Annotated in this window: 55 protein-coding genes (2 of these 55 only partly in view); 22 read left to right on the plus strand and 33 right to left on the minus strand. The window is 71.6% G+C overall.

The features are described from left to right. From manD to ACZ32T_RS21850, 6 genes are all read right to left on the minus strand, one after another. Positions 1-939: the 5' portion of a D-mannonate dehydratase ManD gene (gene manD, locus ACZ32T_RS21825; RefSeq protein ID WP_467269514.1), read on the minus strand. The gene continues 276 nt to the left of window position 1, outside the view; only the first 939 of its 1,215 coding nucleotides appear in the window; the start codon lies at positions 937-939; the stop codon falls past the left edge of the window. A 37-nt stretch (positions 940-976) separates the two neighbouring features. After that, on the minus strand, positions 977-1,831 hold the full coding sequence (locus ACZ32T_RS21830; protein ID WP_467269516.1) for a carbohydrate ABC transporter permease: 855 nt from the start codon (positions 1,829-1,831) through the stop codon (positions 977-979). Continuing rightward, positions 1,828-2,787: a carbohydrate ABC transporter permease gene (locus ACZ32T_RS21835; protein WP_467368450.1), complete on the minus strand. Its 960-nt coding sequence runs from the start codon at positions 2,785-2,787 to the stop codon at positions 1,828-1,830. Before ACZ32T_RS21835 ends, ACZ32T_RS21830 begins: the two co-directional genes overlap by 4 nt. After that, positions 2,787-4,106 (minus strand): ABC transporter substrate-binding protein, encoded by a 1,320-nt coding sequence (locus ACZ32T_RS21840; RefSeq protein WP_467269519.1) that lies wholly within the window; start codon positions 4,104-4,106, stop codon positions 2,787-2,789. Before ACZ32T_RS21840 ends, ACZ32T_RS21835 begins: the two co-directional genes overlap by 1 nt. Positions 4,107-4,310: 204 nt before the next feature. After that, the gene (locus tag ACZ32T_RS21845) at positions 4,311-5,126 is read right to left on the minus strand and encodes a FadR/GntR family transcriptional regulator (protein WP_467269521.1); all 816 of its coding nucleotides are present in this window, start codon (positions 5,124-5,126) and stop codon (positions 4,311-4,313) included. A gap of 69 nt (positions 5,127-5,195) precedes the next feature. After that, complete coding sequence (locus tag ACZ32T_RS21850) at positions 5,196-6,134, minus strand: helix-turn-helix transcriptional regulator (RefSeq protein ID WP_467269523.1); 939 nt, start codon at positions 6,132-6,134, stop codon at positions 5,196-5,198. A 171-nt stretch (positions 6,135-6,305) separates the two neighbouring features. On the opposite strand from ACZ32T_RS21850, the gene ACZ32T_RS21855 reads away from it, so the two are divergent. The 7 genes from ACZ32T_RS21855 (at position 6,306) to ACZ32T_RS21885 (ending at position 14,565) form a co-directional block, all read left to right on the plus strand. Next, complete coding sequence (locus ACZ32T_RS21855) at positions 6,306-7,346, plus strand: NAD(P)-dependent alcohol dehydrogenase (protein WP_467269525.1); 1,041 nt, start codon at positions 6,306-6,308, stop codon at positions 7,344-7,346. A gap of 334 nt (positions 7,347-7,680) precedes the next feature. After that, positions 7,681-8,973 (plus strand): YeeE/YedE family protein, encoded by a 1,293-nt coding sequence (locus tag ACZ32T_RS21860; RefSeq protein WP_467368452.1) that lies wholly within the window; start codon positions 7,681-7,683, stop codon positions 8,971-8,973. 85 nt (positions 8,974-9,058) lie between these two features. Further along, entirely contained in the window at positions 9,059-9,781 is a 723-nt protein-coding gene (locus ACZ32T_RS21865) for a response regulator transcription factor (protein WP_467269529.1), read from the plus strand. Then, on the plus strand, positions 9,765-11,798 hold the full coding sequence (locus ACZ32T_RS21870) for a sensor histidine kinase (RefSeq protein ID WP_467269531.1): 2,034 nt from the start codon (positions 9,765-9,767) through the stop codon (positions 11,796-11,798). Before ACZ32T_RS21865 ends, ACZ32T_RS21870 begins: the two co-directional genes overlap by 17 nt. Positions 11,799-11,899: 101 nt before the next feature. Further along, a complete protein-coding gene (locus tag ACZ32T_RS21875; protein WP_467269533.1) occupies positions 11,900-12,286 on the plus strand; it encodes a hypothetical protein in 387 nt (128 codons plus the stop codon). 89 nt (positions 12,287-12,375) lie between these two features. Then, complete coding sequence (locus tag ACZ32T_RS21880; RefSeq protein ID WP_467269535.1) at positions 12,376-12,975, plus strand: class F sortase; 600 nt, start codon at positions 12,376-12,378, stop codon at positions 12,973-12,975. 480 nt (positions 12,976-13,455) lie between these two features. Next, positions 13,456-14,565 (plus strand): M23 family metallopeptidase, encoded by a 1,110-nt coding sequence (locus ACZ32T_RS21885; RefSeq protein WP_467368558.1) that lies wholly within the window; start codon positions 13,456-13,458, stop codon positions 14,563-14,565. A gap of 519 nt (positions 14,566-15,084) precedes the next feature. Here the strand turns inward: ACZ32T_RS21885 and ACZ32T_RS21890 are convergent. The 4 genes from ACZ32T_RS21890 to ACZ32T_RS21905 form a co-directional block, all read right to left on the minus strand. Then, entirely contained in the window at positions 15,085-15,477 is a 393-nt protein-coding gene (locus ACZ32T_RS21890) for a hypothetical protein (protein ID WP_467269537.1), read from the minus strand. Between the two features lie 369 nt (positions 15,478-15,846). Further along, entirely contained in the window at positions 15,847-16,074 is a 228-nt protein-coding gene (locus ACZ32T_RS21895; RefSeq protein ID WP_467269567.1) for a hypothetical protein, read from the minus strand. A 58-nt stretch (positions 16,075-16,132) separates the two neighbouring features. After that, positions 16,133-16,297 carry a transposase gene (locus tag ACZ32T_RS21900; protein WP_467368454.1) on the minus strand — a complete coding sequence of 55 codons (165 nt, stop codon included), beginning with the start codon at positions 16,295-16,297 and terminating at the stop codon, positions 16,133-16,135. A 129-nt stretch (positions 16,298-16,426) separates the two neighbouring features. Next, positions 16,427-17,278: a LysR family transcriptional regulator gene (locus tag ACZ32T_RS21905; protein WP_467368457.1), complete on the minus strand. Its 852-nt coding sequence runs from the start codon at positions 17,276-17,278 to the stop codon at positions 16,427-16,429. Positions 17,279-17,358: 80 nt separating this feature from the next. On the opposite strand from ACZ32T_RS21905, the gene ACZ32T_RS21910 reads away from it, so the two are divergent. After that, positions 17,359-17,727, plus strand: coding sequence for a DoxX family protein (locus tag ACZ32T_RS21910; RefSeq protein WP_467269541.1), 369 nt, complete (start codon positions 17,359-17,361; stop codon positions 17,725-17,727). Between the two features lie 52 nt (positions 17,728-17,779). Here ACZ32T_RS21910 and ACZ32T_RS21915 read toward each other — a convergent pair whose 3' ends face one another. After that, on the minus strand, positions 17,780-19,057 hold the full coding sequence (locus ACZ32T_RS21915) for an MFS transporter (RefSeq protein ID WP_467368459.1): 1,278 nt from the start codon (positions 19,055-19,057) through the stop codon (positions 17,780-17,782). Positions 19,058-19,156: 99 nt separating this feature from the next. Continuing rightward, complete coding sequence (locus ACZ32T_RS21920) at positions 19,157-20,320, minus strand: PP2C family protein-serine/threonine phosphatase (RefSeq protein ID WP_467368461.1); 1,164 nt, start codon at positions 20,318-20,320, stop codon at positions 19,157-19,159. Positions 20,321-20,532: 212 nt separating this feature from the next. Between ACZ32T_RS21920 and ACZ32T_RS21925 the strand changes: the two genes are divergently transcribed. Both ACZ32T_RS21925 and ACZ32T_RS21930 read left to right on the plus strand, forming a co-directional pair. After that, positions 20,533-22,881 (plus strand): GH92 family glycosyl hydrolase, encoded by a 2,349-nt coding sequence (locus tag ACZ32T_RS21925; protein WP_467368463.1) that lies wholly within the window; start codon positions 20,533-20,535, stop codon positions 22,879-22,881. Between the two features lie 312 nt (positions 22,882-23,193). Then, positions 23,194-24,729, plus strand: coding sequence for a glycoside hydrolase family 43 protein (locus ACZ32T_RS21930; protein ID WP_467368465.1), 1,536 nt, complete (start codon positions 23,194-23,196; stop codon positions 24,727-24,729). A gap of 53 nt (positions 24,730-24,782) precedes the next feature. Here ACZ32T_RS21930 and ACZ32T_RS21935 read toward each other — a convergent pair whose 3' ends face one another. Further along, positions 24,783-25,121: a GNAT family N-acetyltransferase gene (locus tag ACZ32T_RS21935; RefSeq protein WP_467368467.1), complete on the minus strand. Its 339-nt coding sequence runs from the start codon at positions 25,119-25,121 to the stop codon at positions 24,783-24,785. Next, the gene (locus ACZ32T_RS21940; protein ID WP_467368469.1) at positions 25,118-26,083 is read right to left on the minus strand and encodes a pirin family protein; all 966 of its coding nucleotides are present in this window, start codon (positions 26,081-26,083) and stop codon (positions 25,118-25,120) included. The genes ACZ32T_RS21935 and ACZ32T_RS21940 overlap by 4 nt, the downstream gene beginning before the upstream one ends. 124 nt (positions 26,084-26,207) lie before the next feature. On the opposite strand from ACZ32T_RS21940, the gene ACZ32T_RS21945 reads away from it, so the two are divergent. The 5 genes from ACZ32T_RS21945 (at position 26,208) to ACZ32T_RS21965 (ending at position 31,589) form a co-directional block, all read left to right on the plus strand. After that, positions 26,208-26,696, plus strand: a complete 489-nt coding sequence (locus tag ACZ32T_RS21945; protein WP_467271108.1) for a carboxymuconolactone decarboxylase family protein — start codon at positions 26,208-26,210, stop codon at positions 26,694-26,696. A gap of 204 nt (positions 26,697-26,900) precedes the next feature. Further along, positions 26,901-28,070, plus strand: a complete 1,170-nt coding sequence (locus ACZ32T_RS21950) for a polyprenyl synthetase family protein (RefSeq protein ID WP_467368471.1) — start codon at positions 26,901-26,903, stop codon at positions 28,068-28,070. Further along, complete coding sequence (gene crtI, locus ACZ32T_RS21955; protein ID WP_467271104.1) at positions 28,067-29,602, plus strand: phytoene desaturase family protein; 1,536 nt, start codon at positions 28,067-28,069, stop codon at positions 29,600-29,602. The genes ACZ32T_RS21950 and crtI overlap by 4 nt, the downstream gene beginning before the upstream one ends. Then, complete coding sequence (locus tag ACZ32T_RS21960) at positions 29,599-30,585, plus strand: phytoene/squalene synthase family protein (protein ID WP_467368473.1); 987 nt, start codon at positions 29,599-29,601, stop codon at positions 30,583-30,585. Before crtI ends, ACZ32T_RS21960 begins: the two co-directional genes overlap by 4 nt. After that, entirely contained in the window at positions 30,582-31,589 is a 1,008-nt protein-coding gene (locus tag ACZ32T_RS21965; protein ID WP_467368475.1) for a DUF5914 domain-containing protein, read from the plus strand. The genes ACZ32T_RS21960 and ACZ32T_RS21965 overlap by 4 nt, the downstream gene beginning before the upstream one ends. A 3-nt stretch (positions 31,590-31,592) precedes the next feature. On the opposite strand, the gene ACZ32T_RS21970 is transcribed toward ACZ32T_RS21965, so the two are convergent. From ACZ32T_RS21970 to ACZ32T_RS21990, 5 genes are all read right to left on the minus strand, one after another. Next, on the minus strand, positions 31,593-33,152 hold the full coding sequence (locus tag ACZ32T_RS21970) for an FAD-dependent oxidoreductase (protein ID WP_467368477.1): 1,560 nt from the start codon (positions 33,150-33,152) through the stop codon (positions 31,593-31,595). Next, on the minus strand, positions 33,149-33,883 hold the full coding sequence (locus tag ACZ32T_RS21975) for a class I SAM-dependent methyltransferase (protein WP_467271098.1): 735 nt from the start codon (positions 33,881-33,883) through the stop codon (positions 33,149-33,151). Before ACZ32T_RS21975 ends, ACZ32T_RS21970 begins: the two co-directional genes overlap by 4 nt. Continuing rightward, complete coding sequence (locus ACZ32T_RS21980; protein WP_467368479.1) at positions 33,880-35,088, minus strand: lycopene cyclase family protein; 1,209 nt, start codon at positions 35,086-35,088, stop codon at positions 33,880-33,882. The genes ACZ32T_RS21975 and ACZ32T_RS21980 overlap by 4 nt, the downstream gene beginning before the upstream one ends. Then, on the minus strand, positions 35,085-36,350 hold the full coding sequence (locus ACZ32T_RS21985; RefSeq protein ID WP_467271095.1) for an NAD(P)/FAD-dependent oxidoreductase: 1,266 nt from the start codon (positions 36,348-36,350) through the stop codon (positions 35,085-35,087). The genes ACZ32T_RS21980 and ACZ32T_RS21985 overlap by 4 nt, the downstream gene beginning before the upstream one ends. A gap of 150 nt (positions 36,351-36,500) precedes the next feature. Then, entirely contained in the window at positions 36,501-38,024 is a 1,524-nt protein-coding gene (locus tag ACZ32T_RS21990) for an alpha/beta fold hydrolase (protein WP_467368481.1), read from the minus strand. Between the two features lie 93 nt (positions 38,025-38,117). Between ACZ32T_RS21990 and ACZ32T_RS21995 the strand changes: the two genes are divergently transcribed. After that, positions 38,118-39,068, plus strand: coding sequence for a MerR family transcriptional regulator (locus tag ACZ32T_RS21995; protein ID WP_467271091.1), 951 nt, complete (start codon positions 38,118-38,120; stop codon positions 39,066-39,068). Positions 39,069-39,097: 29 nt separating this feature from the next. On the opposite strand, the gene ACZ32T_RS22000 is transcribed toward ACZ32T_RS21995, so the two are convergent. Beyond that, a complete protein-coding gene (locus ACZ32T_RS22000) occupies positions 39,098-39,691 on the minus strand; it encodes a short chain dehydrogenase (protein ID WP_467368483.1) in 594 nt (197 codons plus the stop codon). A 119-nt stretch (positions 39,692-39,810) separates the two neighbouring features. Next, on the minus strand, positions 39,811-40,239 hold the full coding sequence (locus ACZ32T_RS22005) for a hypothetical protein (RefSeq protein ID WP_467271087.1): 429 nt from the start codon (positions 40,237-40,239) through the stop codon (positions 39,811-39,813). A 156-nt stretch (positions 40,240-40,395) separates the two neighbouring features. Between ACZ32T_RS22005 and ACZ32T_RS22010 the strand changes: the two genes are divergently transcribed. Beyond that, the gene (locus ACZ32T_RS22010) at positions 40,396-40,683 is read left to right on the plus strand and encodes a DUF4190 domain-containing protein (protein WP_467368485.1); all 288 of its coding nucleotides are present in this window, start codon (positions 40,396-40,398) and stop codon (positions 40,681-40,683) included. A 26-nt stretch (positions 40,684-40,709) separates the two neighbouring features. On the opposite strand, the gene ACZ32T_RS22015 is transcribed toward ACZ32T_RS22010, so the two are convergent. Beyond that, a complete protein-coding gene (locus ACZ32T_RS22015) occupies positions 40,710-41,921 on the minus strand; it encodes a phospholipase D-like domain-containing protein (RefSeq protein WP_467271083.1) in 1,212 nt (403 codons plus the stop codon). Between the two features lie 183 nt (positions 41,922-42,104). On the opposite strand from ACZ32T_RS22015, the gene ACZ32T_RS22020 reads away from it, so the two are divergent. Then, on the plus strand, positions 42,105-43,280 hold the full coding sequence (locus tag ACZ32T_RS22020; protein ID WP_467368487.1) for an epoxide hydrolase family protein: 1,176 nt from the start codon (positions 42,105-42,107) through the stop codon (positions 43,278-43,280). A gap of 98 nt (positions 43,281-43,378) precedes the next feature. On the opposite strand, the gene ACZ32T_RS22025 is transcribed toward ACZ32T_RS22020, so the two are convergent. The 5 genes from ACZ32T_RS22025 to ACZ32T_RS22045 all read right to left on the minus strand — a co-directional run bounded on the left by ACZ32T_RS22025 (position 43,379) and on the right by ACZ32T_RS22045 (position 47,614). After that, the gene (locus tag ACZ32T_RS22025; RefSeq protein WP_467368489.1) at positions 43,379-43,978 is read right to left on the minus strand and encodes a flavodoxin family protein; all 600 of its coding nucleotides are present in this window, start codon (positions 43,976-43,978) and stop codon (positions 43,379-43,381) included. Between the two features lie 133 nt (positions 43,979-44,111). Then, positions 44,112-44,648: a cysteine hydrolase family protein gene (locus tag ACZ32T_RS22030; RefSeq protein ID WP_467271077.1), complete on the minus strand. Its 537-nt coding sequence runs from the start codon at positions 44,646-44,648 to the stop codon at positions 44,112-44,114. 128 nt (positions 44,649-44,776) lie between these two features. Beyond that, the gene (locus ACZ32T_RS22035) at positions 44,777-45,148 is read right to left on the minus strand and encodes a VOC family protein (protein ID WP_467368491.1); all 372 of its coding nucleotides are present in this window, start codon (positions 45,146-45,148) and stop codon (positions 44,777-44,779) included. A gap of 51 nt (positions 45,149-45,199) precedes the next feature. Next, positions 45,200-46,687 carry an aminotransferase class I/II-fold pyridoxal phosphate-dependent enzyme gene (locus ACZ32T_RS22040; protein WP_467368493.1) on the minus strand — a complete coding sequence of 496 codons (1,488 nt, stop codon included), beginning with the start codon at positions 46,685-46,687 and terminating at the stop codon, positions 45,200-45,202. A gap of 39 nt (positions 46,688-46,726) precedes the next feature. Further along, entirely contained in the window at positions 46,727-47,614 is an 888-nt protein-coding gene (locus tag ACZ32T_RS22045) for an SDR family oxidoreductase (protein ID WP_467368495.1), read from the minus strand. Between the two features lie 153 nt (positions 47,615-47,767). On the opposite strand from ACZ32T_RS22045, the gene ACZ32T_RS22050 reads away from it, so the two are divergent. Continuing rightward, entirely contained in the window at positions 47,768-48,673 is a 906-nt protein-coding gene (locus ACZ32T_RS22050) for a metallophosphoesterase family protein (protein ID WP_467368498.1), read from the plus strand. Beyond that, positions 48,670-49,344, plus strand: a complete 675-nt coding sequence (locus tag ACZ32T_RS22055; RefSeq protein ID WP_467368500.1) for a 4'-phosphopantetheinyl transferase family protein — start codon at positions 48,670-48,672, stop codon at positions 49,342-49,344. Before ACZ32T_RS22050 ends, ACZ32T_RS22055 begins: the two co-directional genes overlap by 4 nt. A gap of 18 nt (positions 49,345-49,362) precedes the next feature. Here the strand turns inward: ACZ32T_RS22055 and ACZ32T_RS22060 are convergent, their stop codons facing one another. Together ACZ32T_RS22060 and ACZ32T_RS22065 are read right to left on the minus strand one after the other, a co-directional pair. Beyond that, positions 49,363-49,917: a GNAT family N-acetyltransferase gene (locus ACZ32T_RS22060; RefSeq protein ID WP_467368502.1), complete on the minus strand. Its 555-nt coding sequence runs from the start codon at positions 49,915-49,917 to the stop codon at positions 49,363-49,365. Positions 49,918-50,038: 121 nt separating this feature from the next. Next, on the minus strand, positions 50,039-50,416 hold the full coding sequence (locus tag ACZ32T_RS22065) for a tetratricopeptide repeat protein (RefSeq protein ID WP_467271063.1): 378 nt from the start codon (positions 50,414-50,416) through the stop codon (positions 50,039-50,041). A 120-nt stretch (positions 50,417-50,536) separates the two neighbouring features. On the opposite strand from ACZ32T_RS22065, the gene ACZ32T_RS22070 reads away from it, so the two are divergent. Both ACZ32T_RS22070 and ACZ32T_RS22075 read left to right on the plus strand, forming a co-directional pair. Then, a complete protein-coding gene (locus ACZ32T_RS22070; protein WP_467271061.1) occupies positions 50,537-51,502 on the plus strand; it encodes a pirin family protein in 966 nt (321 codons plus the stop codon). Between the two features lie 58 nt (positions 51,503-51,560). Continuing rightward, positions 51,561-51,866 carry a hypothetical protein gene (locus ACZ32T_RS22075; protein ID WP_467368504.1) on the plus strand — a complete coding sequence of 102 codons (306 nt, stop codon included), beginning with the start codon at positions 51,561-51,563 and terminating at the stop codon, positions 51,864-51,866. Between the two features lie 235 nt (positions 51,867-52,101). Here ACZ32T_RS22075 and ACZ32T_RS22080 read toward each other — a convergent pair whose 3' ends face one another. From ACZ32T_RS22080 to ACZ32T_RS22095, 4 genes are all read right to left on the minus strand, one after another. Continuing rightward, on the minus strand, positions 52,102-53,379 hold the full coding sequence (locus tag ACZ32T_RS22080) for an alpha-L-fucosidase (RefSeq protein ID WP_467368506.1): 1,278 nt from the start codon (positions 53,377-53,379) through the stop codon (positions 52,102-52,104). A 237-nt stretch (positions 53,380-53,616) separates the two neighbouring features. Further along, a complete protein-coding gene (locus tag ACZ32T_RS22085; protein ID WP_467271055.1) occupies positions 53,617-54,810 on the minus strand; it encodes an FUSC family protein in 1,194 nt (397 codons plus the stop codon). Positions 54,811-55,065: 255 nt separating this feature from the next. Further along, a complete protein-coding gene (locus ACZ32T_RS22090) occupies positions 55,066-55,440 on the minus strand; it encodes a VOC family protein (RefSeq protein ID WP_467271053.1) in 375 nt (124 codons plus the stop codon). A gap of 165 nt (positions 55,441-55,605) precedes the next feature. After that, positions 55,606-55,872, minus strand: the final stretch of a protein-coding gene (locus tag ACZ32T_RS22095) for an FAD-dependent oxidoreductase (protein ID WP_467368508.1). It continues 1,266 nt past the right edge of the window; only the last 267 of its 1,533 coding nucleotides appear in the window; its start codon lies off the right edge, out of view; it ends in the stop codon at positions 55,606-55,608.

The raw sequence follows: 55,872 nt of genomic DNA on the forward strand, positions 1-55,872 counted from the left end.
GATCGCGCTCTTGATCTGGTACTGCGCGGCGAAGTCGAAGAGCTTGCGCAGCGGGGTGACGCCGCCGAAATGGGTGACGGCGGAACGTACGTAGTCGATCAGCTGCTCGGTGATCAGGGACTGGTAGTCGTACACCGTGTTGAAGACCTCGCCGATGGCCAGTGGCGTCGTGGTGTGGCGGCGGACCACGCGCAGCGCCTCCTGGTTCTCGGCCGGTGTGCAGTCCTCCAGCCAGAAGAGGCGGTACGGTTCCAGGTCCTTGCCGAGGCGGGCGGCCTGGACCGGGGTGAGCCGGTGGTGTGCGTCGTGCAGGAGGGGCAGGTCCGGGCCGAACTCGCCGCGCACGGCCTCCAGCACGTCCGGCATGTGACGCAGGTAGGCGTCGGTGTCCCAGTCCTCCACCAGTGGCCGGGCCTGCTGGTGGAGCACGGGGGAGCCGCTGTCGTCGGTGCTCGACACGCCGTAGACCGCCTTCAGCCCCGGGATGCCGGACTGCACGCGTACGGCCGGGTAGCCCTCGGCGAGGCGAGCCCTGACCGAGTCGAGGAGTTCGGGGATGTCACGGCCGTTGGCATGGCCGTAGGTCGCCACCCGCTCCCGGCTCGCCCCGCCCAGGAGCTGGTAGAGCGGGAGGCCGGCGGCCTTCGCCTTGATGTCCCAGAGGGCGACGTCGACGGCCGCGATCGCGGCCATCGTCACCGGTCCGCGCCGCCAGTACGCCCCCCTGTACAGGGACTGCCAGGTGTCCTCGATGCGGTGCGGGTCCAGCCCCATGAGGAGGGGCACCACGTGGTCCTCGAGATAGCTGACCACGGCCAGTTCCCGGCCGTTGAGGGTGGCGTCGCCGAGGCCGGTGAGTCCCTCGTCGGTCGTCAGTCCGAGCGTGACGAAGTTACGGCCGGGGCTGGTGACGAGGACCTTCGCGTCGACAATTTTCATGGGGGTACTTTCTTCCGGATGCGGTGGTGAGGGCCGTTCAGCCCTTGGTGGCGCCGGAGGTCAGGCCGGCCACCAGGTACTTCTGTCCGAGGACGGCGGCCAGGACGACGGGGACGGTGATGAGCGTCGCGGCGGCCATCAGACCGCCCCAGTCGGTGCTCGCGTACGAGATGAAGTTGAAGAGGGTCACGGGCACGGTCTGCGTACGGTCGTCCGCGAAGATCAGCGCGAACATGAAGTTGTTCCAGCTGAAGACGAAGGCGAGCAGGGAGGCGGTCGCCGTCCCGGGGGCCGCGAGAGGCAGGGCGATGCGGCGGAAGGCGCCGAAGGCGCTCAGCCCGTCGGTGCGCGCTGCTTCCTCCAGTTCGACCGGCAGGCCGGCGAAGAAGCTGATCATGATCCACATGATGAGCGGGACGGATACGAACATCTGGCTGAGGATCAGCACGGTGTAGGAGCCGACGAGGCCCATCTGCGCGAAGAGGTAATACCAGGGGACGAGCAGCGAGATCGCCGGGACGATGCGCGCTACCAGGATCAGCGAACCGGTGCGGTGCATGGAGAACCGTCCGACCGCCCAGGCGGCGGGCACCGCGATGACGGCGGAGAGCACGGTGGAGACCACGCCGACCAGCAGGGAGTTGCCCATCGACCGCAGGATCTGCCCGGCCTCGACGATGCTGCGGAAGTTCTCCAGGGTGGGGCTGAACCACAGACCGACGGACGGGTCGGTCACCTGGACGTTGGTCTTGAAGGCGGCGGCGAACATCCACACCAGGGGAAGCGCGAAGACCAGCGTCACGAGGGCGATGGCGATGGAGCGCAGCCATGAGCGGACCGCGCGCCGGCGCAGGTGCGCCGGGACCGGCGTGGGGGTGACGGCGGTACTCATGCGGTCTTCCTTCCGCTCCGGCGGCGCAGCAGCACCACGACGCCGATGATGAAGAGCGTGAACAGGACCAGGACGGCGGCGGCCAGGCCGTACTCCTGGTAGTCGAAGGTCAGCCCGTAGGCGTAGACGTTGAGGGTCTCCACCTCGAAGTCCGAGCCACCGCCCGCACCCTTGGTGGCGTAGAGGATGTCGAAGGTCTTGAGCGCGTCCACCGCGCGCAGCACCAGGGCCGTGGCGAGCGTCGGGCCGAGCATGGGCAGCACGACGTGCCGGAACCGCTGCCAGGCGTTCGCCCCGTCGACGCGGGCGGCCTCCTCCGGCTCCTCGGGCAGTGTGGTCAGCCCGGCGAGGAGCAACAGGGTCATCATGGGTGTCCACTGCCACACGTCGATGAGCATCAGGGTCGGCAGCGACTGGCTGACGGAGCCGAGGAACTCCTGCCGGGGCAGCCCGACTCCGGCGAGCAGATGGTTGGCTATGCCGTTGGTGGGGTCGAGGATCAGCAGCCAGAGGATGCCGATCGCCACCGGGGTGGTGAGCAACGGGATGATCAGCACGGTCCGCACCCACCGCATGCCCTGGAACGGCTTGCGCATGAGCATCGCCAGGGCGAGGCCGAGCACCGTCTCCAGGATCACCGCCCCGACGGTGAAGACCAGTGTGCGCCGGGCCGCGGGCCAGAAGCGGCGGGTGTCACCGAGGGCGTCGGTGAAGTTCTGCAGGCCGACGTGTGCCTTGCCCGCGTTCACCGCGCCGAAGGCGTCGGTCAGGCTGAGGTTGACCGTGTAGACCAGCGGAAAGACGATCATCAGGCCGACGAACAGCAGTGCCGGGGCGAGCATCGCCCACTTCAGCCGCCGGTTGGCCTGTTCGAAGGTGCGAGGGCGGCGCGCGGGGGCCGGACGTGTGCCCGGCGTGCCGGCGGGGCGGGCCGGGGAGACCTCTGTGGTGGACATCAGGACTCCTTGTGGCGGTTGTCGCGGACGAGGAAATCGGCGAACTCCGCATCGGCGTCCCGGGCCACGGGCCGTACGTCGTTGCCGAGGATGCCCGCGACCAGGGGCCTCCCGACGATGTCCCTGGCCCGGCCGACCTGAAGGACCCGGGGCCTGTCGTAACCGAGGCCCCGCTCCGCGTTGAGCCGCATGGCCTCGGCGAGATCCGGAGGGAAGGAGGCCAGGGACGCGGGGTCGGACCACACCGACGTACGGGCGCCCGGGATGCCGTCCTTCTGGAGGGCCCCGGTCACCTCGGGTCCGGCGGCCCACCTGATGAACTCCCAGGCGTCGTCGCGCAGCAGGCTGAACCTGCTGATGCCCAGGCTCCAGGACGGGATGTTGTGCGGCCGGGCGCCGGCCGGTCCGGCCGGGAAGGGTGCGAAGCCGACGGTTTCACGGACGGTCGACACCTTCGGGTCGAGGAAGCTGCTGTAGATCGCGTCGGCGTCGATGTAGAAGGCGGCCTTGCCCTGCGCGAAGATCGGCATGGCCTGTTCGAGGCTCATGTTGGTGGCGCCGGGCGGGCCCGTCCTGGCCAGGAGTCTGCCGTAGTACTCGTACGCGGCGAGGGCCTCGGGCGTACCGATGCCGGACCTGCCCCGCACGACGAAGTCCCCGCCGTGCGAATACAGGAAGCTGGACCACTGGGACACGGCGCCGCTGCGCTGGCCCCGGCCGACGTACCCGTAGAAGCCCTTCTTCTTCTCGGTGAGTTCCCGGGCCGCCGACATCAGCGCCTCCAGGGTGCGCGGCGGCCCCCCGAGGTCCTCCACGAGGTCCTTGCGGTAGTAGAGCGCGGGGCGCTCGGTCACCACGGGGACGCTCAGCACCTTGCCCGCCGTCACCGATGCCTCGCGCGGGGCCTTCTGGAAGTCGGACCAGCCGAACTCCTCGTCCTGGGCGACACGGTCGCTCAGGTCGGTCAGCCAGCCGTTGTGCGCGAAGAGCAACTGCTCCTGGAGGGCGCGGACCATCATGACGTCCACGTCGGTGCCCGAGGCGTTGAGCTTCACGTTGTAGCTGCTCGCCAACTGGTCCGCGGTGAGCAGGGTCATGGAGACCCGCCGCCCGATGCGCTCCTCGAACTCCTTCGTGCGGCGGCGGATCGCCTGGGACCACACGTGGTTGATCGCCATGATCCGCAGGGGGGTGTCGGCGGAGGGCCGCCCGCCCCTGCTCGTACACGCGCCGAGCGCCCCCGCCGCGGCGGCTCCAGCGACTCCTGCCGCCAGCCTGCCGAAGGAGCGCCGGCTGAGGAGCTGGCTGCTCGTGGACATCGTTGTCCTCGTCTCTCTGCGCTGTCGTGCGTCCTGCTCGCCTGAGGCGTGTCGCCGCCACGGGAGCTCCTGATCTGTCCGGTCCAACTGGTAGGACCAGTTGGACCAGAGGGACGTTAGCAGGGGAGAGGTGCCCCGAACAGCCCCTTGACGGGCCGGATCACAGAAGGGCGGGTTCAGCGACGGCGGGTGGCCCGGAGGGCGCTACCCGTCCGTCCTGCCGGCGCCGTACCGGTTACCGGTCCCGTCCAGCAGGGTCTCGATGTGGTTGCGCGCCATGACGTCGACCTGGATGTCGAGATCCTTGCCGTAGGTGCGCAGGCCGAGCATCAGGTGCTCCCGCATCCGCTCACCGGCCAGTTCCACGTCGCGCGCCTCGATCGCCTCGAAGATCTCGGGGTGGTGCGGAACACCGGGCTCGCCGATCGAGGGGTCGGAGTTGGAGCGGAGCATCATCTCGAACATCATTCCGCTGATCGACGAGAGCATGATCCTGAGCACCGGGTTCTTGCTCGCCTCGGCGACGGCGTCGTGAAATGCCATGTCGGCCCGGGCCTTGACCACGACGTCGCTCGCCGACTCCAGGGCGTCCCGGGCGGACCTGAGCGCCGCGATGTCCTCGTCCGTCGCGTGCTCGGCCGCCAGGCGTACCGTCTCGACCTCGAGCGGCAGCCGGGCTTCGATCAACTGCCGGACGGTGGGCCGGCCCGCGCGGTACAGCGCGTCGTACCCCCTGGCCTGCCCCGAGGTCTGCTCACGCACGAAGGACCCACGGCCCGGAGCCACCTCGATCAGGTGCTGGGCCTCCAGCCGCCGCAGCACCTCGCGTACGACGTTCCTGCTGGCTCCGAACTGGGTCGCGAGCTCGCGCTCCGAGGGGAGCTTGGTCCCGACCGTGATGTCACCGGACCGGATGTCGTGCTCGAGTTCCCGTGCGATCCGCTCCGTCAGGAGCCCACGCCGCTCGGGGGCCGCGGCCTGGCCGGAACGCGCGGGGGAGGAAGAGGCGGACGGCTGCATCCCCGCAGCGTACAGGCTGGTCATGGGCGGGTGGAGCGGGAATTCCCGCGGCCGGAGGAGCGGCTCGCTCTACGGCCCCTCGGGAACCGACCTGCCCGCCCGTGTGGCGTCCGCGCCCCAGCTCGCGAGCAGACGCAGCGCGTCGGCGGACGCCGAGCCCGGCTCCGGGTGATAGGCGACCACGGACTGCTCCGCGTCGTCGGGCAGGGCGAACGTCTCGAAGGAGAGCGTCAGCTCACCCACCAGAGGATGCTGCAGCCGCTTGACGCCGTGGGTCTTCTCCTTGACGTCGTGCCTGGCCCACAGTCGGCGGAACTCCTCGCTCTTCACGGACAGTTCACCGATCAGTGCGGAGAGACGCGGGTCGTCGGGGCGGCAGCCCGCGTCCATCCGCAGATAACTGACGATGTCAGCGGCCTTCTGGTCCCACTCCACGAAGAGGTCCCGGTACTCCGGCTTCAGGAACGTCAGCCGCGCCCAGTTCCGCTCCTGCGGCGGAAGCTGCGACCAGTCGCCGAAGACCGCCGCCGCCATCCGGTTCCACGCCAGGATCTCGGAGCGCCTGCCGATGACGTACGCGGGGACGCCCTCCATCGTGTCGAGCAGCTGACAGAGCGTGCCGCGCACCCGCTGCTGCCGCGCAGACGGCTTCTTCCTGTGCTGTTTGGGCTTCGCCAGGTGCGTGAGGTGAGCCTGCTCGGCGCCGGTCAGCCGCAGAGCGGACGCGATCGCACCCAGTACCTCCCCGGACACGTTCTGTCCGTTGCCCTGTTCGAGGCGGGTGTAGTACGCCACGGACACCCCGGCCAGCTGAGCGAGCTCCTCGCGCCGCAGCCCCGGGACCCGGCGGTGCCGGCCGAAGTCGGGCAGCCCCACATCCTCGGGCTTGAGCCGCGCCCGCCGGCTGCGCAGGAACTCGCTGAGTTCGGCGCGCCGGTCGAGGGCGTGCCCCGCACCGCCACCGGGGACATCCGCGGACTGCCGCTCGGGCACAGGCTGCTCCTCCATGGGTCCAGTATCCATGGTCGTACGCACACCATCCTGACCCCGCCAGTAGTACGACCACTGGACGTAGGCATAGCTGTGGCCTGGGTGAACGCGGGGACACGAGGCAGGCTGGACGACGTGCCCGGACCGAAAGCCGCCGGGCGCAGGACCACTCCTTAGGAGAATTCCCGCATGACCACTGTCGCTGCGTACGCCGCCCCCTCCGCGAAGGCTCCGCTGGAACGCACCACCATCGAGCGACGCGCGGTCGGCGAGTTCGACGTGCTGATCGACATCAAGTTCGCCGGCATCTGCCACTCGGACATCCACCAGGCCCGCGACGGCTGGGGCGAGGGCATCTTCCCGATGGTGCCCGGCCACGAGATCGCCGGCATCGTCACCGAGACGGGCTCCGGCGTCACCAGGTTCGCCGTCGGCGACCGCGTCGGCGTCGGCTGCATGGTGGACTCCTGCCGTGAGTGCGAGAACTGCGTGGCAGGGCTGGAGCAGTACTGCGTCAAGGGCAACATCGGCACGTACAACGCCCTGGACAAGAACGGCGACCCCACGTACGGGGGCTACTCCACACACATCGTCGTGGACGAGAACTACACGGTCCGCATCCCCGAGGGCCTGGCCCTCGACGAGGCGGCGCCGCTGCTCTGCGCCGGCATCACCACCTACTCCCCCCTGAAGCACTGGAACGCCGGCCCCGGCAAGAAGGTCGCCGTCCTCGGCATGGGCGGCCTCGGGCACGTGGGCGTCAAGATCGCGCACGCGCTCGGTGCCGAGGTGACCGTCCTCTCGCAGTCCCTGCGCAAGCGGGAGGACGGGCTGAAGCTGGGCGCCGACCACTACTACGCCACCAGCGACCCGAAGACCTTCGAGGACCTGCGCGGCACCTTCGACATCATCCTGTCCACGGTGTCGGCTCCGCTGGACTTCGGCGCCTACCTCGCCCTCCTCAAGACGGACGGCGCGCTGGTGAACGTCGGCGCCCCGGAGGAGCCCGTCTCCGTCAACCTCTTCTCCCTGATCGGCGGCCGCAAGTCCCTGTCCGGCTCCGGGATCGGCGGCATCCAGGAGACCCAGGAGATGCTGGACTTCTGCGCCGAGCACGGATTCGGCGCGGAGATCGAGCTGATCGGCGCGGCCGAGATCAACGAGGCGTACGAGCGCGTGCTGAACAGCGATGTCCGCTACCGCTTCGTGATCGACACCGCGACCATCTGAGGTCCGCCGGTCCCGGTCCGTGGCCCCGGCCGGGACCGGGACCGCCGGCGGCCCGCCCGGGACCGCCGGACAGGCAGGCTTCCGACGTGCCCGCGCCGGGCCCGAAGGCGCGGAGGCCTTCCGCATGCCGAGACGGTCCGGCGTGCGGAAGGCCATCGTCCGTATATTCGTACGCATGTCTGCATCGGCCCTGTCACTGTGCCTCGCGCTGTTCGCGCACTCGGCGTGGTGCGTCGACGACGGCCTCTGTCGCGGCTGAACCCGCGTCGGCGGCGCTCACCGCGCTGTCGGCAGCCCATGCCGCTGTCCGCCGAGCACCATCCCGGAGACCTTCGTGACCACCGCGCCACCAGCCGGGCCGGCCGCGCCGCCGCGCGCACTGCCCGCCCTGTTCGTCCCCTCTCCCACGTCCGTGCCGCGACCGGAGGCGCCGCCGCTGCCCCCGGTGCGCAGGACGCCACTCGTCGTGGCCGGACTGCTCGCCGTCACCCTGACCGCGTACGTCTGGTCGGCGCACGGCGCCAAGCCGGGTGTGCTGCTCCTTCTGGGGCTCGGACTGGGCGTCGCGCTCTTCCATTCCCGGTTCGGCTTCACCTCCGCCTGGCGGCAGCTCATCGCCGTGGGCAACGGCACCGGGCTGCGCGCGCACGCGCTGCTGCTCGGCACCACGGCCACCCTGTTCGCGCTCGTCATCGGCACGAGCACCGGGCTGTTCGGCTCGCAGCCGGCACCGTCGGGCGGAGCGATCGGCGTCGGTCTGGTCGTCGGCTCGCTGCTCTTCGCCGTCGGGATGCAGCTCGGCGGTGCCTGCGCCTCCGGCACGCTCTTCGCCGTCGGCTCGGGGCAGACCTCGGTGCTGCTGACCCTCGGCGGCTTCATCGCGGGGGCCACGCTCGCCGCCTGGCAGTTCGACCTGTGGAAGGACCTCCCCGCCTGGGAGCCGGTCGTGCTCTCCGACCACATCGGCTGGCCCGGCTCGTGGGCGGTGACGATCGCCGCGCTGCTGCTGGTGGTCGCGGTCACCCGACGGGTCCAGGCCCGGCGCAACCCGCCGCCGCTCGGCGCCGTGCCCTCGGCGCGCACTTCGGTGGTACGGGCCTTCCGTGGCTCCTGGCCGCTGGCCGCCGGCGCCCTGGTGCTGGCCGTCCTCGGCGCGGGAGTGCTGCTGGTGTCCGGCGGTGCCTGGGGTGTCACGAGTGCGTTCAGCCTGTGGGGCTCGGAACTGGTGGGCGCCCTCGGCGGCCACCCGGAGAACTGGACCTGGTGGCGGCAGCCCGGCAACGCGGAGATGCTGTCGGGCCCCGTGCTGGCCGACAGAACCAGCCTCACCGACATCGGCATCATGATCGGTGCGGCGGTGGCCGCCGCGCTCGGCGGTACCTGGGCCCTGCACCGTGGCATCCCGTGGCGTACGGCCGTCGCGTCGGTGCTCGGCGGTGTGCTGATGGGCGTGGGCGCACGGCTCGCCGGAGGCTGCAACATCGGCGCCTACCTCGCAGGTATCGCCTCGGGCAGCCTCAGCGGCTGGCTGTGGGGCGCGGTCGCGCTGGCCGGCACCTGGATCGGGCTCACGTTGCGTCCCGTGTTCGGCCTGGGCAATCCGAAGCCGGGAGACGGCGTCTGCTGATCGCGGCCCCCTCCCGCAGGCCGCCGGGCCACCCCACGCATCCGGCGGGAGCCGTCGGCCAGGGCCCTCCTCTACGATCACCCCTGTGTGCGCAAACGTCATAGTCGCGGAAGACGACGCGAAACAGGCCGAGTTGGTCCGCCGCTACCTCGAACGCGAAGGCCACGCGGTCACGGTGGTGTGCGACGGCCTCGCCGCCCTCGAACAGGCGCGGCAGGGGACACCGGACCTGCTGGTGCTCGACGTGATGATGCCCCGGGCGGACGGGCTCGACGTGGTCCGCATACTGCGCTCCGAGGGGCGGGAGCTGGCGGTCCTCATGCTGACCGCCCGGGCCACGGAGGACGATCTGCTGCTCGGTCTCGACCTGGGCGCGGACGACTACATGACCAAGCCCTACAGCCCGCGGGAGCTCATGGCCCGTGTGCGCACCCTCCTGCGGCGCACCCGGCGGGACGGCGCACGCGAGGACGGTCACGTGCTGCGGGTGGGATCGCTCGCCGTCGACCCCGTACGTCACGAAGTGGCGGTCGACGGCGTGGGAGTCGAGTGCACACCGGGGGAGTTCAGACTCCTCTCGGCGATGGCCGCGGAGCCCGAACGCGTCTTCACGCGCGAGCAGCTGCTCGCCGAACTCCACGGGTTCGACCGCTACATCAGCAGCCGGACCGTCGACGTGCACATCATGAACCTCCGCAAGAAGATCGAGCGCGCGCCCCGGCGGCCGACCCGGCTCCTCACCGTCTTCGGAGTCGGCTACAAGCTCATGGACCCGCAGAAGGGCGCCCCGCGTGCCGAGGCGCGCTGAACGCGGCGGACCGCGCCTGCGGCTCCCGCTGCGCAAGAGCCTCCTCGGCCGGCTGCTGGCGGTGTCGGCCCTCGTCGCGGCCTGCTCGGTCGCCGCCACCGCGTGGCTGGCCGTGCAGACCACATCGGGTGCGATCGAGCAGGAGCAGGGCCGTAACCTCGCGGCGGACACCCGGGTCCTGGACGCCCTGCTCGCCTATGCGGCCGAACACCCCTCATGGGACGGGGTGGGGGCCACGGTGAAGGAGCTGGCCGACGCCTCCGACCGGCGGATCACGCTGACGACACAGAGCCGGCAGATCCTCGCGGACTCCGCCGCGGCGTCCTCCTCGCCGCCTCCGGCCCTGCCTCCCCAGGCGTCGGCGGTCGTGGACCCGCTGTCCGTGGCCGCCACCTCCGAGACCGACGCGGGCTCCGGCTCCGTGACGGTCGCGGCACCCGGCACGGACGGGGCGCAGCGCTCCGGCAGCGACAGGGTCGACCCGCGGGCCGTCGGGCCCTTCAGGCTGCCCGAGGCGGAGCGTACGTCGTTGAGGCGGACCGCCGACGAGGCGGTGCGCTGCCTCAGCCGGTCCGGGATCGCCTCGGACGTCGTCGAGGGGCCGAGCGGGCGGCCCCGTATCCAGGTCGTGGGCAACGATCCGGACCGCATGCGCGGCAGCCGGTGCTCGACGGACGCCCTGGACAGCCCCACCGCAACCGAGACGAAGGCGCTCACCGCCCTCAACGAGCTCGTCAACGCGTGCCTGGACCGGCAGGGGCGCGAGGCCGTCCAGCTCGATCTCGACCTCTCGTGGAGAACCGACGAGGAGCCGGCCGCCGCGACGGCCGTGCCCGTGCCGACGCCCGCGCCCGGCATCAGCGTTCCGCAGGAGGCCCGGCCGGCGCCGACCGAGGTGGTCACCCCCGTGCCCCTCGACAGCGAGAACGACCGCGACATCGCCTCATGCGTCGGCATCGCCCGCCAGGAGCAGCTCAGTTCGTACGTCGCCTCACCCGCCCTGCTGTTCATCGGCGACCCGGGCGGCGGCGCCGTGCCCGGCTTCGAGCTCTCCCCCGCGAACACGGCGAAGATCACCGGGGTCGCGGCGCTCGTCCTGGCACTCACCGTCGGAGCCTCGATCCTCGCCGGAGTACGGCTCGTGCGGCCGCTCCACGCCCTCACCGGAGCGGCCCAGCGCATGCGGGACGGCGAGGAACCGTCGCATGTGGTGGTCGCCGCGGACAACGAGATCGGCCGGCTGGCCGCCGCCTTCAACGACATGTCGGCCCACCGCGCCCGCCTGGAGGAACAGCGCAAGGTGATGGTCAGCGATGTCGCGCACGAGCTGCGCACCCCGTTGAGCAACATCCGCGGGTGGCTCGAGGGCGCCGAGGACGGCATCGCCGATGTCGACGCGATGTTCGTCTCCTCGCTGCTGGAGGAGGCGGTGCAGTTGCAGCACATCATCGACGACCTCCAGGACCTGTCGGCGGCCGATGCCGGTGTCCTGCGCCTGCACCCCGAACCCGTACGGATCGAGGAGCTGCTCGCCCACGCGGTGGCGGCCCACCAGGCCCAGGCCGATGCCGCCGGGGTCGGCCTCACCGTGACCGCGCCGGAGGGACACGGTCCGGCCCCCGAACTCACCGCCGACCCGGTCCGGCTGCGGCAGGCGATCGGCAACCTGGTGTCCAACGCCGTACGCCACACCCCGGCGGGAGGGCGGGTCACCCTGCGCGCCTACGCGACCGGGCCCGGGTCCGGGGAAGCGCCCGAGGAGGTGGTGCTGGAGGTCGCCGACACCGGGCGAGGCATAGCGCCCGAGGACCTGCCGTACGTCTTCGACCGGTTCTGGCGCGCGGAGAAGTCACGCAGCCGGCGCACGGGTGGAAGTGGCCTCGGGCTGGCGATCGTCCGCAAGCTCGTCGAGGCGCACGGCGGGACGGCCGGCGTGGTCAGCACAGTGGGCCAAGGGTCGGTGTTCACCCTGCGGATGCCGCCGGCCGGCCCTGATCCGATGAACACGACGGTCTGACAGCTTCCTCACAACTTCGCTCCAGTCTGTGGGCATGCCCGGCGCCCGACGCGCATCCGTGCGCGGGCACCATCAACGCCGAGCTGGAATCGGAGTTCTTCATGTTCCTTCGTCCGACCCTGCGCACCGCCGTCCTGGCCACTGCCGCCCTGGGCGCGGTCCTGCTGCCGTCCACCGCGGCCGTCGCCGACGCCACACCCACGCAGGTGCCCGCCGAACGCGGCGCGACCTCCACCCCGGAGGCCGCCGAGCGCAGCGCGACCCCCACCCCCGCCCCCGAGGGCGCCGAACCCACCGAGGCGCCGACCGCGGTCCCCGCCGAGTCCGTGCCGGCCGGCACCGTTCCGCGCGGCGGCGTCGACGCCGGGGAGCGCCCGGCCCAGGGCGGTGACACGGCGCTCTACGGTTCTGCGGCCGGAGCGGTGCTGCTCGCGGGGGCCGGTGTCCTCGTACTGCGCCGCCGGTCCGCCGCGCAGCGCAACGGCTGATCCCGCCCGGTGGCGCCGCTCCCCGCCGTGGGGGCGGCGCCACCCGTCGTTCTCCTCCTTCCTCAGCTCGTCCCGCACCCGGAGTGCTCATGCCCCTCACCCTCAACTCGTCACGGCGGACGGCCGCGTCCGTCACGGCAGCCGCTCTGCTGCTCGCCCCCCTCACCGGCTGCGGGGCGTCCGCCACGCCCGAGCAGTCCGTCAGGACGGCCTCCGACGCGCCCCCGTCCGAGGAGGCGCCCAAGGCACCGGCGCCCACGCGGCTGACCGTCGAGTCGCTCGGGATAGACAGCACGCTGCTGCGGCTGGGACTCAACGAGGACGGCACGGTCGAGGTCCCGCCCGCGGACAAGGGCATGACGGCCGGCTGGTACGCGGGCGGAGCCGTTCCCGGCGAGCCCGGCGCGGCCGTGCTCATCGGCCACAACGACACACGGTTCGGCAAGGCCGTCTTCCACGACCTCCACGCCATCGACAAGGGGGCCGACATCGCGGTGTCCGGCGGGGGAGGGGAGAAGACCCACTTCACGGTCACCGGCACGGAGACCGTAAGCAAGAACGCCTTCCCCACCGAGAAGGTCTACGGAGCGACCGACGAGCCCGTGCTCCGGCTGATCACCTGCGACGGAGCCTTCGACGCCGACGGCCACCCCGTGGACAACCTCATCGTGTACGCGAAACTGCGCTGACGGAGGGCCGGCCGGCCGCAAGGCGTCCCACCCATGCGTACACACCGGGGTGCGCGCGGCCGGTCAGTCCTCGGTGCGCCTTCACGGTGCGGGGATCGTCGCGCTCGTGGCACGGCATCCGCCACCGGGTCCTGACAACCGAGGAGCAGGGGGAGCCGGGCACAGGGGGGAAGGAGGAGCAAACCGGGCATCGGCAGTGCCCCATCGGGCAGTTCATCCTGTCCTCGCGGCCGGTGACGCGGCGTCACCCGCTTGTTAGCGTCTGGGCGTGAGCCGATACACCCCGCCGATATCACGCCCCGACCTGGTGTCCTCGTGGAGCCGGCCCGGCACGTGACCAAGGACAGGGAAGGCGCGGCGTTCCCCCATCCGGTGGGAGCCACCGCGCACGACGACGGCCTCCGGCCGCACCCCGCAGCACCGCACCACGATCCGGCGCAGAGCCGCCCGGGACGGACCGACGCCACCGGGTACGAACCCATGGCGGACGAGCCGGCGGAGCCTCGGCCGAAGCCGGCCAGTACCTCTCCGGCCGACAACCCCACGCCACCACGCCGCCGTAGGCGCGGCCCCCGCCCCTTCGTCCTGATCGTGCTGCCCAGCCTGGTGATAGTCCCGGGCGCCGCCCTCTTCCTGGCCCTGACCGGCGGCCTCGACCTGGCCCCGCCGCAGGACCCGGGTCCGAGCCAGTCAGCTGTCAGCAATGTGGACGGCTCCTACGTCCCCTGGCTGCGCAGGGCGACGGCGGACTGCGCGGGCATCACCCCCGCACTCCTCGCCGCGCACATCGACCAGCTCTCCGGATGGCAGGACAACACCGCGAGTCTCTCCGAACAGGGCATCGCCCGCTTCACGGACGCCGACTGGAAGACCTGGGGCAGGGACGACGACGGCAACGGCAGCTCCTCGCCGCGCGACGCCGGGGACGCGATCATGGCGCTGGGGCGGCAGGACTGCTCCCTGGCGAAGAAGGTGACCGCACTCCGTACCAAGGGAACTGTCAACGGTGACGTAGCCGACCTCACGCTCGCCGCGTACGCGGCCGGGACGGACCAGGTCCAGGAGGCCGGCAAGGTCCCCGACCCGGCCCGCGCCTTCGTCGCCGACGTCAAGAAGCGGCTTCCGCAGTACGACTCACTGGTCCGGCGTAACCCCGAGCAGGAGAACGGCCCGGCCTCCGGCGCGCTCATGGCGCCGCCCGTCACCACGCTCACCGTCACCTCGTCGTACGGCTCGCGCACCCACCCGCTGACCGGGGTCACCAAGCTCCACACGGGCGTCGACTTCGGCGCGCCGCAGGGGGCTCAGGTGTCCGCGGTGCGGGACGGACGTGTCGAGTCCGCGGGCATGACCCCGGCCTACGGCAACCGCGTGGTGATCGACCACGGCACCATCGACGGAAAGCGGCTGGAGACCACCTACAGCCATCTGGCCGCCCTCCACGTGACGGCCGGCCAGAGCGTGACCACCGGGGACCCCGTCGGGCTGGTCGGCTCGACAGGTCTGTCCACCGGCCCGCATCTCCACTTCGAGGTCATCTTCGACGGCCAGTACATGGACCCGGTCGCCTGGCTCGACAACGGCGGCTGAGCCGGCCGTCCCCGTGGCGAAGCCGACCTTCGAGCCGACTGGGACCCGAGGGCGGCGGGGTGCCGCATCGCGAACCACCCGCGTGGACGGCGGCGGAGTCGGAGTCCGGCGAGTCGACCGACGAAGCTCAGGGTGCCGACCGGCCGCCCGGGTCCTTCTGGGGCCCCCCGGGGCGGGAATCGGCGCTCAGCGGCACGTACAGACGATCACCGGGACGGGCCGTCCGGGACGGTCGTTCCGTCACCGGCGACACCGACGACGTGGTCCGGGCCGAGCTCGCCGCTGACGCCGCGGTCACCCCGCCCGCGAGGCGGAGCTGCGCGAAGCGGTGCGGATCGCTGCCCGCGCCGACGAGCTCCAGGTGCTGCCGCCCTGGGCCGCTTTCGACGCTGCGGCTGTTCCGTGGCGTGAGGCCCCTGAGGACCTGGACGAAGTCGTCCTCGCCGAGGCCGCCGCTGAAGGCTCTCAGCTACCCGTAACGGGCCCTTCGGGGGCGCGGTCATCCAGAAGGCTGCGCGGTCAGCGACGCCGGCCGCCGCCGACGCGGCGATCGTCGGCCAGTGCGGTCAGCGGGCCGAACTCGCGGGCAAGCTGGCCCCACGTCAGGACCTCGCCGCAGCGGGCCGGGAACTCCTTCGGGTTGAACTCGGGCATGGTCCAGGTGCCAGTGCCCCGGTCCCGCAGCCACAGGTCCCCGTCACCGTCGACGACAGTCGGCGGGACCGGTACGGGATCGGCCTGATCGGTGGGCTCCCAGGTGACCCGGCCCGGGTGGGAAACGCGGCGCAGCTCGGTGGTGGCCAGCCGCGCGGCCAAGTCACGAGTGGACTCTTCGGCGTCCTCGACCGACGCGAGTCGGTATGCGTCGTCAAGTACGGGCAGGGCTGGATTCTTGCTGCGCTTCGAACTCATACGCTGACTACCTCCGGTGGGGGGCGTCGCATCCGTTACGACACCCCGTAGAGGAACACGGTATCCGAGGCGGGAGCCGGACCGGCTACGACCACTGTCCCGGTGGATGCGCTGCCACACCTCACTCGGAGGCCAGCCCTCGATCAGCCGTGTGAACAACCCTGCGGGCCCATACACCTAGGAAACACCTGACCCTGTCAATGATGCTTACGCTCTGCGACGATGAGAGTCAGCCCGGCCAAGGCGGAGAGTCGTATACAGGGCTCACTGATCGCCACGGAAGTGCTCCCGGAGTTCGTCACGGCAGTCGTTCCCGCCGAGCTCGTTGCTGCATGCGCGACCGTGGTCACATTCTTCTCATCGTGGTGCTCACGCAGTTGTCTTCTCTGGTCGGCGCCAGCAGAGGAGGCTGCAGGCGAGGGAGACGAAGGCGTCGTGGAGTTCGTTGCGGCGTTCCCGTCCGACGGCGAGGCGTTCGCAGTGGTGGAGCAGGGCGAAGTTCTGCTCCACGCCGTAGCGGAGCTTGCCGATGCCCTTGATGTTGGGTGATCCCTTGCGGGAGATGACGGGCATGATCCCGGCGACGCAGCTCGTCACGGTGGGCGTTGGAGTCGTATCCCGTGTCGCCGAGTAGTGCTTCGGGTCGACGGCGGGGTCAGCCGCGGCGGCCCGCGACAGGCGGGATCCCGTAGACCGGAGCGAGGGTCCGGGTGACGTCGTTGACGTTGGCCGCGGTGGTGACGACTTTGAGCGGGGTGCCGCGTCCGTCGCAGATCAGGTGGTGTTTGCTGCCCGTTTCCGCCGGTCGACCCGCGACCACGGCCCGGAGCGTGAACGGGCAGCAACCACGCAATCCGGGATGAGACAACGGGACGAAACACCCTCAGCGGTGACGCCGGCGATCGGCGTGCTGTTGCCCGTCGCGTGACCTTGCCGGGCGGGGGAGCCGTCAGCGGCCGTACGCGGCTGTCGCGATCTCGACGAACGAACGGATCAACGGGTTGGGGTCACTCTCGTTCCACACCGCCACCACCCGGCTCGGCGCCATGTCGGTCAGCGGCACCGCGGCCAGCCCCGCGGGCATGTCGTGGCCGAGCGGGGCCAGGCCGACTGTGCCGTTCCACAGCACGGCCTGCAGGCACTCCTGGACCACGCGCACCACCGGGCCCTCGCGCGGCTCGCCGCCGTTCCAGTACGACCGCCATACCGGGTCGGCACCCTGCGGGAACTGGAACCAGCGGCGGTCGCTCAGGTCGGCCAGCCGCAGGCTGTCGCGGCCGGCCAGCGGATCGTCGGCGCGCAGGACCGCGCCCACCGGATCGGAACGCAGCTCACGCACCGTCAGGGCGGTCTCGTCGAACGGCGCCCGCGTCAGGGCGACATCGACGAGTCCGGCGCGCAGTCCGCAGGTCGGGTCGGTCAGGTCCGCGTCGCGGATGCGGATGTCGATGCCGGGGTGGCTGCGACGGTAAGCGGCGGCCAGCCTGGTCGCCGCCAAGTCGGTGCTGTCGCCCAGGATGCCGACGGTGACGGTCGCGCCGGCGGCCGCCGCCGTCACCCGCAGGCGGACGCGGTCGGCATGGTCGAGGAGAGCCCGCGCCTCGTCGAGCAGCACGGCACCCACCGGGGTGAGCGTGACGCCGACGGGCGAGCGGGTGAACAGCGGGGCACCGACCCCGGTCTCCAGCCGCCTGACCGCCCGGCTCAGCGGCGGCTGGCTCATGTGCAGTCGCGTGGCGGCCCGACCGAAGTGAAGTTCCTCGGCGACTGCCACGAAATACCTCAGAGTACGGAGCTCCACGCTGCAACGATACCCGCGAGGTATCGGTCCGGCGGAACAGGTCCTGGACGGTCGCAGGACGCGGCAGGTGCACTGGGATCATGAACATCGCCTACTGGATCATCGCCGGGCCACTCGCCCTCTTCTACCTCTACGCAGGCGCGCTGAAGGTGGTCCGCAGCCCCGATCAGCTCCGCCCGATGATGGCCTGGGTCGACCGCGTACCCCTGCCCGCCGTCAGGGCACTGGGGGTGGTCGAAATACTCGGCGCGGCCGGGCTGGTCCTGCCTCCGCAGACCGGCATCGCCCCCTGGCCGGCGCCGGCGGCGGCCATCGGGTTCGTGGTCCTGCAACTCGGCGCGATCGTCGTCCACAGGACCGGCGAGGACCGCCGGATCACACTCAACCTCGCGCTCCTCGCGGCCGCCGCCGCAGCCGTGGTCCTGTGGCCGGCCGCCGCCCGGCTGTGACCGGGCACGGCCGCCGATCGCGGGACGCGTTCGGCGCGACCCGGAGTGCGCGTCACGCGTGCGCCTCGTCCGGTTCTCCGCAGGTGTCCGCAGCGGCGGCTCCCTGCCGGGTACGGGTCCGCGTGCCCCAGCGTTCGATCGAGGGGCCGGCCGCACCCACGGCGGCGAAGAACGCGCCGAGGGCCAGCCAGCCCGTCGTGCCCAGTGCGAGCACGACGGTCGTGAGGACGGCGGGGGCGAGCGCCTGGCCTGTGCTGAAGCCGAGCCCGAGAAGCCCTTGGTACTGGCCTTGGGCGTGGTCCGGTGCCAGGCCGAAGCCAAGGGCGAAGCCGGCCGAGGACTCCCATATCTCCCCGAGGCTGTGCACGAAGATCGCCGCGACCGCGAGGCCGGCGGCCGCCCACACGGGAGCGTGTGCCGTCAGGGCCATCATCGGACAGCTGAGGAGGAAGAGCAGTCCTGCCGTGCGGAACGCCTTGCCGCCGTCGCGAGGGGTCTCGATGCGGGACCCGATCCTGGTCTGCAACAGGACGCAGACCCCGGCATTGATCGCGGCCACCGCGGCCACGGTCCACCGCGGTGCGTCCGTGTGCTCCGAGATCCAGATCGGCAGGAGCAGGGAGACCACCGGGTACTGCAGCCCCATCGCACCGTGGAGGGCGGTGAAGGCCACGAACGGACGGTCGGTGAGAGCGATCCAGCGCCGGCCCTCCCGCGACGGCGGCGCCAGCGCCCTGTAGCGGGGGAGCAGGAAGAGGAGGAGGGCACAGAACGCGAAGCTGGCCGCGTTGCCGAGGATCAGCACGACGTAGGCAGTGCGCGTGCCGGCGGCGACCGCGAATCCGGCACCCACCGTGCCGAGGACGACGCCCAGATTCACGTACGTACGGAGCTTCGCCCTGAACAGCGCCGGGCGGTCGGTGCCGACCCTGACCACCAGGGCCCCCCAGGCCGCGCCGGCCACGGCTGCGGCAAGCTGGTCGACGGCAGCGATGACGGTCAGGGCGGCCCAGCTCTCGACGAGGACGAGAGTGGACATCGCCACGGCCTGGGCCACCAGGGCGAGCATCATGACGGTGCGCGGGCCACGTCGATCGGCCAGATGGCCGCCCGGTATGCCCGCGAGCAGGCCGATCAGGCCGGCGACGGTGAGGGCGGCCCCCACCTGCACCGCGGGGAGGTCCACGACCAAGGTGAAGTAGAGCGCCGACGCCGTGTTGAAGAGCCCGTTACCGACCCGGTTCACGAAGCTGGCCAGGATCAGTACGCGCTCCGACCTGCTGCTCCCCGCTATGTGAGCCAGGCGGCCGGGCGGTCTTCCCTTGGTCATGGGCGCAGGCTAGCAGCGGCCCCACACACCGTCAGGGGGCGAGGTCCCACCACCGATGCCCCGTGGCCGGACCCCGCGGGCCCGTCGGACGATGCGGTCTCAGTGTCGGCGCCGTTGTTCCTGACCGTGCTCCGCACGGGTGACGGCGACCAATGCCAGGTCGTCCCGCAGGACACCGTCCGTGTGGGTGAGGACTGCCTGGGCGAGCCGGTCCACCACGGTCGGCGGGCCCAGGCTCCACGCCTCCCGCAGGACCTTGTCCGGTGTGTAGAAGCGCCCCTCGGCGTCGCGCGCCTCCAGGAGCCCGTCCGTGCACAGCAGGAGCAGACTCGCCGGGCCGAAGGGGCGCGACTCGTCGGCCCAGGGGCCCGTGTCGAATTCGCCGAGTCCCAGAGGCAGCCCGGCATGCTCCGGCTCCCAGACCTGCAGGCCGGTCCCGCTCACCAGGAAGGCCGGGCAGTGTCCCCGGCTGATGAGCCGCACTTCCGTGCCGTCGTCCGGGATCTGCGCGATGGCGGCCGTGATGAAGTGCTCCCCGCTGAGGTCGTTCCCACCGCCGACCGCGGCGGTCTCCCGGGTGTGACGGGACACCGCCTCGTCCAGATGGCGGGCCAGCTCGGGGAGCGTCGGGGTGTGGTGCGCCGCCTCGTGGAAACTGCCCACCAGGGCGGCGACATCGGGAACGGCGTTCAGCCCCTTGCCGCGTACGTCGCCGATGAGCAGGCGCACGCCGTACGGGGTGTGCTCCGCCGCGTACAGGTCGCCTCCGACGGAGGCCGCGGCTGACGCGGCCTCGTAGCGCACCGCGATCCAGGTGTTGCCCCACCACGCCCGGACGGGTGGCAGAACGGCACGCTGGGCGCTCTCCGCCACACGCTCGGCCCCCAGGAGCCGGTGCAGGAGCGAGAGCCGCAGTCGGCACAGTGGCACGGACGCCCAGGCGAGGACCACCATGGCGACGTAGTCGACCACCGCGTGCTCGCCGTCGGACGGCAGGTGCCGCGCGAGGAGCAGCACCAGTCCGGCCACGCTGTTCAGGGCGGCGACCCAGGCCACCGCCCGCAGGGAGTACACGCAGGCCGCGATCATGGAGCTCAGGATCAGGAAGACGTCCCCGCTGAACTTCCCCGGCGTGGGCAGGTCGATCGCCAGTGCGAGCGCCACCAGCGCCAACGGTACGAAGCGTGCCCACCGAGGGAGCAGATCGCTCTCGTTCCGCGGTGCGTACGACGTCAGCCCTGTCGCGGTGCGGTGCGGGCTCACGGCATTGCCTCCGGGGGTGAAACAGGCAGGCCTCCGTCAGGGGGACTCTGCGTCCTGTCTCGACCTTGGAGCCGGAAGCCGTCCCCCGCACGCGGAAGCGGAACGCCGAGTCGCCCGCCTGCCGTAACTCTTGACGAGTACACGCATGCGGGCCAAGAATGATCGCGCAGTGCGCATGACAACGTTGTCTAGGCCGGAGAGGCGCTCATTCCATGAGATGGACCCACTGGATTCGCGGGGCGGGGACGGCGGTCGCCACGGCTGCCCTCCTCGGCGGCGCCGTCGCCGCGCCTGCCGCGGCGGACGGAAGGGGGCACGCGGAGCGCGCCCGGCTCACCGATCTCGTCAACCCGTTCATCGGAACCGAGAACGAGGGCAACACCTATCCCGGCGCCGCGGTCCCCTTCGGCATGGTGCAGTTCTCGCCCGACACCGGGCACAACACCGGCTACGACTACTCGGAGACCCACATCAGGGGCTTCTCCACCGTCCATATCTCCGGAGTGGGCTGCGGCCTCGGCGGTGACCTCCCGGTGCTCCCGACGACCGGTGACATCACGTCGACGGACAACGCCGCGTACGCGGCCGAGTTCAGCCACGACGACGAGAAGGCGAGCCCCGGGACCTACGAGGTCGGTCTGAAGACGGGCATCAAGGCCGAGCTCAGCGCCACCGAGCGCACCGGAGTGCAGCGCTACACCTTCCCCGCGACGGACAAGGCCAACGTCCTCATCAACGCGGGCCAGTCGCTGCACAAGACCGTGGACACCGACGTCGAGATCCTCGACGACCGCACCGTACGCACGGCCATCACCGGCAGTGGCTTCTGCCAGGACACCAAGCCGTACACCGTGTACACGATCACCCGCTTCGACCGGCCGTTCACCACCTCCGGCACCTGGAAGGGCGACCAGGTCACCGAAGGCTCGAAGTCCTCGTCCGCGGCCTCCGAGCGCAACGGCGCCTTCGTGCGCTTCGACACCTCCAAGGACCGCACCGTCGAGGCGACCACCGCGATCTCGTACGTGGACGCCAGGGGAGCAGCCCTCAACCTCCGCGCTGAAGGCGGACGTTCGTACGACCGCGTCGCCGGCTCGGCCCAGGCGGCCTGGGAGGACCGCCTCGACGACGTCCGGGCGAAGGGGGGCAGCGAGACCCTGCGCAGGACCTTCTACTCGTCCCTCTACCGCTCTTTCCTCGCGCCGAACATCGGCAGCGACGTCGACGGCCGCTACACGGGCTGGGACCAGAAGATCCACCGCGCCAAGGGATTCACCTACTACCAGAACTGGTCGCTCTGGGACACCTACCGCACCCAGGCGCAGCTGCTGTCGCTGCTCGCGCCGCACGAGTCCCGCGACATGGCCATCTCGGTCATCAAGATCGACGAGGACAGCGGCTGGCTGCCCAAGTGGGGCTACGGCACGGTCGAGACGAACATCATGACCGGTGACCCCGTCACACCGTTCCTCACCAACGCCTACCAGCAGGGTCTGCTCAAGGGGTACGAGGAACAGGCGTACCGCGCGCTGAAGAAGAACGCCGACGGTGTGCCTCCCGCCGAGTCGGCCCCCGTGGGCCGTGAGGCCAACAAGGAGTACCTCGCCGATGGTTTCGCGCCGTACATCAAGGGGCGCGCGCATGTGAAGCCGGGTGACTCCGACTACGACCACGGTGCCTCCGCGACCCTGGAGTACGCGCTGTCCGACGCGATGCTCGGACAGATGGCGAAGGAACTCGGTCACGGGGACGACGCCGCGCGCTATACGGAGCGGGCGCAGAACTACCGGAAGATCTTCGACAGTTCGACCGGCTTCTTCCGCGCACGGGACGCGGACGGCGTCTTCACCGGCCCCGCCGACCCGGCACAGAGCGAGGGCTTCCACGAGGGAACGTCCTGGCAGTACCAGTGGCTCGTCCCGCAGGACCTGCCCGGCATGGTCTCCCTGATCGGTGGCACCGCTTCCGCCAACGAGCGGCTCGACTCGTTCTTCGCCTACGAGCAGTTGCTGCGGGACCCGGCGAAGACCGCCCGCGAGGTGTGGGTGAACGGGCCGTACGACTACTACAACGCGGACAAGTACAACCCGCAGAACGAGCCCGACCTCATCGCCCCCTACACCTACCTCTCCACGGGCCAGCCGTGGAAGACGACCGACGTGGTGCACGCCGCGCTCACGCTCTTCACGGACACTCCGACCGGCATGACCGGTAACGACGACCTGGGGACGATGTCCGCCTGGAACGTCCTGTCCTCGATCGGGATCTTCCCGGTCCAGCCGGGCACCGACACCTGGGGCCTGTCGACCCCCGTCTTCGAGCGGGTGGACCTCACCCTCGACCGGCGCTACTACCCCGAGGGCCGGCTGACGGTGAAGGCTCCGGGCACCTCCGACTCGGCGCGTTACATCCAGTCGGCGCGCACGGACGGCGCCGCGTACGGGAAGACCTACCTGACCACCGAGGACATCCGCGGCACACGCGAGCTGTCCTTCGTGGTGGGCACGGAGCCCTCCCGGTGGGGGACCTCGGCGGACGCCGGACCGCCCGCCCTCGACTGAGTCGCTGAATCACACCTCTTCGCAGTCGAACCGGCCGGTGCGCACCCAGCGCCCCGGCCGGTTCGGTCGTCAGGTGGATGTCGTGACGGCTCCGCGCGGCGGAGTCGTCGAAGCGCTTCGACCACGCGTCTTGACGCAGGGGTACAAAAGGGCCCCTGACTCCTCCGTCAAACGCCGTTTACTCCAACTTCTCGCACCGGGAGCCCACTTCTGGCGGGTCTATTGACACACCCGTGCCGGACTGCCATCTTCGAAGCGTTTCGACGATCATGGCCTTGGGACGTCAACCGGGCCCGAGCCTGAGGACAGCCCGTGGTGCTTTTCGACAATCCCGTGATACCCGGCTTCAGCCCGGATCCGAGCATCTGCCGCGTGGGTGAGGACTACTACGTGGCGACGTCCAGCTTCGAGTACGTCCCAGGGGTGCCGCTGTGGCACAGCCGGGACCTGGTGCACTGGCGGCTGATCGGGCACGCCCTGGACCGTCCGTCACAGCTGGCCCTCCCCGACGCGGCTCCGTCGTCCTGCGGGGTCTACGCCCCCACCCTGCGGCACCACGACGGACGCTTCTGGATGATCACGACCGTGGTGGCCGGCGCCGGCAACATCCTGGTGACCGCCGACGACCCGGCGGGTCCGTGGTCGGACCCCGTACGGGTCGCCATACCCGGCATCGACCCCGATCTGGCCTGGGACGACGAGGGGGACTGCTGGTGCGTGTACTCCGACGGCGGGATCCGAGGGGTGCGCATCGACCCGGAGACAGGCGAACTGCTCGGGGAGCCGGTGCGGATGTGGTCGGGGAGCGGGCTCCAGTACCCCGAGGGCCCGCACCTCTACAGGATCGGTGACTGGTGGTATCTGCTCCTGTCGGAGGGCGGGACGGAACGCGGGCACGCGATGTCCGTCGCGAGGGCCCGCACGCTGCCCGGGCCCTTCGAACCACATCCGGACAACCCCGTGCTCTCCCACCGCAGCACCGCCCACCCGGTGCAGAACACCGGCCACGGTGATCTGGTGCAGGCGCACGACTCCACCTGGTGGATGGTGCTGCTGGGCACCCGGCCCCGCGGGGACACCCCGGGCTTCCACGGCATGGGACGGGAGACGTTCCTGGCACCGGTGCGGTGGGAGGACGAGTGGCCGCTGCCGGGGCCGCTGGAACTCCGCGCGGAGGCGCCGGGCCTGGCTCAGCACCCCTGGCCCGCCGAGCCGCACCGAGACGACTTCGACTCCCCGGTGCCGGCCCCCTGCTGGGTGACGACCAGACGCCGAGACCCGGCTGACGCGCGCCTCGACGAACGGCCGGGCCATCTGGTGCTGCACGCCCGGGCGGACGGCATGGAAAAGCCCGGCGCGCTGTTCGTGGGGCGGCGCCAGCGCGACCCCGACTGCGAGGCGCGGACACGGGTCGACGCCGGCGAAGGAGGCCGGGGCGGTCTCGCCGTACGGCTCGACGAGGCCCACCACTACCAGGTGGAGACGGAGGACGGCGTGGTCCGCGCGGTCGCCCGCATCGGCCCGCTGCGCCGGACGGTCGCCGAACGGGCCGTGCCCGCCGGGCCTGTGACGCTGCGCGTCGACGTGACCACCACGGGAGTCCTGCCGCCCACCGTCACCGTCCGCCCCGAGGACCCCGGGGCCGCCGACGCGGGCCTCCGCGTCGGCGGCCCCGACACCCTCCGGCTGGGGTACGAGAGCGACGACGGCACTTTCGAGGTCCTCGCCGAACTCGACGGCCGCTACCTCACCACCGAGGTCGCGGGCGGATTCACCGGCCGGGTCATCGGCATGTACGCGACCCGGGGCACCCTCGCCTTCGACTGGTTCGAGCTGCGGCCGGCCTGACGGAGCGCCGCCACCCGGCCGCCAGCCGCCGCCGTCCGGGCGGCGGCCGGCGCTCAGCGAGCCAGGGTGGTCTCCAGCCACTGGAGTATCTCGGGCGTGACCGGGTCGGTGATGTCGGAGAACTCCTCGTGCTTCTTGAGGAACTTGGCCACGTACGGGCAGACCGGCACGATCCGCTTGCCCGTGTCCCGTACGTGGCTGAGCGCCTCCCGCACGAGGACGGAGGCCAGTCCCCGTCCCGCGAAGGCGTCGTCGATCTCGGTGTGGAAGAAGACGCGCTGCCCGCCGCGGTCGCGGTAGGCGGTGAACCCCGCGCTCACCTCGTCGACCAGGATCTCGTAGCGGTGCCTGGCGTCGACGTTACGGACGACGGGGGCGGCGGCCTGGGTCATCGGGTGCTCCCTTTCGGGCGTGTCGGGTTGCCACGCGGTGCGATGGTGGCGTTGGGGAGAGCCGGGGCGGGGATGCGGGCGCCGGGGTAGCCGTCGACGTGGCCGAAACGGTCCGAGCCGGCCTCCCACTCCTCGCGTGCCCCGACGATGTCGTCATGGCTGCGGCCCACGAAATTCCACCACATGACGATCTCCTCGTCGAACGGCGTTCCGCCCACGAGGACGGCCCGCGCGGGGGCGTCCGTCTCGTTGACCAGGGTGACGTTCCCGTGGCCAGGGCCGAGGTAGCCCAGCTCTGCCGCTCGCAGCAGCGTTCCGTCCAGGCGGATGCTCCCCTGGTCGACGAGAAGGCCGTGCTCGAAGGCCGTGTCCGTGACGAGGGTCACGGTCGCGTGCGGCTCCAGGACGATCTCGGCGCCGAGCAGCGGCGTGAAGGCCGGGACCGGGGAGGTGTCCCCGGCGAGGGAGCCGAGGAACACCCTGATCACGGCGCCGTCCCGGCGGACCGGGTCCGGCACATGGTGGCGGAAGTCGCGTGCCGCGTCCCGGTGATCACCGGGCAGCGCCACCCACAGCTGGACACCGTGCAGGACCGTGGTACCGGGGGTGGAGACCTCCGTGTGGCTGATGCCCCGGCCGCCGGTCATCAGGTTGAGCTCTCCGGGGCGTACGAAGGCGTGGCTGCCCAGGCTGTCACGGTGCTCGATCTCGCCGCTGAACAGCCAGCTGACGGTCTGCAGGCCGATGTGCGGATGCGGTGCCACGTCCATCCCGCCCGTCACAGCGACGTCGTCCGGGCCGTAGTGGTCGATGAAGCACCAGGCCCCGATGAGTGTGCGGGCCCGCTGCGGCAGCGTGCGCCGCACCGTCATCGCCCTCGGACCGCCCAGCGGCACGTCCCGTGCCGTCAGCACCTCCACACCCGGGCCGGGCGTGACCTCGCCCATGCCGGCGCCGCTCATCGGGAACCTCCCCGCACTCCACAGGTGTTTGCATGTTCAACAATCATGCTTGATCATAAGCCGTCGCGCACCCGGGGTGCACGGCACGGCGAGGGGACGGTACGTCCCGGTGAGGAGTCCAGGCATGAGCGGTACCGAGGCGGGCCGTACGGAGAAGCGGGTCTACGTGGACAAGCAGAGCCCCGAGGCCTACAAGGCTCTCACCGCCACGGCCGAAGCGGTGCGAGCGGTCGCCCAGGAGGCGGGGCTGCCCCGCACCCTGGTCGAACTGGTCAACCTCCGGGTGTCGCAGATCAACGGCTGCGCGTACTGCCTGGACGTCCACACCAGGGCCGCGCTGCGGGCGGGCGAGACGGCCCAGCGGCTGGGAGTGCTGGCCGCGTGGCGTGACACCGAGGTGTTCACGGCGCGGGAGCGTGCGGCCCTCGCCCTTGCCGAGGCGACCACACACCCCGCGGACGCGGCCCTGCAGGAGGCCGCCTACGCCACGGCACGCCTCACCCTGTCCGATGACGAGACGGCCGCGGTGATCTGGGTGGCCGTCACCATCAACGCCTTCAACCGGGTGTCCGTCATGAGCAAACACCCCGTGCGCGCAGTACCCCGGCAATGAGGCGTCGTGGCCGGGTCCCCGGCCGGCCCCTGGGGGCCCCGTGCCCCCGCCGTGCCCCCACGGCGCCATGGTTCCACCCCGCCGTCCGGGTGACGTTCGCTCCGAACAGGCCGGGAGACGGGCAGGCATAGGGGCGTCCGCGGTTTTCGCGGGCGGAACCAGCGGTGGACGCGGAAGCGGACAACCGGGCGAAAGGGGCTGTCCATGCTCGGTCCACGGGCGACGCGGGCAGGCACCGGCGGAGGCTCCGGCCCTCGCCCCCACGTCGGCGGGCGCCCCCGCCCGGGCGGCTTCCCGCACCCCCTGGACGAGGCGGCCGCCGACGTCGACGTCGTCCTCGCGGATCATCTGCGCACCAGGCTCCGGGAGGCCCGGCGCGTGGACGCCGTGTTCGCCGAGGAGGTCGCCTCCCGGGTCGCCGCGTTCGTCCTCAACGGCGGCAAGAGGCTCCGGACAGCCTTCGTCCGGTGCGGATGGCTGGCCGCAGGGGGCTCCGGCGACCCCGGGACGCCGCTGCGTATCGGCGCCGCCCTGGAACTGCTGCAGGCCTGCGCACTGGTCCACGACGACGTCATGGACGAATCCCCGGTACGCAGGGGCGCACCCGCTGTGCACGCGGACTTCGCACACCTGCACCGGACGAGCCGCATGCGCGGCTCCGCCGCGTCCTACTCGGCGACCGCCGCGGTACTCGCCGGCGACCTGGCGCTGGCCTGGGCCGACGACCTGTTCACCGGGACCGCACTGGCGTCCCCGTACGGCGAGCAGCTCCACCAGGAGTGGCAGGCGATGCGCGGCGAGATGGTCGCCGGACAGTACCTGGACATGCGGGCCCAGGCGACCGGCTCCTGTGACCTCGACCGGGCCAGGGACATCGCGACGCTCAAGAGCGCGCTCTACACCGTGGAGCGGCCGCTCGCGCTGGGCGCGGCCCTGTCGGGCGCCGATGCCCGCGTCATGGACGGACTGCGGTCCGCCGGACGGTGCGCGGGACTCGCCTTCCAGCTCCGTGACGACCTGCTGGGCGCCTTCGGGGACCCCGCCGTCACGGGAAAGCCCTCGGACGACGACCTGCGGACGCGCAAACTCACCTGTCTCCTCGCGGTCGCCCTCCGGCGCGCCGCCGAGTCCGGCGACACCGAGGCCCTGGCCGTACTCGGTCCGGAAGGCGACGGCGGAAGGACGGCCGACCGGATGCGCGCCGCTCTGGAACGTACCGGCGCCCGGGCAGTGGTGGAGGAGGAGATCGCCGAACTCTCGGCGTCGAGCCTGCGTCACTTCGCGGCCGCCGCGACGGACGCCCGTGCCCGGCGGGAGTTCGCCGCACTGGTGGCCAGGGCCGTGGGCACCGCTCCTGACGGGGAGGGCGTATGAGGACCGTGTCCGGCCCCACGGACCACGTGGTGGTGGTCGGCGCCGGCCTGTCCGGCCTCGCCGCCGCCCTGCACCTGCTCGGCGCGGGACGCCGGGTGACCGTCGTCGAACAGGGCACCGGGCCGGGCGGGCGCGCGGGCCGGGTGGAACTCGGCGGATACCGGGTCGACACCGGGCCGACGGTCCTGACCATGCCGCACCTGGCCGACGAGGCCTTCGCCGCTGTCGGGGACAGCCTCCACCGGCGCGTGGAGCTGATCCCGCTGCACCCGGCCTACCGGGCCCGCTTCGCGGACGGCAGCCGGCTGGACGTCCATACGGACGGCGACGCCATGGAGGCCGAGGTCCGCCGCTTCGCCGGGGGAGCGGAGGCCGCCGGGTACCGCAGACTGCGGAGCTGGCTGGAGCGGATGTACCGGGCGCAGATGCACCGCTTCATCGACACGAACTTCGACTCGCCCTTCCAGCTCCTGCATCCCGACCTCGCCCGGCTGGCGGCCCTGGGCGGCTTCGGCCGGCTCGACCCGCAGATCGGCAGATTCCTCTCCGACCCACGGCTGCGCAGGGTGTTCTCCTTCCAGTCGCTGTACGCCGGGGTCGCCCCTGCCCGTGCGCTCGCCGCCTACGCCGTCATCGCCTACATGGACACGGTCGCGGGAGTCTGGTTCCCGAAGGGCGGCATGTACGCACTGCCCCGGGCGATGGCGGACGCGGCCGCCGACGCCGGAGGAGAGTTCCGCTGGTCGGCCGAGGTGACCGGGCTGGAGCGCGCCGCCGGGCGGGTACGGGCCGTCCGGCTGGCCTCGGGCGAGCGGATCGCCTGCGACGCGGTCGTCCTGACGCCGGATCTCCCCGTCGCCCACAGGCTCCTGGGCCGCGCCCCCCGGCGCCCCGTGCCGCTGCGTCACGCGCCGTCGGCCGTCGTCCTGCACGCCGGGACGGACCGCACCTGGCCGGAGCTGGCGCACCACACGCTCTCCTTCGGTGCCGCCTGGGAGCGCACCTTCCACGAACTCACCCGGTCAGGCCGGGTGATGAGCGACCCGTCGCTGCTGATCACTCGTCCGACGACGCACGACCCGTCACTGGCCCCGGAGGGCAGACACCTGCACTACGTCCTGGCCCCGTGCCCCAACACCACGACCGGCCCGTCGGCGGGCACCTGGCGCGGCCTGGGACCGCGCTACCGGGACGGCCTCCTGGCCGAGCTGGAGCGCCGGGGGCTCGACGGCTTCGAGGCGTCCATGGACCAGGAGCTGCTGGTCACGCCGGTGGACTGGACCGCCCAGGGCCACGCGGCGGGCACCCCGTTCTCCGTGTCCCACACCTTCGCCCAGACCGGACCCTTCCGGCCACGCAACCTCGTACGCGGCCACGACAACGTCGTCCTCGCCGGGTGCGGAACCACGCCCGGGGTGGGCGTGCCGACCGTACTCGTCAGCGGCAAGCTCGCAGCGGCCCGCATCACCGGCCTCCCCTCGGCGAAGAGCGCGCACCGTCGACCCCCCGTCCTCGAAGGGCAGAGCCGATGAACCACCGTGAACTGGACGCCGCCGGGATCACCGGGCCCGCCCTGCGCGCCGCGTACGCCCGGTGCCGGCGGCTGAACGCCCAGCACGGCCGGACGTACTTCCTCGCCACCCGGCTGCTGCCGCTCGAACGCCGCAGCGCCGTACACGCCCTGTACGGCTTCGCCCGGTGGGCCGACGACATCGTGGACGACCTGGACCACCGGCAGCCCGCCGCCGAACGCGACCGCCTGCTGCGTCTGCTGGAGAGCGACCTGGCCCACGGACTGCGCACGGGGGGCGGGGAGGAGCCCGTGGTCAGGGCCGTGGCGGACACCGCACGCCGCTACGCCATCGACCACGGTCTCTTCGCCGACTTCCTGGTGTCCATGCGCAGCGACCTTACGGTCACCGACTATCCGACGTACGCCGATCTGTGTGCCTACACACACGGTTCGGCAGGGGTGATCGGCCTCCAGATGCTGCCCGTGCTCGGGACGGTCGTGGCCCGTGAGGAGGCGGCTCCGCACGCCGCGGCACTCGGCGTGGCCTTCCAGCTGACCAACTTCCTGCGGGACGTGGGCGAGGACCTGGACCGCGGGCGCGTCTACCTGCCCGCGGACCTGCTCGCCGCCCACGGCGTGGACCGCCGCCTGCTGGAGTGGAGCCGCCGCACCGGGCGGCACGACCCGCGCCTCCGGGCCGCCTTCGCCGAGGCCGGGACGCTGATCCGCTCCGTGTACCGGGAAGCGGAACCGGGCATCGCCATGCTGGAGCCGCGGGCGCGTCCCTGCATCCGTACGGCCTTCGTCCTGTACCGGGGCATCCTGGACGCGATCGCCGCCGACGACTACCGGGTGACGCACCGCCGCGCCGTGGTGCCACGCAGGCGGCGGGCCGTCACCGCGGCGGGCGGACTCGTACGGATCCTCGGCGCGCGGATGCGGACCCGCCCGCAGGCCGGGGCGCCCGACACGGTCGCCGGCGCGGAGGGATCCCCGCGATGAGCCCGCTGCCGGGAACCAGGTCGTGGACGTCACCCCTGCGGGTGCGGCGCGTGCCCCGATGGGAGAGGCAGATCCCGACCTGGCGCGAGGCGAAGCCGTCCGTGATCGCCGGGGCACTGGAGCGGGCCACCGCCCGCCCGTCGGGCAACTGGTACGTGGTGGGGTCCTCCCGGGCGATCGGAGCGCGGGAAGCCCCGTACGGCCGGACGATCGCCGGGCTCGAAGTCGTCCTGTGGCGCTCCGAGGACGGGGCGCTGCGCGCCGGCCCGGGGGAGTGCCCCCACCTGGGGGCCCCGCTGCGCGAGAGCCGCGTGGTGTGCGGGACGCTCCTGTGCCGGTGGCACGGCCTGGCCCTGGACGGCGGGCCGGTCGCCGGGTGGGAACCGTACCCGGTGCACGACGACGGGGTCCTGGTCTGGGTGCGGCTGGACCGGGCCGGGGGAGAGCCACCGCTGGAGCGCCCGGCCGCGGTGCCGAGGCCGCGACCGGTGGACGCGGTGGACGCGGTGTTCACGGCCGTGGGCCGGTGCGAGCCCGAGGACGTGGTCGCCAACCGGCTCGACCCCTGGCACGGTTCGTGGTTCCACCCGTACGCGTTCGTCGGCCTGAAGGTGGCGGGAACCCCGGAGGACGGCGGGGGCGACGGGTTCGCCGTGGACGTGTCGTTCAAGGTCGCCGGCCGGCTGGTGGTGCCGGTGCGGGCGGTGTTCACCGCACCCGGACCGCGCACGGTGGTCATGCACATCACCGACGGGGAGGGCGCCGGGTCGGTGGTGGAGACCCACGCCACGCCGCTCACCGCGCCCGGCGCCACGGAACCGCGCACGGCGGTCGTCGAGGCGGTCGTCGCCGCGTCCGGCCGGCGGGGGTTCGCCCTGGCACGGGTCGCCGCGCCCGCTCTGCGCCCCCTGATGCGCCGGACCGCGGGCCGGCTCTGGCGGGACGACCTGGCGTACGCCGAGCGCCGCTGGGCGCTGCGGAGCACCGGGCGCTTCCCCGGCTGACCTTCAGCGCGCCGCCAGGCCGGCGAGGGCCCGCAACGCCCGCGAACGGCCGGCGCGCGGGACGGTCCAGAGCACCTGTCCCCGGACGCCCCAGCCGGCGAGGAGCGCGTTGGCGGCCAGGAAGCCGGAGGTCGCCGCGCGCTCCATCAGCGCGACGGGGAGGCCGGTGCGGACCAGGTCGCCCGCCAGCGTGACGCGCGGGTGAGGCGTTCGTACGGCGGGCCGCCGCGCGTAGCCGCCCACGGGGAAGACGGGGCAGTCGGCGCGCCATTCATGGCGGACGTCGACGACTCCGGCGTCCGCCGTCTCGGGATAGACCTCGTGCAGCCGGTCGGACATCCGGCGCTGGACCTCCTTCGGCTCGGCGCCCTCGTCGACGGCGTACGCGTGGAGTTCGACCACGGAGCCCCCCGTCCGTGCCGCCCAGCGGGCCGACTCGCCCTCGAAGCGGTCCAGCACACTGACGTTGTCGAGCCCGTCGAAGCCGCTGGTGCCGAGGAACCCCGCACGGTCCTCGCGCACGGGCCGGTCGAGCCACAGCCGGGACACCAGGAACGGAGGCGCCGTACGCAAAGCCGCGATGTCCGCACGCCAGGACGCGTCCCCCAACTGCTCGGAGGCTCCCACGACATGGCGCAGGCCGCGCGTGTCCAGGGCGAGGACCACGGCCTGGTGGCGGTCGGCAGCCCCTTCGGTCTCCACGGTCAGGTCCCCGCCGGCGGCCGGCCGGACGCGGCGGACCGGGGTGCCGGTGCGCACCTCGGCGCCGAGCCGCCGAAGATGGCCGCCCAGCGGTTCCCACAGCGCCTGGGGGAAGGGCTCGCGCGGCACGTCGAAAAGGAGTCCCTCGGACGACCCGAGGAAGTAGATGTGGAACATCAGCAGCAGCTCGGCGGCGGACAGTTCGCGCGGGTCGGCGAAGAAGCTGCGGGAGAACACCTCGAAGGCCAGGTGGTGGGCCGCTTCCGGGAAGCCGATCCGGTGCAGGAACTCCTCGGCGCCGACCCCGTCGAAGCGTTCGTACACCTCGGGGACCCGCACGTCGAGGAGCGGCAGGGCCTCGCGCGGGTTCATCGCGGCGAGGTCGCGCCAGCCGAACGCCGGGCTGAGCGCCACGAATCCGAGCGCGCTCCACGGCGGCGTCCTCGGCACGCGGGCGAAGCTGTCCGACATCCCGTTCCGGTGCCTCAGCGGATAGTCCGGCAGCGGGGTGAGCGCCGCCAGCCCGGGGTCCGAACGGCGCAGCAGCCCGCGCAGGTTGTAGTACTGCCGGAAGAACGCGTGGAAGCCGCGGCTCATCGTCACCCCGGACCCGTCGGCGAGGCGGACCGGCCACCCGGCGAGACGGCCGCCGAGCGCCTCACCCTGTTCGTAGAGGGTCACGCGGACACCGCGCTCGGCGAGGGCGGTCGCCGCCGCGAGCCCGGCGATACCGCCGCCGATGACCGCGGCCGAAGGCGCGTCGCCGGTGAAGCCCTCGCGCCCGGGCACCGGCAGGAGCACCTCGGCCCGGCGGTCCCTTCCGTGCCGGGTGGGATCGGGGCGACGTCCGCGGGCGCTCATGACGCCTCGGGCCGTACGCCGTCCACGCCGCTCCGGGCCAGGAACACATGGACGATCCCGGTCTGCCAGCCGCCGACGGGCACGGTCCGCACGAAGGGGAAGCCGGCCCCGGCGATCCGCCTCTCGAAGACGGGTGCCGTGTCGAACGCCAGGACGCTGCGCCACAGATGGTGGTACAGCGCGCGGTCGCCGGTCAGCGTGCCCGCCGGGACGATGACCCCCCGGCAGACCGCGTTCCACACGGCCCGGTGCACGGGCGAGCCGCTGAGGCTGTACTCGTGGACCAGCAGGCGGCCACCGGGACGAAGGAGACCGCGCACCGCGTCGAGGACCGCACCGGGTTCGGCCACGTTGCGGAAGAGATAGGCGGCGAGGACGGCGTCGTACGAGCCGTGGTCGTCGGTGGTGGCCAGGTCCTCCGCGGACCGGTGCACGAACCGGACGTTCGAAGGCCAGCGCTTCTCACGCGCCCGCTCCAGCATGCCCGCGGAGGCGTCGACCGCCGTGATCTCGGCGTACGGGGCCGCCCGCAGCAGCGCCCGTGTGGAGGCGCCCGTCCCGCAGCCGAGATCGAGCACCCGCCGGCCCCTTCCACCACGCGGCAGCCGGAGCCGGTGCGCCGAGCGGAGCAGGTGGGAGCGGTAGCCCGGATTCAGCGCGGTGAGCCGGTCGTACGTGTGCGACGCGTGGTCGAAGGCGTGCGCCAGTTCGTCGTCCCGCAGGAGGGTCATCGGGGGCTCTCTTCGGATCGGCCGGCGGTCCGGCGGGTGAGGAAGGGGAGTTCGGCCGCGGTGCGGAGTATCGGGCCCACGGGCGTACGCAGGCCGATCCCGAACTCCTCCCACGGCGTGCTCCCGCCGTCGAGGAAGCGCAGCAGCCGCTCCATGGGGACGCGGCGGAAGAGGCCGGTGAAGAAACCCGGCCCGTCCACGCGCCCGGTGTCGAGGGCCCGGAGCAGCACGGCGTCCATGGCGAGCGCCCTGCGGCCGTGCGGCGGCGGCACCCCCGGGGAACCGCTGTGCAGGGCGGCGGCGATGGCGCTGCTCTGGCGCTGCACGGCCGCGAAGGTGTAGCCGGTCGCCGGGCGGGTGGCGCCCCCTGCGGCCCCGATACGGAAGACGGCGCGCCCGGCCCTGCGGGGGAAGCGGGCATCCGTCATGGGGATGACACCCTGCTCGGCCGACTCCACGGCGAACCGGCCGAGGCGCAGGACATCCCCCGTGTACTGCCGCAGTGCCGCCTCGTACGCGGCCGTCGTGAGCGGGGTACGGGAGAACTCGGTGTACTCCACCAGCGCCAGGTCCGGTGCGAGCGGCAGCACGTAGCCGAACGCGAGACCGTGGCGGGGCTGCGGGACCCGGAAGTCCATGAGGTCCGCCACACCGGGGTCGAAGCGGGGGAGGGCGGTGCGCACGAACCAGCCCCGGAAGTGCTGGAGCAGCAGCGTGCGGTGCGGCGGTGCGTGCCGCACGGGCCGCGAGTCGAAGACGTACCTGCCGCGCAGGGTGAGCGAGGCGCCGCCGGCCGTCGTGCAGCGCACCTCGGCGCCGTACGGCGCGTCGCGCACCTCGTGTGCGGTGGCACGCACGACGCGGGCCACCGGGCACGCCGCCAGCCGGGAGTGGACCAGCTGTTCGAAGGGGCCCGAGCGCACCATGCGGTAACGCAGCGGTGCGGGGTCCGACTCGATGACGCCACCGCCCGGCTCCCGTACCCGCAGCCGCTCCCAGGAGGCGACGACGGCGTCCTCGAAGTCGCCGGGTCCCGCCTCCCAGTAGCACCAGGTGCGCTCCGCAGGACGCAGCGGCCCCTCGGGGGCCTCGACCAGCGTCACCGCGGTGCCCGCCCTGACCAGCCGGTCGGCCAGGCACAGCCCGGCGGCGCCGCCGCCCACGACGACGGCGTCATCCACGTGCCCCCGGAAGCGTCCGGTCACGTCCCGGCGGTCCGTGCCGCCGCACGGTCGGCCAGCACCTCGCGCGCCGCCCTGCTCCCGGAGGCCAGCGCGCCCTGCACCGAGCCGGTGGCCCGGTGGTCCCCGCAGACGTACCGGCCCGGCGCGAAACGGGTCGTACGGCTCAGCGGCCAGGGAGGCCGCATGGCGGGCAGGGCACCCTCCACGGTGTAGGCGGCGACCGTGTCCCAGGTGCTCGTGTCCACGTCGTACAGCTCGGCGAGGCGTGCGCGGACCGTCGCGTCCCCGCCGGGCGGGCCGGAGCCGAGCACGGAGGTCGACATCAGAGCCGTGCCCGGGGGAGCGTAGGTGGGGGCGACCTCGGTGAGGACACAGCTGTTCAGGACGGCGAGCCCACTGTCCACCAGCAGGACGGGTTCGGTCAGTGGTGACCGGTCCGCCACGTGGTAGTACGTCGTCACCGTGCGGCTGTCCGGCACCGGCAGGCCGGGCAGCAGACGGGCGGCCGTGGCGGAGTCGGTGGCCACCACGACGGAGGCGGCCGGCCGCTCACCGCCGTCGGCCAGGAGCACCCCGGAGTCCGTGACCCCGGCGACCGCCGCACCGAGCCGCAGGGCGCCCTCCGGCAGTCCGGCGGCGAGCTGGGCCGGCACGGAGCCGATGCCCCGCGCCGGCAGGCAGAGCGTGCCGCGCGCCATGCTGCGCCAGACCAGGTGGAGGAAGCGCGCCGAGGTCTCCAGTCCCTCCTCCAGGAACACCCCGGAGAGGAACGGCCGCAGCAGGTCCTCGATCGCACGCGGCGACAGTCCGGCCCGCACGAGCGCTTGCGACGCGGAGCGGTCGGGCAGGCGTCCCAGACGCTTCGCGGGAAGCAGGACGTCACGGGCCGTGAGTAGGCCGAGAGCGGCGAGGTCACGGGCCGGGAGAACACGTCCGGGCAGCAGCTGCGCCGCGTCCCGCGGCCGCCGGGTGGGATCGGTGACCCGCACCCGACCGGCGGGCGTACGGGCGACGAAACCGGGGGTGAACGGCCGCAGGCGCAGCGCGCGCAGGTCGAGGCGCCGCTTCACCTGGGGATACGAGGTGTTGAAGACCTGGAAGCCGCGGTCCAGGAGGAATCCGTCCTTGCGGTCCGTGCGCATCCGGCCGCCCACTCCGTCGGAGGCCTCCAGCAGCTCGACGCGGAGACCGGCGCCGCACAGGTCGAGCGCGCAGGCCAGTCCCGCCAGGCCCGCGCCCACGACGACGGCATCCGGCGCCGGCGAGTGCTGTCGGTTCGTCATCGGTGCCCCTCGGCTCGCTCCCCGTACGTCTGACGGGGTGTCAAGCCGATCACGTTCCGGGCTCCGAAGCCAGCAGCCGCCACGGGGACCGCCCGTCCGTGTGACCCGACTGCCGCCCCGCGCCCCCGTCCGCCACGGGGCACGGCGGGATCAGGCCGTCAGATGACGAAGGACGCTGCCCATCGCGCGGTGCACGGCGTCGCGTGACTCGTCGGTACGGTCGATCGTCTCGAAGGCGTGGTGGCCGTTCGGGACGTCGATCACCTCGATGTCGGCCCCGCACCGGTGAGCGGCGGTGAGGAACTCCTCCACGGTGACCGCGATGTCGGCGGTCTCCAGCCCGGCCCGGACGAGCACGAGAGGCAGGGACCCCGCGTGAGCCACCGCTTCCGACGGGTGGAAGCGGCTGTCGAGCCGCCCCCAGTTCGGCAGCGGCGCCATGACGGGATAGTCGGCAGCCAGGCAACGCAGCCACGAGGGGGGCTTCGCCAGCCAGTCCCCGGTGAGCGGCCCGCTGCCCGAGAAGAACCACAGAGCGACCCGGTCCGCGTCCACCCGGGGGTCGGCCCGGACCCGTTCCACCGCGTCCGCCACATCCGTGGCGGCCCGCTCGTAGTCGGTCACGGCGTGCAGACGGTGGTCCAGAGTCACCCCCACCACTCCGTGGCCGGCGGCGTAGCGGGCGTATCCCGTGAGGACCGGCCAGTCCCGGGGGGTGGGGCGTGCCTCCGCGGGCACCGGGCCGCCGTGGACGAACACCACCGCCGGACGGGGACCACCGGAGCCGGGCGGCAGATACAGATCGATGTTGTCCGTCCGCTCGCGGGGGAGCTCGGGCACGTCCAGCAGGAACGGCAGCAGGTGCGGCGGTGGTTTCGTGGCGTCCACCGGGGTCAGCCGCTGTCCCTCGCCCGCCGCGGCCTTCAGCAGCGTTACCGCCAGTGCCGTGGGATCCGACAGCATCGGCCAGTGACCCGTGGGCAGTTCGAGGAAGGTGACCCGAGGGCGGGCCAGCGCCCGCAGACTGGGTTCGCCGAGGTTCACCCGCGCCTGGACCATCGCGATGCTCGCTCCGTTGCCGGTGCACAGCACTCCGGACATGGGTACCTCGGCCACCGCGCCCGTCAGCCGCAGCGGCTGGAGCAACGTGCCCAGGGGGTGCGGCGAGGCGAGTGCGGTGAGCCGGTCGAGCGCACTGCCGGGGACGTCCGCGGTACTGCCCCAGAGCTGCCAGGCGTCGCGTGCCGGAGGCGGCAGCGCCGCGCCGGGCGTCCCGCCCCCGGCAGCCCGCAGCACCTCCTCGCGCACACCCTGGTCGGCCACGGCGGCCAGGGCCGGGACATCGTCCTGGGGCAGCCCCGAGTCCAGATACACGATCCGGGCGACCGACCCCGCCCGCCGGTCGGCGGCTCCCACGACCGGATGGATGCCGTAGTCGTGGCCGACCAGGACGATCTCCCTTCCTGCCTCCTGTCCGACCGAGTCGATCACCGCGAGGACGTCCGCGATGTGCGTCTCCAGACCGATCTCCGTACCGGAGGACGGGCGGGTCCCGCCGAGTCCGGTCAGGGCCACCGCATGGACCTCGGCGCCCGCCGAGGCCAAGTGCGTTGCTGTCTCGTCCCACACGTGCGGGCCGGTGAACACACCGGACACCAGGATGAACGCGGTCATACTCTCTCCTCGACACGTCCTCGTCCACGGACCGGGCCGATCGGCCGGTCCCTCTCGCCGGTACCGTAGGAACTCCCCCTGAGGGAGGTTCAAGTGTTCGCGTCGTACGACGGACTGTGCGGCATCGGTGAACTCGCCGAGCGGGCGGGAGTCAGCGTCAAGACGGTCCGCTTCTACTCCGACAGCGGCCTGCTGCCCGAGGCGGCCCGCAGCGCCGGTGGTCACCGCAGGTACGGGCCCGGCGCCCTCGATCGGCTACGGATGATCCGCTCCCTGCGCACCATGGACCTGCCGGTCTCCGCGGTGCGCCGGATTCTGGACGAGGAGGGGACCGCGGGACGTGCGGGCGGAGCCCTGGAGGACGCCGTGGCGCGGCAGCTGCGCGAACTGGGCTCCCAGCTGCGGGCGCTGCGCTGGCGGGAGGCGGCGCTCCGCTCCGTGCAGGAGTGCCCGGCGGCCGAACGCCCGGGCCGGCTGCGTCTGATCGGCGCGGTGACCGCCCCGCCGGACACCGCGCCCCTGGCCCGCTTCTGGCGCGGCTGGCTGCCGCCGCGCATGCCGGCCAAGGCCGTCACCTCGTTTCTGGAGGTCGCGGTCCCGCAGCCACCCGAGGACCCCGGTCCGGCGCAGGTGCTCGCCTTCGCCCGGCTGTACGCGATGGTGTCCCGCCCGTGCGAGGGCGACGAGCCGACCCAGCCCCACGCGCACAGAGCCGCGGGAGCCCGTGAGTCGGCCGTGCTGTACGCGGGCCTGGCCGAGGCGTACGACCTCGCGGCCACCGAGATGCGCCAGGACAGGGCGCCCTGCGCGGGGGAGGCGCTGGACGGCTTCGTGGACGCGTACGCGAGCGCCCTGAACACGGCGGACACCCCCGGCTTCCGCGACGCTCTCGCCCGCCGGCTCGCAGCCGACCCTCGACTCGACCGTTACTGGGAACTGACGGCCGAGGTGGTCAGCCCGCCGGCAGGCCGGCCCGAGCCGACGCCGGGGTCCGCGCACGACTGGCTTCTCGCCGCCCTGGAAGCCCGGTCGGAAACCGCGTGACCGTCCAGGACCGTCACGCGGGCCCCGGTTCACGGACGTACGGTCAGGCCCTGCGCTGTCCCTTCCACGACCGCCACATAGGCGCGGGCGACCTCGGAGACCGGAGTGCCGTCCGTGCCGTCCGCCCCCATGCTCTCCAGGGTCTCCTTGACCCAGCCGGGGCTGATGAGATTGAGACGCAGATTCCGCGGCAGCTCAGGAGCAGCGTTGCGGACGAAACCCTCCAGACCGGTATTGACGAGCGCACCCAGCGAGCCGCCGGTCAACGGGGCGGAGAAGGTGCCTCCGGTCAGCGTGACAGACCCGCCGTCCCGCAGGTGGCGTACGGCACGCCGTACGAGTGCGACCTGGCCCAGCAGCTTGCCCCGTACCCCATCGGCGATCTCCGTATCGGTCACCGAGGCCAGATCCACCAGCGGACCCCCGGCGGCGCAGCACACCACCGCGTCGAGGTCCTGCACCTCGCCGAAGAGCGCGTCCAGCGAGGAGGGAACCTCCAGGTCGACCTTCGACGGGCCGCCCCGGGACGCCTTGACGACCTGATGAGAGGCGTGAGAAGTCTCCAACGCTTCGGCGACGGCTTTGCCGATCGTCCCGGTCGCACCGATCACGAGTATCTTCATGCCACCGATCATGTCAGTGAGGCATGCTCAGCCGCCCTGATATTCCCAGGGGGCCGACGGCAGTGAGCCGCCGGGGCGGACACACAGGCCGCCCCGGCGTCCGTCCCGCACGCTTCGTGTCACTGCGGCCGTCCCAGCGCCCAGCCCGACACGTCGGCGAGACGCCCCCGCCAGAGGGGCAGCCGCAGGGATCCTGTGCCGCCGAGGACCAAGGTGGCGTCTCTGAGATGGATCCAGCGCGGCAGCTGGGTGGTGCCGTCACCGGTGCTCAGCTCCCTGATCCCCTGGTCCACCGTCTCGGGGAACTCCGCTATGAGGTTCGCGCCCTCGCCCTCGACCTGACGGAGACTCCGCGCCCAGTCCGCCTTCCACGCCTCGTGGCCGATCACGTCCCCGTGGAGCACGCCACCGGTCAGGGTGAGGGTGATCGGCAGGCCGGACCGCGTCTCTCTGTCCAGCAGCTGGATCAGCAGCTGGAGCTGCAGATCGGGCACCGGCTCCGTCATCACCGCGGTCGTCTCCGGCCGTGTCTCGACAGACTCGCTCATGGACCACTCCCTTCACCTGCCAAGCGGCAGGTGACAGCCCGTATGCCCCCGGCGCCAGCCGTCACACCCCGGGGAAGCGAGTGATTGGGGCATGGGAAGAGGGGCACCCGCACTTCACCGTAAGCACACAGCACGAGGAACCGACGGGAGAGAGTGATGTCGCACTACGACAGTTCGTCCATGGCCACTCCCAGGTCCGGGACCAACGGTCTCGCTGTCGCGAGTCTGGTCTGCGGAATCGTGGGGCTCGTCTTCTTCAGCGTGATCCTCGGCCCGGTCGCCATCGTTCTCGGGGCCTTCGGCCTGCGTCAGGTGCCCGCGAAGGGCGGTGCGGGGATGGCGAAGGCCGGACTCGTCCTCGGCGTCATCGACGTGATCCTCTTCGTCGTCCTGATGGCCGTGGCCGCCTCGTCCGGCGGCTTCAGCTCGTACGTCGGCGGCTGACCGGCCGCACGCGAGGTACGGACGCGTCACAGCCACCGGCGGATCGGCAGCACCGCGGCCTCCCGGATCCTCTGCGCGGGTGAGCGGCGCTTCCACCGAGCGCCGTCGATCAGCGTGCTCCGCTCCACGTCCTCATCGAAGTGACCGTCGAGCGTCGCGGTGAACTCCCTGTCCAGGACGGCGAGCATCACCTCTTCGTCGTGGTCGAGAGAGCGGCGGTTGAAGTTCGTCGACCCGATCAGTGAGGCGATGCCGTCCACCGTCAGCGTCTTGGTGTGGAGCATGGTCGGCTGATACTGGTAGATCTTCACACCGCAGGCGTTGAGCTCCTCGTAGTGGTGCTGCCCGGCCAGCCTGCACACCCGCTTGTCCGTGTGCGGCCCGGGGAGCAGGATCTCCACCTCGACGCCCCGGCGGGCCGCGTCGCAGAGCACCCCGATGAAGTACGGGTCGGGCGCGAAGTACGCCGTGGAGAGCCGGACCCGCTCCTCGGCCGACTCCAGTACGACGCGCAGCAGGGTCTGCATGTCCTGCCAGCCGAAGCCGGCGGAGCCGCGCACCACCTGGACCACGGAGTCGCCGTGATCCGCGGCGTCGACGAACCTGTCCCGGTCGGTGAACAGCTCGTCGTGGCACTCCGCCCAGTTCTGCGCGAACGCGGCGGCCAGTCCGTCCACCGCCGGACCCTGCACCCGAACGTGGGTGTCGCGCCACTCCGTCTCGTCACGCGCGTCGCCGCACCATTCCTCGGCTATCCCGACCCCGCCGGTGAACGCCGTCTGTTCGTCCGTGATGAGGACCTTGCGGTGGCAGCGGTGGTTCTGCTTGAGCGGCGAGAGATACAACGGCTTGCGGAACCACGCCACCTCCACCCCGGCCTCGTCCATCATCGCCAGCTGGTCCTTCTCGATGAGCCGGCAGCCGAACCCGTCCAGCAGGAGCCGCACCCGCACCCCGGCGCGAGCCCGCTCCGACAACGCCTCGGCGAACTCGCGGGCGATGTCCCCGCGCCAGTACACGAACGTCATCATGTCCACGGTGTGTTCCGCACCACGGATGGACTCCAGCATCGAAGCGAAGATCTGGTCCCCGTTGCGGAGCGGCACGAGCTTGTTGCCCTCGGTCGCGGCGATGCCGATCAGACGTTCCAGCCGCCGCCGGAGCCGTTGCGCCCGCGCGGCGTAGAGGTCGGCGTCGGATCTGTCGTGCGGGGACCGCATGTCTATGTGGCTGGACATCTCTCACCTGATGGACCTGGGGCTACTGGGCAGGGCGACTGTACTCCTGGCGTCGGCGCACTCCGGTACGGCCCGCTGAGGTGCGGCCGCCGGCGGGCCGGTGAACGGCCCCCGGACCGACGTGCCGCGGAACACTTCCGGCTTCCGGGCCACGGGTGCGGCGCGGCCTTCTAGGATGCGTCCATGCCGGAAGCCCAGCCCCGCCCCGAGCCGTTCGTCCAGCAGACCGACCCCGCCGCGCTCGAAGACCTGCGCACACGGCTCCGCGCGACGCGCTGGCCCGACGCGCCCGAGGACGCCGGGTGGTCGCTGGGGACCGATCTGGCCTACCTCCGTGAACTCGTCGCCTACTGGGCGGAGGACTTCGACTGGCCGGCGCAGGAGGCGGCGCTCGCCCGGCTCCCCCGCTTCCGCGTTCCGCTGGGCGGCCTCGGGATCCACTTCGTGCACGCCAGGGCCGCCGCCCCTCCCGGGCAGGCGCTGCCGCTGGTCCTCAGCCATGGATGGCCGGACTCGTTCTGGCGCTACTCCAAGGTCGTCCCCCTCCTCACCGACCCGGGCGCGCACGGCGCGGACCCGGCCGACGCGTTCGACGTGGTAGTGCCCGACATTCCCGGCTTCGGGTACTCCGACCGGCCCGTCGGGGCTCCCCTCGACTCGATCGCCGTGGCCGGCCTCTGGGCCGAGCTCATGACCGTCCTCGGCTACGAGCGGTTCGGTGCGGCGGGCGGGGACCTCGGCAGTCACGTGAGCCGCTTCCTGGCCCTGGACCACCCCTCCCGGGTCGTGGCCGTCCACCGTACGGACGGCGGGCTGCCGAGGTTCACCGGCGACCCGGCGGACCTCGCTCCGGAGGAGCGGGCCTGGATCGAGTCCGCCACCGCCTGGGGCGGCGCCGAGGGCGCCTACGCCGCGATCCACCGGACGAAGCCCCAGACAGCGGCCTTCGGACTCCACGACTCACCGGCCGGGCTCGCGGCCTGGATCCTGGAGAAGCTCCGGGCCTGGAGCGACTGCGGCGGTGACGTCGAGCGGAGCTTCACGAAGGACGAGATCCTGACGAACATCACGCTCTACTGGCTGACCGGCACGATCGGGTCGTCCATGCGCATGTACCACGCGAACGCCGCCGTCCCGCCCGCACAGTACGCACGGAGGGTCGAGGTGCCGTCCGGCTTCTCGATCTTCTCCGGTGACGTCGTCCGCCCGCCACGGGCGTGGCTCGAACGCACGACGAACATGGTGCGCATGACCGAACCCGCGCGTGGCGGACACTTCGCTCCGTTCGAGGAGCCCGAGAGCTACGCGGAGGAGCTCCGCGCCTTCTTCCGCCCCTACCGCACGGCGGCGAGGGCCTGAGGGCACCGCCGTGGAACGCCTCGTGAGTCCGGATCCCTTCACCGCGCCCGCCCTCCTCGACGAGGTGCGGCCGCCTTGACCACCGGACCGCGAAGCGGTCAGGAGGCGGGGTACGGGCTGTCGGCCAGCAGCCGTGCCAGATGAGCCGCGTTGACGGCAAGGGCGCGAGTCGTCGACGCGACCGCCTCGGGGGGACCGTCGAGGTCCTTGTAGTCCGTGCCCTGCATGGCCTCGCCGACCCAGTAGGTGACGGCATGCGGAGCCAGGGAGAATCCCAGGTCGTTGAGGCCCTGGAACAGATCGGAGCTCACCTTGTGCGCTCCGTCCTCGTTGCCCACCACCGCTGCGGCGGCGACCTTGCCGTAGGTCAGCAGTCGTCCCTGGTCGTCGGTCTCGGACAGTTCGGCGTCCAGCCGTTCCAGGACGCGCTGGCAGACGCTGGACGGATGACCGAGCCAGATGGGGGTGGCGATGAGGAGGATGTCGGCAGCCATGACCTTCTCGCGCAAGGCGGGCCAGGCGTCGCCGTCGCCCATGTCGAGCTGCACTCCCGGCCGGATGTCGTGGTCGGCGACACGGACCACCTCGCCGCTCACCCCGAGGCTCTCGAACTCGGCCATCACCTGGTCGGCGATGAGGTGGCTGCTGGAGGGAGTGGGCGAGGAGTTCAGGGTGCAGACGAAAGCCAGAGCACGCATTACTGGAAACACTCCTTCGGGTGGGATGTGCACGTCGGGTTCGGCGCCACTGTGCCCTCCGCATGCCTGATCCATTCGGTGCGGCCGCAGAAATGCCCCGTACGGAACGAAGCCGTACCCGCGCGCGCCGGAATCAGAAAGCGACGTCCGCGGTCCTCCGGATCGTCGCGCCCATGTTGCGTTCCATCATCCGGAGGGCTGCTTCCGCCAGATCCGGATGGATGTGGGCCACGGCATCGTCGGGGATCGTCACGCCGAGGTGGCGGATATGGGCGTCGAGAGCGGAATACAGGACACACTGCTCGGTGACCTGACCGCAGAGGACCACACGGCCCACGTCCAGTTGCGACAGAAGGTAGGGGAGTGGCGTCTCGTAGAAGATCGAGTGCCTGGCCTTGACCACGAACAGCGAGTCGTCGTCCGGCAGCACGGGCTCCACCAGGTCGCTGTGCGGCCCCGACAGTGTCGTGTCGATGATCTCGCCGTGGTGGGACCGCCACTCCCCGAAATTGTCGTTCACGTAGATCACCGGCACACCCCCGTCGCGGGCGCGTTCGATGAGGTCCACGATGCGGGGGAGTGCCTCCCGTACGGAGGGAATGAGGATCTCCGCGTCCGGGTGGCTGTACGTGTTGAGCATGTCGATGACGATGAGGGCGCTTCGGCTCATGGTTCCTCATTCTGGGCGTGCCGTGCCGCGAGACGCGGCGGAGACACGGGCCTTCGGGTCGACGGGCTGTCCGCGGCCGGGGCGCGGGCCGCCGCTTCCCGCAGCGTCCGTCCGGACGCGCCCAGCCCTCACTGCCAGCAGAGACAGAACGGATGCCCCGCCGGATCGGTGTACACGCGGAACCGGCGCTCACCGCCCCGGTCGTCGAGATCCAGCGGCGTCGCGCCGAGGGCCAGGACCTCCTCCTGCGCCCGCTCGACATCCGCCACGTCGAAGTCCAGGTGGGCCTGCTGCGAGTTGCGGTCTCCTCTGGGCCACTCCGGCGGCCGGTGGCCGGCCGCCCTCTGGAACGCGATGCGGGCGCCGCCGGGGACGCGCAGGTCGTACCAGTCGTCGTCGTACTTCGTGATCTCACCGCCCAGGAGGCCCTGGTAGAAGCCGGCCAGCGACCAGGGGTCGCGGCAGTCGAGCGCGACCAGGGTGTACGTGGCGATGGGCATGTCTCCGGTCCTTTCCGTCGGGTCGCGCGTTCACCTCCGTGGCCCGTGCCGTCACGTCCCGGGGGCCGCACCGTCCGCGCAGACACGCACCGTCCGCAAGGTCGGATCGGCCGGGTCGGGCACGTTCATTCCGGCCTCGATACCCGACCGCAGATACCGGAGCAGCGGCTCGGTGAGCCGTTCGCCCGGGAGGACGGTGGGGATGCCGGGCGGGTACGGGGTCATCATCTCCGCGGCGACGCGTCCTACGGCCTCCTCCACCGGTACGTCCTCGGTGGCGGCGAAGTAGGCGTCCCGAGGCAGACACACCTGGTCCGGGCGCAGTTCGTCCGGTCCCGGGATCTCCACCGCGGGCGCCGGCTCGAGAGTGCGGGCCTGCCTGGACAGGTCGCGCAGGGCCTCCAGCAGGCGGCCGGCGGTGGACTCGTCGTCGGCGTGGGTGAACTGGGCGCTGATCCGGCGGTGGTCGACGATGTGTGTGTCGATCCGGTGGTGTGTACGGAGCCAGTCGGCTGCCCGGTATCCGTTGGTCGCCAGTTCACTGATGTCGATGATCACGGGGAGTGGATCGAACTCGGCGGCCCTTCCCGGCCCGCAGAAGTCGTCGCGGTCGTTCACATGCATCCCGTCGATCTTCTCGATCCGCTCCCGGACGTCTCCGGCCAGAGCGAGCGCGCGGGACAGCAGGTCATGTCCCTCCAGGACCATCTGCCGCCGCCAGCCGTCGATGCCCGCGTACAGCAGGACGGACGGGCTGGTGGTGCCGAGCAGGTCGGCACGCGAGGCCAGCGTGTCGTGGTCGACGAGGTCGCCCTGGAGGTGGAAGACCGAGCCCTGCTCCAGTCCGCTGCCCATCTTGTGGATGCTGGTGACGCAGACATCGGCTCCGGCGTCCATGGCCCAGGAGGGCAGGTCCGGGTGGAAAGGAAGATGTGCGCCCCACGCCTCGTCGACGATGAGGGGCCTGGACCGGCGGTGGCACACCTCGGCGATGGCAACCAGGTCCGCGGCGGACCCGTACGGGGTGGGGCTGGTGACCAGGGCACCACAGGCATCCGGATGTTGTTCGAACGCCTGCTCGAAGGTTTCCGCCGACGGTGCGTGGGCGAGGTGCCGTTCGGTGTCCCACTGCGGTTCCACCCATACGGGATCGATGCCGGAGAGGATCAGCCCCGCGACGACGGACTTGTGGGCGTCGCGGCCGACCAGGAGCTTCCGGTGCGGGGCGGCCACGCTGAGCATCGCGGCCTTCACCGACAGGGAGCTGCCACAGGTGGAGAAGAAGGTGTGCTCGGCGTGCACGGCGTCGGCCATCAGCTGCTCGGCACGCTGCAGGACGTTGGAGGTCTGGCGACGGTCGTCCAGGCCCCCGGACGCGAGCACGTCCCCGAAGAACACCGCGTCTCCGAGAACGGCACGCACGGCCGGAGCGGCCCCGCGTGCCTGCTTGTGGCCCGGCGGGGAGAAGGCCAGCCGGCCCTTCTCCTTGTAGGCCGCCAGCGCGTCGAGAACGGGTGCTTCATGATGGTTTGCACGCATGAACAACGCCTTCCCTCGGTTCCGTCGGAACAATCACCGTCAGGGCAGTGGCGTGCCGCCGGTCGCGTTCATGATCTCGCCGGTGATGAACGACGCGTTCGAGGAGGCGAGGAAGACGTAGGCCGGCGCCATCTCGGCAGGCTGCGCCGGCCGTCCCAGAGGGCTCTGCTTCCCGAACTCCGTCGTGTCGGGCATGGTCGCGGGGATGAGGGGCGTCCAGACCGGCCCGGGGGCGACGGCGTTGACGCGGATCCCGTCTGACGCCAGCATCTGGGCGAGCCCCTGGGTGAAGGTGACGATGGCGCCCTTGGTCATGGCGTAGTCCAGCAGGTGGGGGCTGGGCTTGTAGGCCTGTACCGAGGTGGTGTTGATGATCGAACCCCCGGCCGGGATGTGCGCCAGCGCGGTCTTGCACAGCCAGAACATCCCGTACAGGTTGGTACGCACCACACGGTCGAACTGCTCGGTCGAGATGGCGGCGATGCCCTCGGGCTGAGACATCTGGTAGGCGGCGTTGTTCACCAGGACGTCGATCCGGCCGAACTCCGACACGGCCCGCTCGATGAGGGCCCGGCACTGCTTCTCGTCCCGGATGTCGCACGCCACGGCCACCGCCCTCCGGCCGGCCTCCTCCACGAGCCGGGACGTCTCCTCCGCCTCGTTCTTCTCGGCGGGCAGATACGTGAACAGCACGTCCGCCCCTTCCCGCGCGAAGGCCAGGGCCACAGCCCGGCCGATGCCGGAATCACCGCCGGTGACGACCGTCCTGCGGTCGAGCAGGAGGCCATGGCCCTCGTACGAGTCCTCCCCGTGGTCCGGTGTCGGATCCATCGCGCCGGTCCGGCCCGGATGTTCCTGTTCCTGCTGGGGGAAATCCGGCTGCGGATGGCTCCGGGTCGGGTCCTGCGGCTGTTCGGCGTCGGTCACTGCGTCTGCCTCTCTCCATCGACGGCTACGGAGGTGCTGCCTTGTGCCGCCGCGTTCCCCGGAGGCAGCGGGTCAATCATCCCGGCCGGACGGACAGCAGGCATGTCGGGCGGAGTGGCCTCGCCGGAACCGCGGAGACGGTAAATTCGAACAATGAGTTCCAGCACCGAGTCGGCCCCTCTCCCCTCCGGAGGCGGCGGGCGGCTTCTCGCGGTCAGCGATCTGCACGTCGGGATCGCCGACAACCGGCCCGTCGCCGACCGGTTGCACCCGACGTCCGACGAGGACTGGCTCATCGTCGCGGGTGATGTCGCCGAACAGGCGGAGGAGGTCGAACGCGCGCTGGAGCTGCTCGCGCACCGGTTCGCCCATGTGGTGTGGACTCCCGGGAACCACGAGCTGTGGACCGTGGACAAGGACCCCGTCCGGCTGCGTGGCCGGGCGCGCTACGAGCACCTCGTCCAGGTGTGCCGCGAGCTCGGCGTGACCACACCCGAGGACCCCTACCCCCTGTGGCAGGGCACCGGCGGGCCCGTGGCGGTGGCCCCCGTCTTCCTGCTCTACGACTACTCCTTCAGGGCTCCGGGGACGACGACCAAGGAGGAGTCCCTGGCCCGCGCCCATGAGGCGGGCGTGGTCTGCACCGACGAATACCTGCTGCACCCCGACCCCTATCCGGCCCGCGACGACTGGTGCCGGGCACGGGTGGCAGTGACCGAGCGGCGGCTGGCCGCGCAGGACCCTGACGTACCGCTGGTCATCGCGGGACACTGGCCTCTGCTGCGGGAACCCACCTCCGTGATGTGGTACCCGGAGTTCGCCCAGTGGTGCGGAACGGAGCTCACCGCCGACTGGCACCGGCGCTTCAACGTCGCGGCCGTCGTCTACGGGCACCTCCACATCCCCCGGACGACCTGGCACGACGGTGTGCGGTTCGAGGAGGTCTCGATCGGCTACCCCAGGGAGTGGCGGAAGCGGGGCCACCCGCGGGGTTTGCTGCGGCAGATCCTTCCGTACGAGGGAGAAGGGTCCACGGCCGTGAGGGGCGACACCCAGTGATCGAACGGCTCCTTCCCTCGTACGTCGCGTGCGCGGACACCCACGACGCGGACGCGCCGGCGGGCAGCCTGTATCCGGAGGAGGCGCGGCTGGTGGCCGCGAGTGTGGAGCGGCGACGGCACGAGTTCGCGGCCGTCCGCGCCTGCGCGCGACGCGCCATGGCCGTCCTGGGGCTGCCTCCGGCCCCGGTGCTGACCGGCCATCGCGGGGTGCCGTTGTGGCCGGACGGGATCGTCGGCAGCATGACGCACTGTGTGGGTTACCGCGCGGCGGTACTGGCAAGGGCGTCCGACGTACGGGCGGTCGGCATCGACGCCGAGCCCGACGAGCCTCTTCCGCCCGGTGTGTGGGAGGTGATCTCACTGCCTTCGGAACGGGCGAGGCTGCCCCTGGACACGGCGGACAGCCCGGAGATCCACTGGGACCGGCTGCTGTTCAGCGCCAAGGAGAGCGTCTTCAAGACGTGGTTCCCGCTCACCCGGATCGAACTCGGCTTCGACGAGGCGGACATCAGCTTCCGGGTGAGCGCGGACAACGCCGGCGAAGGCACGTTCGTCGCGAACCTCCTGCTGACAGCGCCCGGGATGCCGAGGTCGTACGAGGGCAGGTGGCTGATCGCCGACGGCTTCATGGTGACCGCGATCGTGCTGCCGGAGATTCCTTCCGGGTGAAGCCGGGCGCGTCCCTTCTCACCGGGCCGCACCGTCGGGTCGAGGCACGCCGTCCCCCGCGCGAGTGCCGGGCCGGTCGACGCGGTAGTGCTTCAGCCGGTCGTCCACCGCGACCAGTCGCATGCCGACCGATGCCATGACGTGATGGGATCCGACGTTGTCCAGACCGGCGTCGCCCTTCACGGAACGAACCCCTTGGGAGCGGGCGAGAACAAGCAGCGCCCGGAGTGCCTCGGAGGCGTAACCGCGGCCGCGTTCCGAGCTGACGAGGCCGTATCCGATGGTGACCTGGCCTGCGGCGTCCGGTCTGCCGTGGAAGGCCACACCGCCGAGCGCCGTACCGTCCGTACGGCGTCGTATCTCGTACGGGCCGAAGGGCTGTGGATCCCCGGTGCTCGCGCAGGCCGCCAGGAAGCGGCGGGCACCTGCCCGGTCGCCCTCGTCGGGGTAACCGGGCGCCCACCGTGCTCCGTCCGGCGGGGTGTGCGTGTCGGCGGCCTCCAGCACCGCTGCCCGCGCGGGTGTCAGCGGGTGCAGGGCGAGGCGGGTGGTCATGAGGATGTCCGGGTCCATGACGCCTGACTATCAGTGACCGGAAGGCGGGGGCATCCGAATATTCGTTGCCGGCGGGGACGTAGCGACGCTGCCGACATCGCTACGACCCCCGGTCACCCACCGTTACGGGCTCAGTCTGTCACCCCTGGTTCGGCTGCTCCCGCTCAAGGAGCTCGGGTCCGAGGTCCCCGGTCATCGCGTGAGCCATCCGGAGATGGGGGGCCGCCTCGGCGTGCCGGCCCTGACGTTCGAGGGTGCGCCCGAGCATCAGCCGCGCATAGTCCTCGACAGGACTGCGCTCCAGCACCTCGCGCAGCTCGGCCTCGGCCTTGGCGAGCCTGGCCGAGTGGTAGTAGGAGCGCGCCAGCAGCAGCCGCGGCGCCACCTGCTCCGGCACCTCCCGCACCAGCCCGCCGAGGATGCGGGCCGCGGTCAGGTACTCCTTCGCCTCGAAGAACAGCTGGGCCCGGTCCCAGCGGTCGGCCGGCGTACCGAACTCGTAGTAGGTGTCGTCCACTTCTCCTCCTCGGCCATGATGTCTTCAGCCCTCTCAACACCGACAGGTGGTTGAACATTCCACTAAATCATCCGCGTGGGGAGCGGCACTCCAGGGCCGTACGGCAATAGGTTGTGCGCCATGAGCAATCTCGATCGTCAGGCCGCTCTCTCCGTCTGTGGAGGACGCGGGTTCGTCGTCGCCGAACCCGTACGTGAACTCCTCGCCCCGCGCCGTGTCCAGCTCGGCGAATCCACCGAGGTGCGCAGACTGCTGCCGAATCTGGGACGCCGCATGGTCGGCGCCTGGGCGTTCGTGGATCACTACGGCCCCGACGACATCGCCGACGAGCCCGGGATGCAGGTGCCGCCGCACCCCCACATGGGGCTGCAGACGGTCAGCTGGCTGCACGAGGGGGAGGTGCTGCACCGGGACAGCCTGGGCAGCCTCCAGCAGATCCGGCCGCGGGAGCTGGGCCTGATGACCTCCGGCAGGGCCATCAGCCACTCCGAGGAGAGCCCCGACCCACACGCCAGGTTTCTGCACGGTGCCCAGCTCTGGGTGGCCCTCCCCGCCGCCGACCGGCATGTCGAGCCGCACTTCCAGCACCACATCGACCTGCCCGCCGTAAAGGCGCCGGGAGTCACCGCCACCGTGATCCTGGGCGAACTCGACGGAGCCGTATCGCCCGGTCGCTCCTACACCCCGATCGTCGGGGCCGATCTGGCCCTGACCGCAGGCGCGGAAGCCCGGCTGCCGCTCGACCCCGACTTCGAGTACGCCGTGCTGTCGATGTCCGGCGAGGCGCATGTCGACGGCGTCCCGGTCCTTCCGGGGTCGATGCTCTACCTGGGCTGCGGCCGCACCGAACTGCCGCTGCGCGCCGAGTCCGATGCCGGACTGATGCTCCTCGGCGGTGAGCCGTTCGAGGAGGAGATCGTCATGTGGTGGAACTTCGTGGCCAGAACACAGGACGAGATCAGGCAGGCCCGGGAGGACTGGATGAACGGTGATCGGTTCGGCGCCGTACGTGGCTGTGACGGCCCGCCACTCCCGGCTCCCGCACTGCCCGATGTGCCCCTGAAGCCGCGTGGACGCGTGCGCTGAGCGCAGAAACGCCGAAAGTTCCCCGTCCCTGACCGGACCGTCGGATGTGCAGTGGGCTATGGACGTCCTGCTCCACGGGGCCATCGCCGCCACCCGGGCCGTGCTCCCCGCGATGCGAGAGGCCGGCACGGACACCTTTCTCTACACCAACGGCGCCGGCTCGGCCGACCCCGTCCCGATGTTCGGCAACCTCAACGCCGCCCAGGCCGCGCTGCGCAACTGGGTTCTCGGCCTGCACAAGGAACTGGCCGAAACAGGGGTCCAGGCCGCACACATCGCCATCGGCGGGTGGGTAAGCCTGGAGATCGAAGAGCAGGTTCAGCGATGCAGGCAGAGCTCCAGGCCGCCAGAAGAAGATCTCTGAGCGTGGTCGGTGCCACCGTCGCCTCTACGGCTGCTTTGCTCGTCGCAGTGGAAGGATCGGTGAGGGAACGCGTGCTGTCGCGGACGCTGAAATCATCGACGTAGCCGCCCTGCCGGACGATCTACGCCCCGGAGTGTCGCCCACGCCCGGCGTGAGGCCTCCGAGAGCCGGACACAGCAGATCCTTGACATGCGGTCTCGGGACGGCGGTCCACCGCCCGCCGCCCGACACCGCTTCAGGTACGGCCCGAGCCATGGTAGACGTCGAGTTCGCCGTCGAGTTCCAGCGCGAGCACGGTCGCGTACGCGTCGACGTCCCGCGAGGCCGGCGCGTCGATCCAGGCGACACCCGGCACGTCGTGCAGACCGCCGACGACGTGGTGCGCCAGGGGTGAGCCGGTGCCGACCACCGACACCCGCGTCACGCGGCTGCGCAGCCCGCGCACGGCCACGTACTCGCGCGGCGGGTCGAAGCAGAACAGGTAGAGGGTGCGACGGTCGGCGGACAGCGTGCTCGGCCCGTAGTGGTGCCCGGCCGGCAGGCCCGCGACGGTCCCGTACACCGCTTCGCGGTGCGCCGCGATCCAGGCGCCGAGCCCTTCGAGGCGTGCCGCCTGCTCGTCCGGGACGGTGCCGTCCTCACGTGGGCCGACCCCGAGCAGCAGATTGCCGCCCGTCCCGATCGTCTCCGCGAAGTACCGCACCAGCTGCCGCACCGACTTGTGGTTCGTGTCGCCGGGCTGGAACCCCCAGGAGTCGTTCACCGTCAGGCAGAGCTCCCAGGGGCCGTCAGGAGCGCGCAGGGGCACCCCTTGTTCCGGGGTGGCATAGTCCCCGTGGCCGATCAGCCGCGCGTTGCACACCGTGTCCGGATTGGCACCGAGTACGCGGGCGGCGAGACCGGCCGTGCCCCACTGCTCCTCGGCACGTTCCCACTCGCCGTCGAACCAGAGGAGATCCGGGCGGTACCGGTCGACGAGCTCGCCGACCTGGCCGTCACGGTAGGCGAGATAGCGGGCCCAGGCCTCCGGGTCCTCCACCCCGCCCCGGGGCGCGGCCCAGCGGCTGGTCAGCACGTCCGCGTGGGTGGGGGAGGGGTGCGGGTGCAGGACGCTCGCGTAGTCGGGGTGGTTCCAGTCGGAGTGGGAGTAGTACAGGCCCACCCTGAGACCTCGCTCGCGCAGCGCCGTGGCGTACGGTCCGACCAGATCACGTCCGGCGGGCGAGTGCCGGACGACGTCCAGGTCACCGAATCCGGTGTCCCACAGGGCCACCCCGTCATGGTGACGCGCCGTCAGGACCGCGTAGCGCGCCCCGGCACGCGCGAACAGGGCCGCCCAGCCGCGCGGGTCGTAGCGTGCGGCGGTGAAACCGCCGAGCTGCTTCATGTACTGCTCGTGCGAAACCTGTCCCGTGTAGAAGGCCCAGGACTCGGGTACCCCCTCGACGGCGTAGATGCCGTAGTGGACGAAGATTCCGAGCTTCGCGTCGGAGAACCAGGACTGCATGGGCATCGGGCAACACCTTTCTCGGTGCCGACCCGGGCGGCGCCGGGTCGGCACACCGTCCGTCGGCCCATTTTCCCCGCTGATGAGCGCAGGTGGGGCGGAAACGGATCGAAGCCGGGACGCTCGATCGGTCCCGGGCCGTTCTCCACAGCAGGACCGAGCGCTGCTCGGGCCGTGAGGGTGGTCGGGGAGGGGGCGCCACCGGGGCCCCTCGACGGCAGTCGCAGGAGCAGCGGCTCCACCTCAGTCCGCGTCCCTCGCGGCTTCGAGGAGGACGTCGCCGGTGTACCGGAATTCCTCCATCAGCCGCGTCGCCTCGACGACGAGGAGGCCGTACAGGGCGGAGGGATCGGCGAGGGATACGGACAGCCTGCGGGTTTCCTCGACCAGCTCGTCGCGGCGTGCTTCGGCCTCGTCGGCAAGGCGCTGCAGTCGTTTCGCCTGCGGGCGCAGGGTGGTCTCGTCCAGTGTCGTCAGCACCTCGGCGACCGCGGCGACGGACTTCAGGAATGCCGCGTAACGCTGGAGGAACGGCCGGTAGGCCTCGTCCTCCTCGCGGGTGCGGTCGAGACCGCGGGTGAGGGAGGCCATCTGGTACAGCGTGCGTTCGAGGGCGCCGAGCACAGCCTCATAGCCCTGGAAGCCCGGGTGCTTCCGGTAGGGGCGCAGCAGGCGGCGTGGGTTGAGCAGAGCGCTTTCCTTGGCTGTTCGGAGTCGCGACCGGGCCTGTCCGATCACGTCTTCGGTGCGTTCCGCGCGGGCTCGCCATCCTCCGGTGGTGTCCAGGTCCGGTACACCTTCGGCGAGGACGGGGTGTATGTCGGCGAGAAGGTCGTGGAGGGTGTGGGCGAGGTTGCGGATGCCGTACTCGGCGCTGCGATAGCGCAGCGGCGGGGCGACGAGGACGTTGACGGCTGTGCCGATCGCGCAGCCGACGAGAACGAGGACGACGATTTCTCCCAGCCGGTGGATGCGCTGGGCGTCTCCGGACGAAGAGGTGTAGGTGGAGAAGGCGAAGAAGGCGGCAGTGGCGACCTGCGGCCCCTGGACGCCCAGGACGTGCCAGCGGCCGATGGTGAGCGCGATGAGGGCGACGAGGACGAAGGTCAGCAGATCCGGCCCGGCGAGGAAACCGAGGGCGGCCTGCACGAGGACGCCCGCGACCACCGCGCCGACATAGCGCAGTGACTGCAGAACCGAGCGGTAGACGGTCACCTGCATGATCAGCACCGCCGAGAACGGGGCGAACGCCGGCGAGTGGGAGCCGAGGAGGTCGTACGCGATGAACCAGGCCAGGGTGGCGGCAAGCGCGCTCTTCCCGATCACCAGGAGCGTGTCGCGTTCGTCCCCGGAGTAGGACATGGCACGCCGCCACCACTGGGCCAGTTCGGCGAGCCTTCCCGTATCGGTCCGCGAGGTCGTCGTGCCAGGAGTCATGAACCGTCGTGTCCTTCGGCTTGCATAATTCTGCCGCGTGCCGGCCCGAGCCGAGCCGCCCGCTGTGTGCCTCCTGGAGCTCCCGGACCTGCCGTCCTCCGGGCCGGAGCCGGTTGTTCCGTTCGCCGGGCACACCGATCACGGGTGCCCGGCCTCGCGGATCTCACTCGTGTATGGCGTCCTCACAGCCACCGAGTTCTTTCGTTCCGTGCCCCCGGCCGACGCCGGCCTACCGCCTCATGGGCCCGGCGGCGTTCAGGCTCCGGGAAGAAAGAGGCAGAACGGATGGCCGTGCGGGTCGCGGAGGACCCGTACACCCTTCTGAGGCTGGTGGTCCTCCAGTGTCGCGCCCAGGGCACACGCCCGCTCGGTCTCCGCCTCCAGGTCGTCCACCTGTAGGTCCAGGTGCGCTTGCATCTGCTGGGTGCCGGGACGCTGGGGCCACGCCGGAGGCGTGTGATCGATCTCCAACTGGAAGCTGAGTCCCGGGCGTTCCTGCTCCAGCGCTCTCAGGCGGACCCACTCCGGGGTGCGTTCCACTTCCTGCCAGCCGAGCAGAGCTCGGTAGAAGTCGGCCAGCGCGGGAGGGTCGGGAGTACCGAGGACAAAAGCACCGAGTGTCGTCGTCATGCTCCCAGCCTTGCCCCGCGCGGTCACGCCCACACGTGCTCCTACCGGGCGTCGCCGGGACGGACCATGCGAGTGGCGGTCAGCTCCCCGATGACGGGCTCGCGCGGGACAGAGGACCGGGGTGCCGGCGACGACGACGCCCGATCGACGCGGCGCGTCGCACGCTCAGATCATCCGCGGCGGTAGTGGGCGCAGGGCAGGGCCGTGCAGCACTTCGCCGTCGATGCCGAAGCGCGAACCATGGCATGGGCACTCCCACGCGGTTTCCGCCTCGTTGAAGGCGACCAGACAACCGAGATGTGTGCAGCGCGCGGACACGGCGTGGGCCACCCCGCCCTCGTCGCGGTAGACGGCGCAGCGCCGCCCCTCGACCCGGACGACCGCACCCGAGCCGGGGGCGATCTCGGCGACCGAGTCGACGTGGGTGGTCTT

This window comes from Streptomyces sp. NPDC023573, assembly GCF_055559735.1.

Excerpts from the sequence above, each read along its gene's own strand:
- ACZ32T_RS21830 (WP_467269516.1), bottom strand. The coding sequence starts at position 1,831 with ATGAGTACCGCCGTCACCCCCACGCCGGTCCCGGCGCACCTGCGCCGG.
- ACZ32T_RS21835 (WP_467368450.1), bottom strand. The coding sequence starts at position 2,787 with ATGTCCACCACAGAGGTCTCCCCGGCCCGCCCCGCCGGCACGCCGGGC.
- ACZ32T_RS21840 (WP_467269519.1), bottom strand. The coding sequence starts at position 4,106 with ATGTCCACGAGCAGCCAGCTCCTCAGCCGGCGCTCCTTCGGCAGGCTG.
- ACZ32T_RS21845 (WP_467269521.1), bottom strand. The coding sequence starts at position 5,126 with ATGCAGCCGTCCGCCTCTTCCTCCCCCGCGCGTTCCGGCCAGGCCGCG.
- ACZ32T_RS21850 (WP_467269523.1), bottom strand. The coding sequence starts at position 6,134 with ATGGAGGAGCAGCCTGTGCCCGAGCGGCAGTCCGCGGATGTCCCCGGT.
- ACZ32T_RS21855 (WP_467269525.1), top strand. The coding sequence starts at position 6,306 with ATGACCACTGTCGCTGCGTACGCCGCCCCCTCCGCGAAGGCTCCGCTG.
- ACZ32T_RS21875 (WP_467269533.1), top strand. The coding sequence starts at position 11,900 with ATGTTCCTTCGTCCGACCCTGCGCACCGCCGTCCTGGCCACTGCCGCC.
- ACZ32T_RS21880 (WP_467269535.1), top strand. The coding sequence starts at position 12,376 with ATGCCCCTCACCCTCAACTCGTCACGGCGGACGGCCGCGTCCGTCACG.
- ACZ32T_RS21885 (WP_467368558.1), top strand. The coding sequence starts at position 13,456 with ATGGCGGACGAGCCGGCGGAGCCTCGGCCGAAGCCGGCCAGTACCTCT.
- ACZ32T_RS21890 (WP_467269537.1), bottom strand. The coding sequence starts at position 15,477 with ATGAGTTCGAAGCGCAGCAAGAATCCAGCCCTGCCCGTACTTGACGAC.
- ACZ32T_RS21910 (WP_467269541.1), top strand. The coding sequence starts at position 17,359 with ATGAACATCGCCTACTGGATCATCGCCGGGCCACTCGCCCTCTTCTAC.
- ACZ32T_RS21915 (WP_467368459.1), bottom strand. The coding sequence starts at position 19,057 with ATGACCAAGGGAAGACCGCCCGGCCGCCTGGCTCACATAGCGGGGAGC.
- ACZ32T_RS21925 (WP_467368463.1), top strand. The coding sequence starts at position 20,533 with ATGAGATGGACCCACTGGATTCGCGGGGCGGGGACGGCGGTCGCCACG.
- ACZ32T_RS21935 (WP_467368467.1), bottom strand. The coding sequence starts at position 25,121 with ATGACCCAGGCCGCCGCCCCCGTCGTCCGTAACGTCGACGCCAGGCAC.
- ACZ32T_RS21940 (WP_467368469.1), bottom strand. The coding sequence starts at position 26,083 with ATGAGCGGCGCCGGCATGGGCGAGGTCACGCCCGGCCCGGGTGTGGAG.
- ACZ32T_RS21945 (WP_467271108.1), top strand. The coding sequence starts at position 26,208 with ATGAGCGGTACCGAGGCGGGCCGTACGGAGAAGCGGGTCTACGTGGAC.
- ACZ32T_RS21950 (WP_467368471.1), top strand. The coding sequence starts at position 26,901 with ATGCTCGGTCCACGGGCGACGCGGGCAGGCACCGGCGGAGGCTCCGGC.
- crtI (WP_467271104.1), top strand. The coding sequence starts at position 28,067 with ATGAGGACCGTGTCCGGCCCCACGGACCACGTGGTGGTGGTCGGCGCC.
- ACZ32T_RS21960 (WP_467368473.1), top strand. The coding sequence starts at position 29,599 with ATGAACCACCGTGAACTGGACGCCGCCGGGATCACCGGGCCCGCCCTG.
- ACZ32T_RS21965 (WP_467368475.1), top strand. The coding sequence starts at position 30,582 with ATGAGCCCGCTGCCGGGAACCAGGTCGTGGACGTCACCCCTGCGGGTG.
- ACZ32T_RS21970 (WP_467368477.1), bottom strand. The coding sequence starts at position 33,152 with ATGAGCGCCCGCGGACGTCGCCCCGATCCCACCCGGCACGGAAGGGAC.
- ACZ32T_RS21975 (WP_467271098.1), bottom strand. The coding sequence starts at position 33,883 with ATGACCCTCCTGCGGGACGACGAACTGGCGCACGCCTTCGACCACGCG.
- ACZ32T_RS21985 (WP_467271095.1), bottom strand. The coding sequence starts at position 36,350 with ATGACGAACCGACAGCACTCGCCGGCGCCGGATGCCGTCGTCGTGGGC.
- ACZ32T_RS21990 (WP_467368481.1), bottom strand. The coding sequence starts at position 38,024 with ATGACCGCGTTCATCCTGGTGTCCGGTGTGTTCACCGGCCCGCACGTG.
- ACZ32T_RS22000 (WP_467368483.1), bottom strand. The coding sequence starts at position 39,691 with ATGAAGATACTCGTGATCGGTGCGACCGGGACGATCGGCAAAGCCGTC.
- ACZ32T_RS22005 (WP_467271087.1), bottom strand. The coding sequence starts at position 40,239 with ATGAGCGAGTCTGTCGAGACACGGCCGGAGACGACCGCGGTGATGACG.
- ACZ32T_RS22010 (WP_467368485.1), top strand. The coding sequence starts at position 40,396 with ATGTCGCACTACGACAGTTCGTCCATGGCCACTCCCAGGTCCGGGACC.
- ACZ32T_RS22015 (WP_467271083.1), bottom strand. The coding sequence starts at position 41,921 with ATGTCCAGCCACATAGACATGCGGTCCCCGCACGACAGATCCGACGCC.
- ACZ32T_RS22020 (WP_467368487.1), top strand. The coding sequence starts at position 42,105 with ATGCCGGAAGCCCAGCCCCGCCCCGAGCCGTTCGTCCAGCAGACCGAC.
- ACZ32T_RS22025 (WP_467368489.1), bottom strand. The coding sequence starts at position 43,978 with ATGCGTGCTCTGGCTTTCGTCTGCACCCTGAACTCCTCGCCCACTCCC.
- ACZ32T_RS22030 (WP_467271077.1), bottom strand. The coding sequence starts at position 44,648 with ATGAGCCGAAGCGCCCTCATCGTCATCGACATGCTCAACACGTACAGC.
- ACZ32T_RS22035 (WP_467368491.1), bottom strand. The coding sequence starts at position 45,148 with ATGCCCATCGCCACGTACACCCTGGTCGCGCTCGACTGCCGCGACCCC.
- ACZ32T_RS22040 (WP_467368493.1), bottom strand. The coding sequence starts at position 46,687 with ATGCGTGCAAACCATCATGAAGCACCCGTTCTCGACGCGCTGGCGGCC.
- ACZ32T_RS22050 (WP_467368498.1), top strand. The coding sequence starts at position 47,768 with ATGAGTTCCAGCACCGAGTCGGCCCCTCTCCCCTCCGGAGGCGGCGGG.
- ACZ32T_RS22060 (WP_467368502.1), bottom strand. The coding sequence starts at position 49,917 with ATGGACCCGGACATCCTCATGACCACCCGCCTCGCCCTGCACCCGCTG.
- ACZ32T_RS22070 (WP_467271061.1), top strand. The coding sequence starts at position 50,537 with ATGAGCAATCTCGATCGTCAGGCCGCTCTCTCCGTCTGTGGAGGACGC.
- ACZ32T_RS22075 (WP_467368504.1), top strand. The coding sequence starts at position 51,561 with ATGGACGTCCTGCTCCACGGGGCCATCGCCGCCACCCGGGCCGTGCTC.
- ACZ32T_RS22080 (WP_467368506.1), bottom strand. The coding sequence starts at position 53,379 with ATGCCCATGCAGTCCTGGTTCTCCGACGCGAAGCTCGGAATCTTCGTC.
- ACZ32T_RS22085 (WP_467271055.1), bottom strand. The coding sequence starts at position 54,810 with ATGACTCCTGGCACGACGACCTCGCGGACCGATACGGGAAGGCTCGCC.
- ACZ32T_RS22090 (WP_467271053.1), bottom strand. The coding sequence starts at position 55,440 with ATGACGACGACACTCGGTGCTTTTGTCCTCGGTACTCCCGACCCTCCC.